The following is a 55998-nucleotide window of genomic DNA, read 5'->3' as shown; positions in this document are numbered from 1 at the left end:
GCACAACAGGCGAACATTCCCGCGATCCTCATCAACTCGCCGATGAGCGACGATGCCAAGCCGTTCATCAAGTCGTTCACCGGGCCCGACGTCTACGAGGAAGGCAAGCTTGCGGCCGACTCGCTCAGCAAGGCGTTGGGTGGCAAGGGTTCCGTCGTCATCATCGCCGGCCAGGCCGGCAACGGCACGACGATCGGCCGCGTCGGCGGCTTCACCGATCGTCTCAAGGAAACCAACGCCGACATCAAGGTGCTCGACACGGTCAATGCCGATTTCGACCAGCAGAAGGCGCTGGTGGTCAGCCGCGACCTGATCACCCGCTTCGGCGACGAGATCAGCGGCGTCTACGCCAATGACGACACCATGGCGCGCGGCTTCATCGACGCCTGGAAGGAGGCCAATCCGTCCAAGGCGGCACCGCCGATCGTCGGCATCAATGGTCAGAAGGATGCGTTCGAATCGATCCGCACCAACGAAATGTACTCCACCATCGTGCAGTCGCCGGTTGAGGACGGCCGCCTGGCGATCAACACCATGGCGGAGATCATGGACGGCAAGGAGGTCAAGGACCGTTTGCCGATCCCGCTGACGGTCGTCACCAAGGACAATGTCAACGCGGTCGAGCCGGCGTTCTGATCCCTTGGGGCCGGCTCGGCAGAACCGGGCCGGCTCCTTCGTCTTCTGGCGCGGACGGACGATCCGGCTGCGCTGCTCACTATAGGAAGGCCTGCCAGCCAAGGCTGCGCGGCACAGTTGGAACTTCCGTTTGCGCCCCGGATTATCCATCCGGGAGAACGCCAATGCCTTCTACGGCCATCCGCAGCACACAGTACCATTTCGCCACCAGGGTGCTCTCGGTCTGGTTTGTGCCGAGCGGAAACCGCTATGACTACGAAGACGTGGAGCCCGAGACATACGCTGCCTTCAAAGCTGCCTCTTCCAAGGGACGCTTCTTCAATGAATTCATACGGGATCGCTACAGGTTTCGTCTGGTCGAACGCGCCCCTGAACGCTGACGAACGCCAGCAACAAAGCGCGGGATCGCGGGACTGTTCGTCGGTCACGAATTCGTGCTGACAGGCATACGCCGAACAAGATCAGCAACTTAATTGCCGGATATTCGTTTCATGATGTCCTCGAGGCCATGAAATGTCTCAAGTTTACGATCTTGCATCCGGTCTGGTGCGGCGGATCTACGAAAAGCGCATCGACGCGCCGGCGATCCTCGATACCGCCGGCGAATTTCCAAACGCCACCAAGTTCACGGCCGCCTGGCAGGCCATCCGCGACGAAGCGCTTGCCGTGGGCAAGGCGCCCCGCTTCCACGACATCATGCCTGAACAGGCCGACATCTCGGCCAATGACGGTCGCGACTGGCGTATGTTCGTGCTCAAGGCTTACGATGTCGCGGTTCCGCAAAACCTCGCGCGAATGCCGGTCCTCGACCGACTGCTTGCAGAATGCCCTGAGGTGAAGTCGGCGGCGATCTCTTTCCTGGCTCCGGGCAAGCACATTCCCAGCCACCGCGGCCCTTTCAGGGGCATAATGAGGTTCCATCTCGGCTTGGTGATCCCTCGACAGGCAGATGGTCGTCCGGCGACGGTCATGATGATCAATCATCAGGAGAGGCGGATCGCCGACGGCGAGTGTCTGTTGTGGGACGACACGTTCCCTCATGAAGTGACAAACAACGCCGACAAGCCTCGCGTGGCCCTGCTTTTGGATATCTGGCGTCCACGAATGCCGCCCGACATGGAAATCCTGTCACGGCTGATCGTCCACGGCGTGCAGGCAGGCATGCGCCGCAGAGGCGTGTCCTTTTCTGCGTGAGGAGAGGCTCGCGGGCCATGGGCTCGCCGAGCGCCTTGGCGCGTCAGTCGCGTGGGCCCGCCACCATCCGTGCGATCCGTGTCATGTCCGTGCTCATTTCACGGTCATCGTCAAGCGGGCTGACAAGGGAGCGCACGGCGGCGAAGGTGCGCTGCGGTCCGTCGCCCATGCCGTCGACGACACCGCGCAATTCTACCCCCGTAGCCGCAAAGATCAGTTCCATCGCAACGAGATAACGCAGCCGCTCGACGATCTCGGCTGTCTTGGCCACCACGCGCGGGGCCATCGACGACTGATCCTCGATGCCGTCCGAAACGGCAAGCGGGCTGAGCGACATCGGGTTGGCGAGGTGCCGGATCTCGACTTCCAGCGCGGCAAGCGGTTTCTGCAGCTCCGCATAGCCCTGGCGGCTCCCACCCCTGGCCGACAGGAAGCGCGGCAGCTCCGCCGTTATCGGCGACATCAGCTTCATGCAACGGTTGGCGGTGCCGACCGCGCAATGCGCAAGCGCCTGGCCGAGTTGTTCCCAGGCCAGCGTCATCGCCGTCAGGTCGAAGTTGCCGTTCGAGACGACCCGCTCGATCTCCGGCAGGATAACCGGGTTGTCGCCCGAATGGGCCAGTTCGATCTCCGTCGCCAGCTTCGCCTGTTCGAACGCATGCAGCAGGCCGCCCCACACTTGCGGCACGCAGCGATAGCTGAGCGGGTCCTGGAGACGCCGTGCGGCGTTGTCCTCCCATAGACCGCTTCCCGCCAGTTCCCCCCGCAGACGCGCGCCGATCTCGCGCTGGCCGAATGCCGGGCGGGCTGACAGCGCCTCCTCGCTGATTGCGCTGACGGATGAGCGGAATGCCTCATAATTGAGGGCCACGGCAGCCAGCGACCAGTCGATGAGATGGGCGACGTCTTCGAGGCACAGGCATGCCGTTCCGGTCGAAAGGCTGTTCGCGACGATGATGGCGTGGCCGTCCTTTTCGCGCAGGTTGAGTGGTTCGAGCCCGGCGAGGGCCAGCGCATCGGCGGACGGCATGATCTTGCCCTGGAACTCCGCTTCGCCGTCGCCGCGCAGCGCCCTTGCCATATGCCCGAGGGCGGCAAGGTCCGCCGCCCCGATCGATCCCCAACTGGGGATCACCGGATGAACCCCGGCGTTAAGTGCCGCCACAAGGCCCATGACCACATGTTCGGAGGTGCCGGTGCCGCCGGCCGCCATGCCTGAAATCCTTGCGGCCATAAGCGCCCGCACGGCCTCCGTCGGAAGGGCGGGGCCGATGCCCATACTGTGGCTGAGCGGTACGCTATGCTGGAACGCGATCAGGTCGGCCTGCGCAAGCGGCGTATCCACGCACGCACCGAGACCGGTGGTGACGCCATACATGGGCTTGCCAAGTTGCGTGAGATGCTCGATGAGCGCACGGCTCTCGCGGATGCGGCGCATCGCCTGACCGCCCAACTCGAGGCGGGCGTTGCGCCGTGCGACCTCGGCCACATCACCCGCACTGAGCGGCTTGCCGTCAAGCACTACCATTCTGAGTGTCATATCCTGCCCCCATGATCGCTGCCGCCAATGCCGCGCGGGCCTCACCGCATGCGGCTGGCGGCTGCCGGTTTTGCTGTTTCCGCGGGCCAAACTGCAAGCCATTCCCGTTCCGAAGGTTTCGCCGCGGCGATCTCGCGTCCATGCCGGGCGCATCGCCGCCGGCTTGCAACTCTTCTCGTACACATGGATACCTATATCCGAGAATGAAGCTTTCCCCTAAGCTGACGATACGTGAAATGGGAGCATGGATTGCGCGGATTTGGCGAAGGCTTGATCGAGAGGCCGCAAACGGTCGCCGAGCAGGTCGCCAATGTCTTGCGCGAGGCCATTGCCAGCGGGACCCTGAAGGCCGGCACGACGTTGCGCCAGGATGATCTGGCCGAGCAGTTTGGCTTCAGCCGGATGCCGATCCGGGACGCGCTTCGTCAGCTCGAGGCCGAAGGCATCGTGTCCATCCACCCGACAAAGGGTGCGCACGTCGCCAGAATGGACGGCGACGAGATCCGAGAGATCTATGCCGTGCGCGAACTGCTCGAGTGCGAGGCACTGCGGCTCTCCATTCCCGGCCTGCCCGGCGGCAAGCTGGACGAGGCCGAACAGGTGCTCGATCAGATCGATGCCGAGCGCAATGTCGGCAGGTGGGGCGTGCTGAACCGGGCCTTTCATCTGACGCTTTATGACGCCTGCGGCAATCGCCGGTTGCTCGGCCTGATCGACGCGCACCATAATGCGGCCGACCGCTACGTCCGTATCCTGTTGTCGAACCTCGACTACCGCGCCCGCTCGCAGACGGAGCATCGCGACCTCTTGGCCGCTTGCCGGCGACGCGACGCCGGCAAGGCCGTCAGCGTTTTGACGCAGCATCTGCGCCAAGGCAGCGAGACACTGGTCAACGCCATAGAAGGCGACGGTCTGTCGCGAAAATCTTAGAATCTTTGTCCAATTCCGATGGGCGCGCGTGACGGGCTGTACGCCTTCGTCTAGCCGCTGCCGCCAGGGACGCTGCTTTTCAGTCTGCCTGATTTGATCAAATGGAAGAATTGGTTCTGGATTTCTCCCTGAAAATGCGTTTTGAAGAGCACTCCAAATAAAAGTGTGATCAAATTGGAAAGGCTGGGCTATTGACGGTGCAAAAGGAAGAGATCGACATCCAGAATGCGCTGGCTCTTGCCGAGCGCTTCACGATGGCTGGCCGGCGCGCCTTGGTGACCGGCGGCAGCGTCAGCATCGGCCGTGAGATCGTGCGGGTTTTTGCCGAGGCGGGCGCCGATGTGGCCGTCCATTTCGCTCGCGACGCCGACGTGGCATTCGGGCAGCCGGATGCGGCCGCCGAAGCTGTCCGTGAAATTCGCGGGAAGGGCAGGCGCGGCGTCGCCATCGATGCTGATTTCGCTCGGGCCGGAGAGGCGGCTCGCTGTGTCCAGGCGGCGATCGAGGCGTTGGGTGGTGTCGACGTGCTTGTCGTCTGCGCCTCGATCCAGTACCGCACGCGTTTCCTCGATCTACCCGCCGAGCAGATCGAGCACCAGATCCAGATCAACTTCAAGGCGACGATCGAATTGCTGCAGGCCGCCTTGCCCGGCATGAAGGACAATGGCTGGGGCCGTGTGCTGACGATCGGCAGCATCAACCAGACGCGGCCCGAATCCGATCTCGCCGTCTATGCCGCGCTGAAGAGCGCGCAGCACAATCTGTCATTCAACCTTGCCAAGGATTATGCGCCACACGGGGTGACGATCAACAACCTGTCGCCCGGGCTTGTCGTTACCGAGCGCAATCGCTGGCGCCGCGAGGACGCGGCCAAATGGGCGGAGATCCAGAAGGGGTCCGCGCCGATGCAGCGGGCCGGCGAGGCGCGCGAGATGGCGGGAGCGGCGTTGCTGCTTTGCTCCGACGCCGGCAGCTTCATCACCGGGGCGGACCTGCAGGCGACGGGTGGCCGCCATCTCGGCTGGCAATAGCCGAGATTAACCGGCAAAAGCCGGCTCCGGCAGTCCCGCCACGCCGACGTCGAGTGCAAGCAGGCAACCCGCCAGGGGCTCGTTGGCCAGTTGATCCTCCGTCAGCTTCTGCGTTGCGGTCGTCACGTACAGTGTCTTCAGGCCTGGACCGCCGAAGGCGCAGGAGGTCGGCTGAGTGACTGGCAGAGGGACCAGCCTGTCGAGCCGGCCATCGGGCGCGAACCGCGCCAGCGAGCCGCCTTGGTAGCGCGCATTCCAGAGGAAGCCGTCCGCATCGACGGTGGCGCCGTCGGGCTTTCCAGGCGCCGCGTGCCGGTCGGCGAACAGAGACCACGGCCCCACAAATCCGCTCGCCGGGTCGAAATCCGCCCGCTCTATATCGCCTTGCCGCGTATCCGTGAAGTAGACGGTACGGCCATCCGGGGCAAAGGCGATCGCATTGGGCACGGCGATCCCGTCGCGGATCCGGCTCGAACTTCCGGCGGCGTCGATCCGGTAAAGCGCCCCGGACGCATGCAGCCCATAGTCCCACATGCTGCCGCAGATTATGCCGCCGCCGGGATCGCACTTCATGTCGTTCAGCCGATGCTCGGGCGGCCCATCCTCCACGCGCGCCAGCAGGCTCAGTGCGCCGCTGGCGGGATCAAATGCGTGGAGACCTTGCCGCAAGGCCACGACGACACCGCCCGATGCTCGTGGAACCACCGAGCCGATGACCTCAGGCATCGGCCACGATGTCACCGCTCCTGTCTCGGGCCGCAGCCTGTGCAGGCAAGGACGCCGCAGATCGACCCAGAACAGCTCTCCGCCCCGCGCCAGCCATGTCGGCGATTCGCCCAGCGTATCGCCCGTCGACGCCGCGACCTCGAACCCGGCCGTCATTGCCGGCCGATATCGGGTTTGGGATCGACGGCGATGCGCGCCAGGAGGTCGTGTTTGGCCTTTTCGATATGCGCGCCCATCAAGGTCGCCGCCGAGCCGGCATCCTGGCGCTCTATGGCCCGGATGATGTGGCGATGATCGTCGATGACGCCATGGAAGCGCCCCTCGTCATAGCCGTAGCGTTGCCAGATCGCCGCCACCAGCAGCCAGTTGCGATCCACCATCGACAGCGCGCCCGGATTGCCGGCCGCCTCGTTGATGACGCCGTGAAAGATGTTGTTGGCATGTGGGACGGCAAGGAAGTCGTCGCTGGCCACTCTTTGCTCAAGCATGTCCTGCGCGGCCTTCAGATCGCGCAGATGCTCGGCGGTACGCCGCTCGCTGGCACGCCGCGCCAGCATCGTTTCGACGGCGCTGCGGATATCGAACAGGTCGATCACAAACGACATGTGGACCGTCCTGACGCTGGCGCCGCGATTGGGTTCCAGCACGACCAATCCCGTGCCGCTCAAGGCGCGCAAGGCCTCGCGGACCGGCATATGGCTTACGCCATAACGACCGGCGAGATCGTCGATCCTCAGCCTTGCCCCGAATGGAATGGCTCCGGAAACGATGTCGTCACGAAGAAGCTTCTGAACGTCGGGAATACGCGCCATGCATCCAAGCCTACCCTGATTTGAGCAAATATTGCTCGCACGGCGATCGAAAGAAGTCAATTTTGCCCTTGCCAAGGCAACATTTGATCAAATATTGAGATTTGAAGAGATTGCCTCGCTCGCGACGGTTTGGAAACGCCAATGCCACTGCCTGCCTCCGGTGCCGACAAAATCGACGGCCTGCCGCCATTCAGTGGCTACAGGCGGATCGATGGCCGCGCCGGAATCCGCAATTATGTGCTGATCCTGTGCATCAATGGTTTGGCGCTGCGCGTCAGCGAGCGGATCGCGGCGGGCCTCGAAGGCGCGCTTCTGGCCGCGACGAGCGCGGGCAGGGGGCACATCGAGCCGGACCTCGGCCTGCACCTTGATCAACTTGTCGGTCTCGGCCGCAATCCGAACGCCGCCGCCGTTCTGGTGGTCGGAGTGGATTCGGCGACGACCGAGATGGTCGCGGCCCGCATTTCGGCTTGCGGCAAGCCGGTCGCCAGCGTTTCCTTCGCCGAGCAGCATGAGGACATGCTGTCGGTCATGGGCGAGGGCATCAGGCGCGGCGCGGCGTTGCTGCGCGAGGCTTCGCGGATCCGGCGCGAGAACTTGCCCGGCGCGCAGCTGGTGGTCGGCATCGAATGCGGCCATTCCGACGCGACGTCGGGTCTGGTCAGCAATCCGGTCGTGGGGGCCGCGGTCGATCTTCTGGTTTCGCATGGCGGCACCGTCATTGTCGGTGAGACCGTCGAGTGGCTGGGGGCAGAACATATACTCGCGGCGCGCGCTCGCGATGCAACGGTGGCACGACAGATCCTGCAGGCCGTGGAGCGCAAGGAACGCTTCGCCGCCGCTTCCGGCCACAGCCTGACCGGCAACAATCCGGGCGAGGAGAATATACGCGGCGGGTTGAGCACGATCGAGGAGAAGTCCCTCGGTGCCCTGGCCAAGACGGGAACTTGCCGCATCGACGGCGTGCTCGGCATGGCCGAGCCGGTCACCGCCGGCGGCCTTTACCTCATGGACGGCCCGTCCTTCTCGCCGGAATCGATGACAGGCTTCGCCGCGGCCGGTGCCCAGATCATGCTGTTCACAACCGGGCCAGGCAACAGCACCGCGAGCGCGCTCGCGCCGACGATCAAGATCACGGCGCGGCGCGAGACGGCTCGCCGGCTGCCTGAGCAGATCGATTTCGACGCCAGCCCGGTTTCGGAGGGGATCGAAACCGTCGCCGAAGCGGCGAACCGGCTGCTGGCGACCATCCTCGATGTCGCCGGCGGCACCCTCACCTTCGGCGAGATTTTGGGGGAAGGGCTCGAAGTTCCGACCCGCGTGCGGGGCTCGTTGTGACGGCTATCTCCTCGAACGATGCCGGCCAAAGGACAATGCGCTTTGCGCGCCTGACCAGCCTGTTCGTGTATTTGCGCACGATGGGCCTGTTCGTCCTTGCCTGGTATGTCGGCTCGTTCTTCGTGCCTTCGAAGCTGCTCTTGCCGTCGCCGGTCGCGGTTGCGCTTGCGATGCGCAATACGGCCCTCAACGGCGAACTGCTCGGCAATGCAGGGATCAGTCTGGCCCGTCTGCTGGTAAGCGTCGCGGCTGCCGCGGCGGTGGCGGTGCCGCTCGGGCTGCTGATGGGCCGCAGCCGGCTCTGGAACGATCTGCTCGAACTGCCGGTGGAGATCCTGCGGCCGATAGCCGGCATCGCATGGATACCGCTTGCGCTCTACATGTTCGGCATCGGCCATCGGCTGCCGCTGTTCATCATGTTCTATACCGCCTTCTTCCCGCTGCTGATCGGCACCGCCGCGGGCGCCGCCGCCGTCGACAGGCGGCTCGTCGCGGCGGCCAGCACGATGGGCCTGTCTGGGCGGGCGATCATGCGGCGCGTCATCGTTCCGGCGGCGCTGCCGGCGATCCTGGTCTCGGCACGGCTTGCGGTGGCGGCCTCGTGGACCGCCGTCGTCGCTGCCGAACTGGTAGGAGCGCCGAACGGCCTCGGCTACGCCATCGAATACTACCGCAGCATGCTGTCGACGCCGACGGTGATGGCTTTCATCGTCGCCATCGGCCTGCTCGGCTTCCTGACGGACAAGGGGTTGCGCTGGCTCTCTGATGTCTTGACTCCGTGGGCGCGGACGGAGGTGGCGCGATGAACAGGTTTGCGCTTCGCCTCATCGTTCCCGTGCTGCTGCTGGTCGTCTGGGAAGCTCTCGCGTCCGGCTCCGCCCAGGCGCCACGCCCCAGCACGGTGGCCGAAACGGCCATTTCCATGCTGCGCGACGGCGATCTGGCGGCCGGTCTCGCCACCAGCCTCGGACGGGTCTTCGCCGGCTTCGCGGCGGCGGCCCTGTTGGCGATCCCGCTTGGCATCGCCATGGGCAGCATGCCGGCCGTCGAGCGCAATCTCGATCCGCTGGTCGAGACCTTCCGGCCGATAGCGGCACTTGCCATCCTGCCCCTGGTTATCCTCTGGTTGGGCTCGGGCTCCGGGGCAGCTGTCGCCATCGTTGCCTATGCCGCCTTCTTCCCGATCCTGATCAACACCATCTCGGGCGTGAAGCGTATCGAGCCCAGTCTGATGCGCGCCGCGCTGACCATGGGGCTGGCGCCGCTGACGCGGATGCGGGTGGTGCTGCTGCCGGCCGCCTTGCCATCCATTCTGGTCGGCATGCGCATCGGCCTCGGCATCGCCTGGACGGCGATCATTGCCGCCGAGCTCGCGGTCGGCGCCAAGTCCGGCAGCAGCGGCGGCATCGGCCAGATGATGTTCGTCTTCTACGCCTACTCGATCAACCTCAACGGCATGGTGGTCTGCATGATCGCGGTCGGCATCGTGGCCTTCGCGCTCGACCGCATCCTGCGTGCCGCACTCGCCTTCGCCGTGCCGTGGAGCCAGCCATGAGCGATGCCAAGATCCGCCTCGACGGCGTCAGCAAATGCTTCGGGGAATCTGCGTCCGTGGTGGCGGTCGACAGCCTGTCGCTGGACATCAAGGCCGGCGAGTTCATGGCTATCGTCGGCCCGTCCGGATGCGGCAAGACGACCGTTCTCAACATGCTCGCCGGCCTCGACAGGCCGACGTCGGGTACGATGAGCCTGAACGGCAGGCCGATCGAAGGACCGGGGGCCGAACGCGGCGTGATGTTCCAGGACTATGCCCTGTTTCCCTGGCGCACCGTGCGCGGCAATGTCGAGTTCGGATTGATCTATGGGCCGGCCGGGCGAGGGCTTTCGCCCGCGCAGCGCGCCGACCGCGTCAACCGCACCGTCGAAATGGTCGGCCTGACCGGCTCCGAGGACAAGTACCCGCACCAGCTATCGGGCGGCATGCGCCAGCGCGTGGCACTGGCGCGCCTGATGGCGAACGAGCCGGAAATCCTGCTGATGGACGAACCGCTAGCGGCGCTGGACGCGCAGACCCGCGTCATCCTGCAAGACGAATTGCTGCGCATCTGGGGGCAGGACCGCCCCGCTGCCGAGCGGCGGACGGTCGTCTTCATCACGCACGCCATAGACGAGGCGGTGTTCCTGGCCGACCGGGTCGCGGTGCTAAGCAGCCATCCGGGCCGCCTGAAGCAGGTCATCGACATCGACCTGCCCAGGCCGCGCGGCGACGAGACGCGGCGCTCCGGCGATTTCGCCAGGCTCAGCCAATCGATCTGGGAACTGATCCGCGAAGAGGCTTACCGCGCAACGATGAACTGAAACGACAACAGGGAGAGGATTGTCATGAGGAAACTTATGGAAACCGCATTCAACCGACGCGCAGTCCTGAGTGGCGCCGCGGCCGCCGCGCTGGCCATGCCATCGATCGTGCGGGCGCAGGACCGCAAGCCGGCCAAGGTCTCCATCGGCCGTCAGCCTTACGCGGCCGGCAACTCGCCACTGACGCAACGCATGATCAACGAAAAGCTGCTGGAGAAGGCGGCCGCCGAACTCGGCTACGACCTGACGGTCGACTGGCGCGACTATCCCTCCGCGCTGCCGATGGTGGAAGCTTTCGTCTCCGGCGATCTCGACATCGGCATGTGGGGCAACACGCCGATCGTGCGGCTGCTTTCGCAGGCGCAGCCGATCAACATCCTCACCGTCGGCGAGGGCCACATGCGCATGGTGCTGGCGACCCGCAAGGGCTCCGCTATCAAGAACATCGGCGACCTCAAGGGCAAGACCGTCGGCGCGCTTGTCGGCGGCGACCCCTACAACGCGCTCTCGCAAATGCTGCTGCAGGAACTGGGCGACGCCGACCCGCGCGCCTTCGGCATCAACATCGTCAACACGCCGACCCAGGCCGTTGCCGCGTCCCTCCCGGAGGGCATGGACGCGTCGGTGGTGATCTACCCGGCCTTCCTGAAGGCGAATGCCGAAACCGGCCTCACCGGGATCATGAATTCGTTCGGCTATACCGAGGCCGGCTACAGCGGACCCGCGGGCGAGGGCGAAGGCCACATGCTGCCCGGCGTCAAGAAGTCGAAATTCTACCCCGACGGCTACTATTTGCACCGTTCCTTCTGGATCTGCAGCGACCGCATCGTCGGCGACGATGCCGCGCTCGGCCAGGCCTTCCTGACGGCCGCGCAACGTGCGCTTGCCGATCTCCAGAAGATCGACGCGCGGGAGATCTCGCAGTCGGTAGTCAAATATTGGGGGCTCGATCCTGCGCTGGGCGCCAAGGTCATCGGCGACGAGGTGCTTTTCCAGCGCGGCTGGATCTGGCCGACCGAAGGCGATGCGGCGGCGATCAGCCAGATCTCCCAGTTCATGGTTGCCGGCAAGATGATTCCTGAGGCGCTGAGCTGGGACCAGGTCAAGGCCGCCTTCGGCAAGGCGGCGCCGCTGCTTCAGAAAGCCTATGAGGGCACGGGCAAGGTGCCGGACGAAAGCGGCTTCACCGACAAGAATGCCAAGGATCTGCGTGGCCTGCCGGCATGGCAGCTCGACCAGTGGAAAGTGCCGTCCTGAGGAGTTCGGGCGGCACGCGCATTCGCAGCAGAGTCATTCAGGGAAGGAAGTTGATCCATGACGTCAGTCGGTTTTGTCGGACTCGGAACCATGGGCGCACCCATGGCCCGCAACGTGCTCAAGGCAGGACATGCGCTGACGGTCTTCGACCTCAACCCCGTGGCGGTGAAAAAACTCGTCGAGGCCGGCGCTCGGGCGGCGGCGTCGCCGCGCGAGGTTGCGCAGCAATCGGAAATCGTCATCACCATGCTGCCGGATGCGCCTGATGTGGAGGCGGCCGTGCTCGGTGCCGACGGCATCGGCCATGGCCTCAGGGCCGGCAGCCTCTATATCGACATGAGCACGATCGACCCGCAGACCACCCAGCGCATCGGCGCATGGCTGGCGCAACGCGGCGTCGACATGATCGACAGCCCGGTCGGCAAGACGGTAGAGCACGCCATCGCCGGAACCTCGACGCTTATGATCGGCGGCGATGCCGCCGTGCTGGAGCGCGCGCGCCCGATCCTGTCGAGCATGGGGGCCGACCTCATCCATTGTGGCGGGCTCGGCATGGGGCAGGCAATGAAGCTCACCAACAACCTGCTCGCCAGCGTGCTGATCACGGCCAGCTCCGAGGCGCTGGTCGCCGGCGCCAAGGCGGGCCTGACGCTCGACACCATGATCAGCGTGCTGAAGACGACGATGGCCTGGAACCAGCAATTGGCGGTGGCGATGCACAACCGCGCGCTCAAGGGCGACTTCGAACCAGGCTTCATGGTCAAGCTTGCCCACAAGGATTGCCGGCTTGCCTTGGCGATGAACGACGCGCTCGGCGTCGAGACGCCGGTCGGGGGCGCCACGCTCGCCGTGCTCAGGGAGGCGATGGATGCTGGCATGGCGGGCAAGGATGTCGGCGCCGTGCTGAAGCTGCGCGAAGACGCGACCGGCGTCCAGGTCCGGCTTGCCGGCGCATGACCAAGCCTGGAGCCATAGTGCTGCACGCTGACGACGACGTGGCCGTCCTCGTCGAACCAGTCGAGGCAGGCGCCGAAGTGACGACGCGAGGCGCCCGCGAGGGGGTTGTCCTCAAGGCCGGCGCCGCGTTGCAAGCCGGTCACAAGCTGGCGTTGCACGACCTCGCCGCCGGCTCCACCATACGCAAATACGGCGAGGCGATCGGCCGCCTGACGGCTGCCGTGGCGGCCGGCGATCACGTCCACGTGCACAATCTGCAAAGCCTGCGCGGACGCTGACGCCGGGTCAGCACCCGAACAGGCCAGACCTTATCGATCGACCATGGCCACGCCGTCCTCGCGGTTGCCTCCCGGGCGGTTCACTGCCACATATCGCAACATCATTCGTTCGATATGAGGCCCTCCATGTCCCCCGACAGCCGTCTGCCGGCACGTGCCCTTGCTCCCCGCCGTCATGACGAGATCCTGAGGCGCCTGGGTGTCCAGGGCTCGGTCAGCGTCGCCGAACTGGCCGGCTTTTTCGACGTCTCGCGAGAGACCATCCGCCGCGACCTGAAGCTGCTTTCTGACCAGGGACGGCTCGGCATCGTGCATGGCGGCGCCGCTCGCTTCGAGCCGAGCGAGCCGGCAATGGGCCTGCGCAGCCGGGAGAATGCGCGTGGCAAGGCGGCCATCGGCAGGGCGGCGGCCGGCCTCGTTAGCAGCGGTATGGTGGTCTTCCTCGATTCCGGCACCACCACCTTGGCCGTCGCGCAGGCCATGAATGATCTGCGCGATCTCACCATATGCACGGCCAGCCTGAAGATTGCACTGCATCTGTGCCATGTGCCCGGCATGCGTGTGCACATACTGGGCGGTGAAGTCGACCCGGGCGAGGAGGCCGCTTCCGGCATCGATGCGCTGGATGCAATGGCGCGCTTTCGCGTCGACATCGCCTTTCTCGGCGGCGGCGCGCTATCGCCGGATGGCGAAGTGACCGATTTCACCAGGGCCGGCGCCGAGCAGCGCGGCCGCATGATCGCGCTCGCCGGCAAGGCCTATTTCGTCCTCGACAGCAGCAAGTTCGGCAAGCTGACGCCGCTGAGGATTCCGAACTTCGACCGCACCGCCGGCGTTATCGTCGACGCCCGGCCGCAACCTGCGCTTGCCGACGCGCTTTTACAAAAAGGGCCGGAACTGATCATCGCATCTTGATGTGATATTTTGTGGCTTTTTGACTTGATATTTGACTTTCCTGTGTTAGCTTGCCGACCATCCCTCAAGATGGCGGAACCCTCATGGCACATGAATTTCCAACGCACGCACGCGTCGTGATCGTCGGCGGCGGCATCATCGGCTGCTCCGTCGCCTATCACCTGACGAAGCTCGGCTGGGCCGACGTCGTCCTTCTCGAGCAGGGTCAGCTCAGCGGCGGCACCACCTGGCATGCGGCGGGTCTGGTCGGGCAATTGCGCAGCCATTCCAACATGACCAGCCTGATCAGGTACTCCACTCAGCTCTATGGCGAACTGGAGGCCGAGACCGGTCTCGCGACCGGCTGGAAGAATTGCGGCTCGCTGTCGGTGGCGCGCACCGCCGACCGCATGACGGTGCTGAAGCGTACGGCTGCGTCGGCGCGCGCCCAAGGCGTTGAGATCGACGTCATCTCGCCGAGCGAAGCCGGCGATCTGTGGCCGGTCATGGCGACGGACGATCTGGTCGGCGCGGTCTGGCTGCCTGGCGACGGCAAGGCCAATCCGACCGATCTCACGCAATCGCTCGCCAAGGGCGCGCGCAATCGCGGCGCGAGGATATTCGAGCGCGTCAAGGTCACCGGCATCACGGTGAGAAACGGCGTCGCCTGCGGTGTCGAGACCGACCGTGGCGACATCGTCGCCGAGATCGTCGTCAACTGCGCCGGCCAGTGGGCGCGTAAGGTCGGGCTGATGTGCGGCGTCTCGGTGCCGCTGCATTCGGCCGAGCATATGTACATCGTCACGGGCCGGATCGAGGGTGTGCATCCGGGCCTGCCCGTCATGCGCGATCCGGACGGCTTCATCTATTTCAAGGAAGAGGTCGGCGGGCTGGTCATGGGCGGCTTCGAACCGCATGCCAAGCCGTGGGGCATGAACGGCATCCCCGAGAATTTCGAGTTCGCGCTGCTGCCGGACGATTGGGATCAGTTCGAGATTCTGATGGAAAACGCGCTGGTGCGCGTGCCGCAACTGGCGCAAGCCGAGGTCAAGAAGTTCTACAACGGTCCCGAAAGCTTTACGCCCGACAACAATTTTCTCCTCGGCGAGGCGCCGGAGCTGAAGAATTTCTATGTTGGCGCCGGCTTTAACTCGATGGGCATCGCCAGCGCCGGCGGTGCCGGCAAGGCGCTGGCCGAGTGGATCGTCAACGGCGCGCCGACCATGGATTTGTGGCCTGTCGATATCAGGCGCTTCGCCGCCTTCAACAACAATCCGCGCTGGCTGCATGATCGCGTCAAGGAGACGCTCGGTTTGCATTACGCCATGCCGTGGCCGAACCGCGAGCTGGACACCGCCCGACCCTTCCGCCGCTCGCCGCTCTACGACCGGCTGGCCGCCAGGGGCGCCTGCTTCGGTTCCAAGATGGGCTGGGAGCGCGCCAACTGGTTCGCGGCCCCGGGAGAGAGGGCCGGGAACGATTATGCCTTCGGCCGCCAGAACTGGCATGAGGCAGTCAAGCGCGAAATGAAGGCGACGCGCGAGGCTGTTGCCGTATTCGACCAGACCTCTTTCGCCAAGCTTCTCGTGCAGGGCCGCGACGCCTGTGCCCTGCTCAACCGCATCTGCGCCGGCAATGTCGATGTACCGGTCGGTACATCCGTTTACACGGGCGTGCTCAACGCGCGCGGCGGGTACGAAAGCGATCTCACCGTAATGCGACTTGGTGCGCAAAAATTCCTCATCGTCACCGGTTCGGCGCAAGCGGTCCACGACGCCGACTGGATCGCCAGGAACATCCCACCGGACGCACATGCCATCGTGACCGACGTCACCTCGTCCTACGCGGTGCTGGCGCTGATGGGGCCGCGCTCGCGCGATCTCCTGGGCAAATTGTCGTCGGCCGATCTTTCCAACGCCGGCTTCCCCTTCGCCACCATCCGCGAGATCGATATCGGCTACGCTACCGCCTACGCCAACCGCATGACCTATGTCGGCGAGCTCGGCTGGGAGCTGATCGTGCCGACGGAATTCGCCGTCGGCGTCTACGAGGCGCTGCACGAGGCTGGCGGCGAATTCGGCCTCCTGGACGCCGGCTACTACGCGCTTGATGCCTTGCGCATCGAAAAGGGTTTTCGCGCCTGGGGCCGTGAGTTGACGCCTGACATTACCCCCTGGCAGGCGGGGCTTGGCTTCGCCGTCGCCATGGACAAACCGGGTGGCTTCATCGGCCGTGACGCGCTGGTCGAGGCCGAGCCGTCAACGGCGCCGGCAAAACGCATCGTACTGTTCACGCTCGACCATGCCGAGCCGATACTGTGGGGCGGCGAGCTGATCCTGCGCGACGGCAAGCCCGTCGGCGAGGTCCGCTCGGCCGCCTACGGTCACACGCTTGGCCGCTCGGTGGCGCTCGGGCTGATCGAGAACGAGGCGGGCGTCGACGCTGCGTTTCTGGCTAGCGGCCGTTTCGAGATCGATCTTGCTGGCGTTCGCCACGCGGCCACGGCACATTTGCGCACCCCTTACGATCCGAAGTCGGAACGGGTGAAAGCGGATGTGGAGGAGATCAGGGCCGCCGCCTAATCCGCCGACATCGAACGCGCCATGTCGAGGAAGGCGCGCACCAGCTTGCCGCCGCTGCGTTCGCGCAGGCAGATCAGCGCTTCGTCCATCAAGGTCTCAGGCGCGTCGAGCGCGATCGCAGCCAGCCGCGAATCCTGGCCGAATTCGGCCGCCGAGACAAAGCCGATGCCGGCACCCGAGGCGACGATCTCGCGGACGGCTTCACGGCCTTCCGCCTCGATCACCGGCCTGAGTTCGACCTTCGATGCCGCGGCCAGATCCTCGAGCTTCTGGCGCGTCTTGGAGCCGCGCTCCCGCATGACCAGCGATTCCTGCGCGAGTTGCTTGAGGCTCAATGATTTCTTGCCCGACAGCGGATGATCGACCGACGCAAAAGCGATGATCGGCGTCGAATTGAGTTTCAGCACCTCGAAGTCCCGTCCGGTCGGCACCTCGCCCAGCACGCCGATGTCGGCATCATAGCTGTAGAGGCTGCTGATTACCGTCTCGGTGTTGCCGGCGCGTAGCGAAACCTGGACGCCGGGATAGCGCGCGCGAAAACTGCCGAGGATGTGAAGCAGATGATGCGCGGCGTCGGCGACGATGCGCAGCGTGCCGGAGCGCAGGGCGCGCGATTCCGTCAGAAGCTCGAGCGCCTGCTGCTCGGTGTCGAACATGCGGTGGGTAATTTCGAGCAGCTTCTGGCCCGAATGGGTCAGCGTGACCTGCTTCTTGTTCCGGTTGAACAGCAGCACGTCATATTCTTCCTCGAGCTTGCGCACCTGGTCCGAAATTGCCGGCTGCGTCAGGAACAGCGCTTCCGCGGCACGTGAAAACCCGCCTGATATCGCCACCTGGTGAAAGGCTCGCAATTGAACGTAGCGCATGTTCTCAGCTTTCTAGATCCGAGTTCCGGCCGCCACCCTATCATAAGCCTCGCAGGCAAAAAGGCATGAAGGAACGATTCTTCTTATATCTGGGGATGATCGCCCACGGTCACGCACACGTCATGGATACCACGCAGGCTGCGCTCGGCTGGAGGCGCGATTATCCCGCCGGGCAATAATTCGACTGCAAGCCAGATCATCGGGTGAGCTTATACATCAATACAAAATAACGATTTTACAAATACGTCGTTCCAGCCAAGAATGTCTCCACATAAAAAGCAGCGGAGGACACTATGCTCGCCGAGACGAAATTTGCCGCGGAGCCATTGGCCGGTCCGGCGCTGGGCGAGCCGTACCTGCTGACGCCGGGGCCGCTCACCACCTCCTATCCGGTCAAGCAGGCGATGCTGCGCGACTGGGGATCCTGGGACGGCGATTTCCGCGCCATGACGTCAGACATGCGCCGCCGCCTGCTGGCGCTGACCGGCGATGCGAAAGGCGAATTCGACTGTGTGCCGATGCAAGGCAGCGGCTCCTTCTGCGTCGAGGCGATGCTGGGTTCGTTCGTGCCGAAGGACGGCAAGGTTCTGGTCCTGGCCAATGGCGCCTACGGCCTGCGCGCGGCCCAGACCATGCAGTATCTCGGCCGCGCCTATACGCTGATCGACAAGGGCGACTACCTGCCGCCGCGCGGCGACGAGGTGGCCGCCGCCCTCGAGGCCGATCCTGCCATCACGCATGTGATCGCCATCCATTGCGAGACCAGTTCCGGCATCCTCAACCCCGTCGCCGAGATTGCCGAAGCCGTCCATGCCAAGGGCCGCAAGCTGCTGGTCGATTCCATGAGCGCCTTCGGCGCCATCGCGCTCGACGTGAACGAGATCCGCTACGAGGCGATGGTCTCGTCCGCCAACAAGTGCATCGAGGGCGTGCCGGGCTTCGGCTTCATCATCGCCCGCAAGAGCGAATTGGAAGCCGCCAAGGGCCGCAGCCATTCGCTGTCGCTCGACGTCCATGCGCAGTGGGCGCATATGAACAAGACCGGGCAGTGGCGCTACACTCCGCCGACCCATGTCGTCGCCGCCTTCCTCGAAGCGCTTCGCCAGCACGAGGCCGAGGGCGGTGTTGCCGGCCGCGGCGCCCGCTACACCAGGAACCGCGACGTGATGGTGGCCGGCATGCGCGAGCTCGGCTTCGAGACATTGCTCAGGGATCGCTGGCTGTCGCCGATCATCGTCACCTTCTTCAACCCGGCCCACGCCAACTTCGCCTTCGACCGCTTCTACGAGCTGATGAAGGACAAGGGCTTCATCATCTATCCGGGCAAGCTGACCGTCGTCGATAGCTTCCGTATCGGCTGCATCGGCCAGATGGACGAACATGTCATGCGTCGCGTCGTAGAGGCGGCGGCGCAGTCGCTGAAGGAGATGGACGTCGACACCGCCGCTCCTCCCGCGGCGGCAATCGCCGAGCGCGCCAAACTCGCCGCCTGAAGCGGCAGAATTTTTGAGGACTTCGATGAACCAGATGTCTCCCATCAACGTCGCGGTCAACGGCCGCACCTACGCCTGGCCACGTGTCCCGGCCATCGCCATCTGCCTCGACGGCTGCGAGCCGGCCTATCTTGAAGAAGCCATCAAGGCCGGGCTGATGCCGGCGCTGGTCAGGATCAAGCAGAAAGGCACGGTGCGTTTTGCGCATTCTGTCATTCCGAGCTTCACCAACCCCAACAATCTGTCGATAGCCACAGGCCGCCCGCCGTCGGTGCACGGCATTTGCGGCAACTACCTCTACGAGCGCGAAACCGGCAAGGAAGTGATGATGAACGACCCGCGCTTCCTGCGCGCGCCGACCATCTTCCAGGCCTTCTACGATGCCGGCGCCAAGGTCGCGGTGGTCACCGCCAAGGACAAATTGCGTGCGCTGCTCGGCAAGGGCCTCGCCTTCGACGACGGCCGCGCGCTGTGCTTCTCGGCCGAAAAATCCGACACCACCACCAAGGCCGAGCACGGCATCGACAATGCCTCGAAGCACTTTGGGCTGCCGGTGCCGGAAGTCTATTCGGCCGAACTGTCGGAATTCGTCTTCGCCGCCGGCGTCCAACTGCTGAAGGAATTCCGCCCCGACATCATGTATCTGACCACCACCGACTATGTGCAGCACAAATACGCACCCGGCGTGCCGCAGGCCAACGCCTTCTACGAGATGTTCGACAAGTACTTGACCGAGCTTGATGCGCTGGGCGCGGCAATCGTGGTGACCGCCGACCACGGCATGAAGCCCAAGCACAAGCAGGATGGTTCGCCTGACGTCGTCTATGTCCAGGACCTGCTCGACGAATGGCTGGGCAAGGATGCCGCGCGCGTCATCCTGCCGATCACAGATCCCTATGTCGTGCATCACGGCGCGCTAGGCTCGTTCGCCACCGCCTACCTTCCTGACGGCGCCGATCAGGCCGACATCATGGCGCGGCTGGCGAAGATCGACGGCATCATGTTGGTTGTTGACAGCCCGACCGCCTGCGAGCGTTTCGAACTGCCGGCCGACCGCATCGGCGACATCGTGCTGATCTCGACGCAGAACAAGACCATCGGCACCTCGGAACACCGTCACGACCTGGCAGCCCTCAACGAGCCGCTGCGCTCGCATGGCGGGCTGACCGAGCAGGAGGTTCCGTTCATCGTCAACCGCGTGCTGGCCGATTTGCCTGATGAGCCCGTGCTGAGGAACTTCGACGCGTTCTACTACGCGACGATGGCGGCCGCGCTCGCGTGACGGATGGGTCGGGTGCCGGTGTCGCCTCCAAGATGGCGCTGGTCGACCCCACTCCGCCTCGCTCCGCTCGGCACCTCTCCCCGATCGACGGGGGAGAGGAAAGGCGCCAAGCCTGGGGCGCTGACCTCACCTGATTTCCTCTCCCCCGTCGATCGGGGGAGAGGTGGCCCGAAGGGCCGGAGTGGGGGTCGACCCTCGCCGCGACGTACCCAAGAATCTGCTGGAGCAGAGCACATGACCCAACTCGACCCTGCCATCAAAGTTCGCCACGAGCCGATGCGCATCGCCGGCAAGAAGGTTGATGCCGACGACGTTGTCGAGGTGCGCTATCCCTGGAACGACACCGTTATCGGCACCGTGCCTGCCGGCCGCGCCGAGCATGCCCGCCAGGCCTTCGAGATCGCCGCCGGCTACAGGTCGAAGCTGACGCGCTACGAGCGCCAGCAGATCCTGTTCCGCACGGCGGAAAAACTCGCGTCGCGCCGGGAAGAAATCTCTGATCTCATCACGCTCGAGCTCGGCATCTCCAAGACGGATTCGCTCTATGAGGTCGGCCGCGCCTATGACGTGTTCACATTGTCGGCGCAGATGTGCATCCAGGATGACGGCCAGATCTTCTCCTGCGATCTCACCCCGCACGGCAAAGCGCGCAAGATCTTCACCACGCGCGAGCCGCTGAAGGCGATCTCGGCGATCACCCCGTTCAACCATCCGCTCAACATGGTCTCGCACAAGGTGGCGCCGGCGATCGCCACCAACAATTGCGTGGTGGTCAAACCGACCGAACTGACGCCGATGACGGCGCTGCTTTTGGCCGACATCCTCTACGAAGCCGGCCTGCCGCCGGAAATGCTCTCGGTGGTGACCGGCTGGCCGGCCGACATTGGCAACGAGATGATCACCAACGACAACATCGACCTGATCACCTTTACCGGCGGCGTGCCGGTCGGCAAGATGATCGCCCGCACAGCCGGCTACAAGCGCCAGGTGCTGGAGCTCGGCGGCAACGATCCGCTGATCATCCTCAACGATCTCTCGGACGACGATCTGGCCAGGGCCGCCGATCTCGCCGTCGCCGGCGCCACGAAGAACTCCGGCCAGCGCTGCACGGCGGTCAAGCGCATCCTCGTCCAGGAAAGCATCGCCGACCGCTTCGTGCCGCTGGTGCTGGAGCGGGCCCGAAAGATCCGCTTCGGCGACCCGATGGACCGCACGACCGATCTCGGCACCGTCGTGCACGAGAAGGCGGCGGCACTCTTCGAAGCCCGGGTCCACGTGGCCGCCGGGCAGGGCGCCGAAATCCTCTACAATCCGGGCCGGCAAGGCGCGCTGCTGCCGCCGATCGTCGTCGATCGCGTGCCGCACACATCCGAACTGGTGATGGAAGAGACGTTTGGGCCGATCATCCCGATCGTGCGCGCACCGGACGATGACGAGGCGCTGATCAGGCTGTCCAACTCGACCGCCTTCGGCTTGTCCTCGGGCGTCTGCACCAACTCGTTCCCCCGCATGCAGAAATACATTGCCGGCCTTCAGGTCGGCACCGTCAACATCTGGGAAGTGCCGGGCTATCGCATCGAGATGTCGCCCTTCGGCGGCATCAAGGACAGTGGCAATGGCTACAAGGAAGGCGTCATCGAGGCGATGAAGAGCTACACCAATGTGAAGACGTTTTCGCTGCCCTGGTCCTGACCGGACCACTCGGCTGACAGAACAACAGAGAGGGAGCGTTCCACGCTCCCTCATTCGCGTTTCGGAGAGGGTTATGGTCGCGATCAAAGAGCTTGTGCATACCGAGGGTGATTCCAACACCACGGCGGCCCGCAGCCGCTGGGATTCCGGCCAGGACGATCCGCGCATCCGCGGACTGCTTGACCGCGACGCTTCGGCCTTCATGCACCAGAGCCTGTCCAGCCCCTGTCTTTCGACGATCGCCAAGGCCGAAGGCATCTGGATCGAGGACACCGCCGGCCGCCGTTTCATGGATTTCCACGGCAACAGCGTGCACCATCTCGGCTATGGCCATCCGAAGCTGGTCGCCGCGATCAAGAAACAGCTCGACGACCTCTGTTTTGCGCCGCGCCGTTTCACCTGCGAACCTGCTGTCGAACTGGCCGAGAAACTGGCGGAACTGGCGCCCGGCGATCTCGGCAAGGTGCTGTTCACGACAGGCGGTTCCGACGCCATCGAGGTGGCGCTGAAGATCGCGCGCGCCGCGACCGGCCGCTTCAAGACGGTTTCGTTCTGGGATGCCTTTCATGGCGCCGGCTTCGGTGCCGCAAGCGTCGGCGGCGAAGCGACCTTCCGTTCCCATATCGCCGGCCCGATGATGACCGGCACCGAACATGTCGCGCCCTGGGACGGCTACCGCTGTCCTTACGGCCACGGCACCTTGGAAGCCTCCGGGCTCGCCTGCGCCAACATGATCGCCTATGTGCTCGGTCGCGAACAGGATGTGGCCGCGGTCGTCGCCGAGCCGATGCGGGCAACGCCCAACCCGCCGCCGCCCGGTTTCTGGAATCGGGTGCGCGAGGCCTGCGACCGGCACGGCACGCTGCTGATCTTCGACGAGATCCCGACCGGCCTTGGCAAGACCGGAAAATTCTTCGCCCATGAGCATGACGGCGTGACGCCGGACATCGTCGTTCTCGGCAAGTCGCTCGGCGGCGGCATCCTGCCGATCGCCGCTGTCATCGCCCGCCGCGATCTCGACGTCACCGGCGGTTTTGCCATCGGTCACTACACCCACGAGAAGAACCCGGTGACGACGCGCGCGGCGCTGACGACGATCGATATCATCCTGGAGGAAGGACTGGTCGAGCGTGCGGCCGAGCTTGGCCGGCATATGCTGGGACGCATGCAGGATCTGATGGGGCGCTCGCCTCATGTCGGAGATGTCAGGGGCAGGGGGCTGATGGTCGGCGTCGAACTTGTCGAGGACCGTACCTCGCGCCAGCCCGCGCGCGATCTTGCCGAACGCGTCTTCTATGCCTGCCTCGAACGGGGGCTGAGCTTCAAGGTCAGCCACGGCAACGTGCTGACGCTGTCACCGCCGCTGGTGATTTCGAAAGCCGATCTCGACCGTGCGCTCGACATCGTCGAACGCGCCGTGCTGACGGCCTGACCGTGAAGGCCGTCCGCACCGACCGCGAGCTCGAATGTCCAGGCATCGATGCCGGCTTGCGGGCAAGGGGTGTCGAGCTGGTGACGCTGCCGGACGGCATTTCCGAGGCGGAGCTCAAAGCCGCGGTCGCCGACGCCGATCTGCTCTTGATGTGCTACACGCCAGTCACTGCGGAGGTGATCGACGCGGCGCCCAGGTTGAAGGGCATCGTCAAATATGGTGTCGGTATCGACGCCATCGATATCCCCGCTGCCATGAGGCGCGGTATCCCCGTCGTCAACGTGCCCGAATATGCCGAGGAAACCGTCGCCGAAGGTGCTTTCGCCATGATGGTCGCGCTAGCCAAGCGGCTGCCCGCCATCACCGCGGCGGTATCGCGCGATGGCTGGATCTGGCCCGAGCCGCGCTGGCTGGGACGCGACATTTCAGGCGCCACGCTTGGGATCGTCGGTTGTGGCAAAATTGGCCGCAGCATGGCGCGCATGGCCGGCCAGGGATTCCATGCGCGGCTTCTTGGCTTCGATCCCGGTGTGGACGCCGAAACGATGCGCGCCGCCGGCATCGAAAAAGCCGACGACCTCCAGGCAATGCTTCGCGCCTGCGACTTCGTCTCAATCCATTGCGTGCTGAACGACAGCACGCGCGGCCTGATCGGCAAGGCTGAACTCGCCTGCCTCAAGCCTTCCGCCATCATCGTCAACGTCTCGCGCGGCGCGCTCATCGACGAGGCGGCCCTTGTCGAGGCGATCGTTTCCGAGCGCATCGGCGGCGCCGGGCTCGACGTCTATTCGGTCGAGCCGCTGGCCAAATCGGGCCATCCGTTGGGCGCGCTTTTCGGCCGCGACGACGTCATCCTGTTCCCGCACCTCACCTTCTTTACGCATCAGGCGATGCGCCGGCTCGAGGACGACACGCTCGCGCGCTGCTTTGAGATTCTCGACGGCCGGCCGGTGACCGTGCGCTCGTCCGACCCGCGGTTGCGGGCGCAGACTTCTGGCGTTTCATTCGTCTGATCACCACCTGCTCGAACGCTTCGACGGCCTGCCCTGAGCAGGCCGAAACATGTTCACGACATGACTGCGACGGTTCCACGACACCTATCAGATGAAGTTTGCCTGTCATAAAATAAATAGATTTTACTTATCGATCTCCAATCCCCAGAGTTGCACTTAACGACGACGCTGCCGGCACCCATCGAAGCAGAAGCAGCCGGCGCGGTCGCCACAGTGCATCGCAGAATGTGCCATCAATCAAAAAAGGGGAACTGGACATGAAATCACGCAACGCAACCATGGTCGCGGCTTTCGCCGCGTTGCTGGCGTCGGCTGCCCTCATCGGACCGGCGATGGCAGATGGCGTCGTCACCATCTACTCCGCCGATGGCCTGCATGACGGCAACGGCAGCTGGTTCGAAACCGAGTTCGCCGCCTTCACCAAGGCCACCGGCATAAAAGTGCAGTATATCGAGGCTGGTTCGGGCGGTGTCGTTGAGCGTGTCGCCAAGGAGAAGTCGAACCCGCAAGCGGACGTGCTGGTGACATTGCCGCCCTTCGTGCAGCGCGCCGCCGCCGGCGGCCTGCTGCAGGATTACAAGCCCGAAGGGGCGGACCAGATCGACGGCGGCACCGACAAATACCGGCCGCTGGTCAACAACTACATGAACTTCATCTACAACAGCGCCGTGCTTTCGGAAGCGCCGAAGAGCTACGACGATCTGCTGGACCCGAAATTCAAGGGCAAGATCCAATACTCGACGCCCGGCCAGGCCGGCGACGGCACCGCTGTCATGCTGCAGATCATCCATGCCTTCGGCGGCGAGGATGCAGGTTTCGAGTTCATGAGGAAATTGCAGGACAACAATGTCGGCCCCTCCGCTTCGACCGGCAAGCTGACGGCGCTGGTCAACAAGGGCGAGCTGCATGTCGCCAACGGCGATTTGCAGATGAACATGTCGCAAATGGCCGACAATCCCAACATCAAGGTGTTCTGGCCGGCGGGGCCTGACGGCGTGCGCTCCACCTTTGCGCTGCCCTATGAGATCGGCCTGGTAACCGGCGCGCCCAATGCCGACAACGGCAAGAAGCTGATCGACTTCCTGCTCTCAAAGGAAGCTCAGTCGAAGGTCAGTTCCGTGGCTCTTGGCCTGCCGGCCCGCAAGGATGTGACGCCGAACGACGCCAATTTCGCGAAGGCGCAAGAGGCGATGAAGGGCCTGACCATCTGGTCGCCGAACTGGGATGACGCTCTGGCCAAGCTGCCCGACTACGTCAAGCGGTGGAACGAAGCGACCGGAAGTTGATCCCTGCCAATCCGGAGGACCATGCCATGTCGGCCGCCGCTTTTACTGGGACCAGTGTCATGGACATCGACGCCGCGAAGGTTCGCGGCGCCGGCTCCAACGTCCATTTCGACAAGGTCGTTGTCGCCTATGGCGCGCATGTCGTTCTGCATCCGCTGACCCTGGATATTGCTCCCGGCGAGATCCTGGCGATGATCGGCCCGTCCGGCTCCGGCAAGACCACCGCCTTGCGGGCGGTGGCCGGCTTCGTGCGGCCGAGAAGCGGACGAATCCGCATTGGCGCGACGGATGTGACCGATCTGCCGCCTTATGAGCGTGGGCTCGGCATGGTGGTCCAGAACTACGCGCTGTTTCCGCATATGCGGGTCGAGGACAACGTCGCCTTCGGCCTCAGGGCTCAGGGCGCCGACAAGGCGCTGATCGCCGAGCGGGTCAAGGATGCGCTCGGCACCGTCGGCATGGCTGCCTATGCAGCACGTTATCCGCGCGAGCTTTCCGGCGGCCAGCAGCAGCGTGTCGCGATTGCGCGCGCTCTTGCCGTGCGGCCCCGCGTGCTGCTGCTTGACGAGCCGCTTTCGGCGCTGGACGCACAGATCCGCCGCAATATGGTCGAGGAGATCGCCAGGCTGCACCGCAGCCTGCCGGGCCTGACGATCCTCTATGTCACTCACGACCAGACAGAGGCGCTCACCCTCGCCGACAAGATCGCCATCATGCGCGACGGCTCGGTCTGTTCGCATGGACCGACGACCGAGCTCTACCGCCGCCCGCCCAACCGCTTCACCGCCGAGTTCCTCGGCCGCGCCAATCTCCTGCCGGTCACCATTGCCGAGGCTGCCGGCTCCAAGGGTTTTGCCGCGGCAAGGCATGGCGACGCGGTGCTGATGGGCACCGGCCGTGACGAGAAGGCCGGCGACAGGAGCCTGCTTTGTATCAGGCCCCAGCACCTCAGCCTGACGGCCGATGGCGACCATACCAATCGCATTGTCGGCACGCTCCTGGAGGTGCACTGGCAAGGCGAACTCACCCATCTCGTGCTCGATGTCGACGGCACGACGGTGCGCGTCTCGGCGACGAGACTGCCGATGGCCCTGCCGGAACCCGGCGCCAAGGTGCCGCTGTTCTTCGCGCCCACCGACACCTCGCTCGTTCCGGAAGACGCCGGTGTCTGAGGCTGTCGCTATCGCCTCGCCAGCGGTCAGGAGAGAGCCTGGCAGATTCTGGATCGTGCCGCCGGCCGCACTCCTGGCCCTGCTGTTCTTCTATCCGCTGGCGCTCATCGCCCGGCAGGCCTTCCTGGACGACAGCGGCGTTGCCAATGTCGCCGAAGTGATCCGCGTCCTGCATTCGCGCTTCTTCCTCAACGCGCTGATCAACACGGTGACGATTTCGATTACCGCGACTACCGGGTGCCTGATCGTCGGTCTCGTGCTGGCACTGATCCTGGCCTTCGTTCCGTTCCCCGGCAGCGGCTTCATCGCCAGGCTGATCGACACCTTCATCGCATTGCCGACCTTCCTGGTGACGCTCGCCTTCACTTTCCTCTACGGTTCGGCAGGCATGCTCAACGCGGGACTGATGGAGGCCTTTTCACTGCCGTCGCCGCCAGTCGATTTCCTCTATTCCACCTGGGGCGTGGTGCTGGCCGAGGTCACTGTCTACACGCCGTTCATCCTGCGGCCGCTGCTTGCCGCCTTCTCGCTGGTGGACCGCGGCCAGATCGAAGCGGCAAGCGTGCTCGGCGCGCGGTCGTTCCGCATCGTGCGCCAAATCATCCTGCCGGCTGCCATCCCGGCGCTCATTGCCGGCGGGAGCCTCTGCCTGCTTCTCACCGTCAACGAGTTCGGCATCGTGTTGTTCATCGGCGCCAAAGGGATCATCACGCTGCCGCTGCTGATCTATGGCAAGGCGATCCAGGAATCGGCCTATCAGGTCGCCTGCATCATCGCCCTGATCAACATCGCGCTGTCGCTCGGCCTGTTCGGGCTTTATCGTTTCGCAGCCGGCCGGCTGGGGGTCTAGCCATGCTGGTCTGGTCCCGCTCCGGTCGCCTCGTTCTGTGGCTTCTCTTCGCGCTGATCTTCGGTGTGCTGTTCCTGGCGCCGCTTGCGGTCATCCTCTTGTCCAGCCTTGCCGGCCAGTGGAACGGGGTGCTGCCGAGCAGCCTGACGACGGAACACTACAGCGACGTCCTGCATGGCGCGGCCGGCGATGCGGTCAAGGCGAGCCTTCTCACCGGTTTTGCAGCCAGCGCGCTGGCGCTGGTCAGCGGCACCTGGGCGGCGCTGTCGCTGCGGGTCCAGGGGCACGCGCTGCGGCGCCTGCTCGGCCTGTTGTTCTTCATCCCCAGCGCCGTGCCTTCGGTCTCCGTCGGCCTTGGCCTGCTGGTCGCCTTCAGCCATCCGCCGCTGCTGCTCAACGGTACGATCGCGATCGTCATGATCGCGCATTTCGTGCTGATATCGGCCTTCACCTTCGGCAATGTGTCGGCCGGACTGGCGCGGCTCTCGCCCGACTTCGAGCAGGTGGCATCGAGCCTCGGCGCGCGGCCGGCCTACCGCCTCTGGCACGTCACCTTGCCTCTGCTCGCACCCTATCTGGTCGCAGCGTTCGGGCTCAGCTTCGCACTGTCGATGGGTGAACTCGGCGCCACCGTGATGGTCTATCCGCCGGGTTGGGTGACGCTGCCGGTGTCGATCTTCAGCCTCACCGACCGAGGCGACATCTTTGCGGGAGCAGCGCTCACCATGATCCTGGTGGTGGCGACCCTGGCGCTGCTGCTCGGTTTGGAGCGCATCACCGCCCGCGCCACCGGATCGTAGCGCTGCCTCAGCCGGGTTTGCGTTCGACGATGTAGATGTGATCCGCGGCCAACACAACTTCGTCGCGCTGGTTGATCACCTCGCAGCGTTCGATCACCCGGCCCGCGGCCGGCCGCTTCGGATCGTCCTGCTTGGCCGCGATAGTGGTGCGCGTGCGGATCGTGTCGCCGATGAACACCGGCTTGGTAAAACGCAGCCGATCATAGCCATAGGAGAAGGCAACGGGATTGACGACGCTTGCCGTCAGTCCGATGCCGACCGAGAACACCAGCGTGCCGTGCGCGATGCGCTGGCCGAACGGCGTCGTCTTCATGAACTCGGCGTCCATGTGGTGTGGGAAGAAATCGCCGGTGTGTCCGGCATGGACGATGAAGTCGGTCTCGGTAATGGTCCGGCCGCTGGTCAGCCGCGAGGAGCCGATCTCGTAGTCTTCGAAATAAATGGTCTGTTCCATGTCCTGCCTTACGGCTTTTCGGCCAGCGGCGTCGCCGGCGCCGCGCTCGATTTATAGGCGGCTTCCACCAGCGCCATCGTGTTCCAGGCGTCCTCGACCGAACTGACCAGCTCGTCGTCTTCTCCGCAAGCAAAGCGCTGGACATTGGCCATACGCCCGACAAAGGCATCGGGGAACCATTCGCCGGCGAGTGGCACGGCAATCCAATCCGTCCCGCCTTTCGGGTATATTTCCAGGACGTCCGGTTCGCCGCGGGGATAGTCGAGGTTGAGGCCGAGTTTGAGATAGGCCGCGCCCTCGGTGCCGCAGATGCGGAATTCGCAGGCCTGGTGCCGGCGCCCGAACTTGTGGTCATGGTTGATCGACAGCGCGCAGCGCACGGTGTCGCCATAGTCGAGGATGGCGCTGGTGCGCGTCTGTGCCACCGTATGGTTGGGATGGCCGAGCGTCTTGGCGTGCACCCCTCTTGGGTCGCCAAGCAATTGCCTGACGAGGTCCAGATAGTGGATCGAATGCATGGCGATCTCGACACGCGGCGCCTTGAGCAGGAATTCCCACAGTTCCCAAGGTGTGGCCAGCGCCAGCCAGGCGTCGAAGTCGACGACCTCGCCGAGCCATCCCTTGGCGATGGCATCCTTGAGCGCCAGCATCATCGGCGCGAAACGCAATTGGAAATTCACCGCAGCCTTGAGCTTCCTGGCGCGGCAGATTTCGAGGATTTCGGTTGCCTCGCCGAGATAGTTGCCCATCGGCTTCTGGATCAGTGCGACCGCCCCCTCGGGAAGCGCCTTCAGGATCTCGGCATGCCGACCGGGCGGTGTCGCGAGATCAAAGATCGCATCGTTGATTCCGGCGGCTTCTTCCACGGAGCGGAATGCGGTGACACCCCATTTCTCGGCCAACGTCCGCGCCTTGGCCTGGTCCGGATCATAGAGGCCGGCAACCGGAAACTCGGCCTTCCGGTAGGCGGGAAAATGGGCATCGCCGACAATCGAACCTGCGCCGAAGGTGACGATCGGCCGGGGCTTTGTAGGCTTAGGCCAGGACTGGATGAGTGAGGCAGGGTCGAAACCGCCTTCAGTCATGATGGAAGACCTCGTCCATCGAAGCCCACCATTCGCCCTCCTTGCGGGTCGCCAGCGGCTCCTGGCAAGGCATGCAGAGGGCCCACCATTCCTGTGTTTTCGGGTCTGCCGCCATCTTGGCCATGTCGGCGGCATAGTCGGTGCCGTGGTATTCGAAATAGGCAAACAGCAGGTTCTCCGGCCGCTTCAGGTAGATCGAATAGTTCTCGATGTTGCAAGCCGAGATCATGGTCAGCACGTCGGGCCAGACGGCGGCATGGAGGCGCACATACTCCTCGACCTTTTCCGGCTTCAGTCCCAGAACCATTCCCATCCGCTGCATGTTCGTTCCCCTATTTCGTGATCGCCGTGGTGAATTCGGCGATGCTCATGGCCTTGACCGCGTCCCAGTCCCAATCGATGCCGATGCCGGGCTCGTCGGGTGCCAGCGCCTGTCCATCCTCGATGCGCATGCGCTTGCCGGTCAACTGGTCAAGCTGCGGAATGTACTCGACATACCGGCCGTTCTGAACAGCGCAGGTGAGGCTGACATGCAATTCCATCAGGAAATGCGGACAGACCGGGATGTCGAAGGCCTCCGCCGCATGCGCCACCTTTAGCCAGGGCGTGATACCGCCAATGCGACCGACATCGACTTGCACGATCGAAGAGGCGCCTTTCTGCATGTATTCGCGGAAATGCCTGATGGAATAGAGCGACTCGCCGATGGCAATCGGCGTCTGCGTCGAATTCGACAGTCGCACATGGCCATCGATGTCGTCGGCCGGCAGCGGCTCCTCGATCCAGGCGAGATCGAGTTCACGCAGCCTCGCTGCGCGGCGGATCGCTTCGTCGACGGAGAATCCCTGATTGGCGTCGGTCATGATCTCGTAGCCGTCGCCCACCGCCTTGCGCACCGCCGCCAGCCGCGCCAGATCTTCCGATCCGTGCGGTTTGCCGATCTTCACCTTCGAGCCGCGAAAGCCCTTGGCCTTGGCGGCCAGCGCGTCATCCACCAGCGCCTGTGTCTCGATGTGCAGCCAGCCGCCCTCCGTCGTGTAGAGCGGGCAGCGGTCCTTGGCGCCGCCCGCCAGCTTCCACAGCGGCAGACCTTGCTTCTTCGCCCGCAGGTCCCAAAGCGCGGTGTCGATCGCCGCGATCGCGATGGCCGTGATCGCGCCGATCGTGGTGGCGTGCGTGGCGAATTCGAGATCGTGCCAGATCGCCTCGATCATGTCGGGGTCGCGGCCGATCAGGCGCGGCGACAGATGGTCGGACAGGAGCCGCATCACGGACGAGCCGCCGGTGCCGATCGTATAGCTGTAGCCGGTGCCGACGGCGCCGTCGGAATCGGTGATAGTGACGAGAGGCGTTTCCTGGCTGACGAAACTCTGGATCGCGTCCGTGCGCTTGACCTTGGGCACAAGGTCCACCATCCGCAGTTCTATCTTTTCGATCGTGGCCATGTCGTCAGCTCCGCAATGACTTTCCCGTGTCGGCGGCAAACAGATGCGCCTGCGACAGGTCGAGGCTCATGGCCACCCGCTCGCCCGATCTCAAAGCTCTTGGGTTCAGCATGCGCGAAACCCAGTCTGCGCCATTGAACTCGACGAACACCAGCGTCTCGTTGCCGAGTGGTTCGGTGACCGTGATCGGCAATTCGATCTGGTGGACGTCGGCCGCACCACCGGAACTGATACCATGGCCGGTCGGGTAGATGTCGTCGGGCCGCAACCCGAACACCACCTTGTTACCCCTGGCGACATTGGCTTTGAATTGGCTAGGCAATGGCAGCTTTTCGCCGCTGGCGAAAACCAAGTGGCCGTCATCGATCGTCGCCTCGTGCAGATTCATCGGCGGCGAGCCGATGAAGCCCGCGACGAACCGCGTCGCCGGCCGTCGGAACACCTCGTCTGGGGTGCCGACCTGTTCGATATGGCCGTCGCGCATGATGACGATGCGGTCGGCAAGCGTCATCGCCTCGACCTGGTCATGGGTGACATAGATCACCGTCGACCGCACCTTGGCGTGCAGCTTCTTGATTTCGGTCCGCATCTGCGTGCGCAGTTTGGCGTCGAGATTTGAAAGCGGCTCGTCGAACAGGAACACGTCGGGATCGCGTACGATGGCGCGGCCCATGGCGACGCGCTGGCGCTGGCCGCCGGAAAGTTGCGACGGGCGACGGTCGAGCAGCGTGTCGAGGCCGAGGATGGCCGAGGCTTCGGCGACGCGGCGGTCCATGTCTTCCTTGGCGGCCCCGGCAATCTTCAGCGAGAAGCCGAGGTTCTCGCGCACCGTCATGTGGGGATAAAGCGCGTAGGACTGGAACACCATCGAGATGTTGCGCGAACGCGGCGGCAAATCGTTGACGACGCGGCCGCCGATCTCGATCGAGCCGGCGCTGATCTCTTCGAGCCCTGCGATCATCCTGAGCGTCGTCGACTTGCCGCAGCCGGAGGGGCCGACCAGCGCGATGAATTCGCGGTCCGCGATGTCGAGGTCGATGCCGTGCACGATCCCGACATTGCCGTAGCGCTTGGTCAGCTTTTGGAGGGAAACCGTTGCCATGGGATCAGCCTTTCACCGCGCCGGAGGTCAAGCCGCCGACAAGGTGTTTCTGGACGATGTAGGTGAGGGTGAGCGCCGGGATGATCATCACCACGGCGAGCGCGCACATGCCGCGCCAGTCGATGGTGAATTCGGCCGTGTAGTCGAGCAGGCCGACCGGCAGGGTCTTGGCGCTGACCGAGCGGGTAAGCTGCGAGGCCAGCGCGAACTCGTTCCAGCAGGTCAGGAAAGCAAAGATCGCGGCGGAGGCGATGCCCGGCCCGGCAAGCGGGAACTCGACCTGCCAGAAGGCCTGCCAGCGGGTGCAGCCGTCGATCTGGGCGGCTTCCGCGAGGTCCTTCGGCACCTGGCGGAAGAAGCCGTCGATCAGCCAGATGGTGAACGGCACGTTGAGCGCGACATAGGCCAGGATCAGCCCGAAATGCGTGTCGATGATGCCGAGCCGCACGTAGAGGAAGAACAGCGGCAGCGACAGCGCGATGCCCGGCACCGTGCGCGTCAGCATCAGCCCGAGAAAGACGCCCGACTTGCCGCGAAAACGGTAGCGCGCGAAGGCATAGCCGCCGGCCATGCCGATGGCCACTGCGATCACCGTCGAGGTCACCGAGATGATCAGCGAGTTGCGGAAATACTCTATGACCGGGATGCCGCCCTTGCCGATGCCTGAGAACATCGCGACATAGGCGTCGAACGAGATCTGCTGCGGGATCCACACCGGCGGCTTGGCCATGATCTCCACCGTCGGCCGCAGCGACGAAAGCACGATCCACAGGCCGGGCAGGCAGATGGTCAGCATCGCCAGGAACAGGCCGATGCGATAGGCGATGCCCAGCAGCCGGCGCTTGAGGCGGGCGGAAGAATTCTCGTCCATCACCACTCCGCACCGATCTGCGTGCGCGCCGCGGCGAGCTTGTTGAAGAAATAGACGGTGAAGGCGATCGACAGCAGGATCGAGAAATAGGCCATGGCGTTGGCCATGCCCATGCGCCCGTCGCTGTAGGCGGTGCGCGCCACCAGCGTCCACAAAAGCTCGGTGCGGCCCGCCGGCCCGCCATCGGTCATGATCTTGACGATGTCATAGGCGCGCGCGACGTCGAGCGAACGGATGGTCATGGCGATGTAGGCGAAAGGCATGACGAACGGCCAGGTCACATAACGGAATGTCTGCCACGGCGTGCAGCCGTCGACGCGCGCCGCCTCGATTGGCTCCTTGGGCATGGCGAGCAGCCCGGCGAGGATCAGGATGGCGAAGATCGCCGTCGACGACCAGATCTCGGCGATCGAGATGGCGATGAAGGCGAGATGGCCTTCGATCAGCCACGCAATGGCATCCCTGGTGATGCCGAGCGATTGCAGGGCGTTGTTCACCAGGCCGATATTGTCGTTGAACATGAACTTGAACTGGAAGCCGACGAGGATCGGCGAGAACATCATCGGAAACATCATCAGCGTGCGCAGGATGCGCTGGCCGCGCGTCGCCTTTTCGACCAGCATGGCGAGGCCGAGGCCCAGCAGCATTTCGAGATTGAGCGCGATGGTCAGCAACAGAACCGTGCGGCCGAACGCCCACCAGAAATCGGCGTTCGCCAGGATCGAGAGATAATTGCGGAAGCCGACAAAGACGAAGAACGTTTCGGGCTTGGTCAGGCGGAACGGCGTGAAGCTGGAATAGAGCGACAAAAGCAACGGCACCACGACGACCGCCGCCAGCACGATCATCGCCGGAAGCAGCAGCAGGAATGGCGCGGATGGCTTGAAGCCCTTCATTGGGACCCTGTGAGTTGCATTCGATTGCCGCCTGTCGAGCCGGGCGGGGCAGGCATCGTCATCGTGGAACACCCGAGGCAGTGCGCGCCCTAAAACGCGAGCGCCTCCCCCATGACTGATGGGGGAGGCGGCCTTGGGAGCGGTTCTACAGCTTGCCGGCGTCTTCGAGGATTTGCGTCGCCTTGGCGGCGGCTTCGTCGAGCGCCTGCTTGGACGTCTTGTCGCCGAGGATCGCCGCCTGCAATTCGGGATAGACGGCGTTCGAGATCTCGATCCATTCAGGCGTCTGCGGCACCGCGAAGGCGTGCTTGGCTTCTTCCTGGAAGGCGGAGAGGACCTCCTTCTTGTAAGGATCGTTTTCGGCCTGCTTCAGGTCCCAGTCCCAGACCGCGGTGCGGGTCGGCAGCGGGCCCGCGGCGGCTTCCAGCTTCTGGCTGTCCTCGTTGGTCAGCCACCACACCAGCGATGCCGCGGCCTCCTTGTTCGGGCAGTTCTCGGTAACCGAGAAGCCATGGAAACCGGACCAGCCGGTGCGCTTGCCGGACGAGCCTTTCGGCGCGACCTTGACGCCGACATTGCCGGCGACCTTCGACGACTTCGGATCGTTGAAGAAGCCGGCCCAGCCCGGCCAGTCCAAGTTGATGGCGACGGTGCCCGAGGCAAAACCCTGGCCCAGATCGTCCCAGAGATAGTTGGTGGTTCCGGCCGGCACGGCCTTGGCCTTGTAGAGGTTGACGAACCAGTCGAGCGCCCGCACGCCGGCTTCGGAGTTGAAGACCGGCTTGCCGTCCTTGTCGAGATACTCGCCGCCCTCGGCCACCACCATCTCGTAGAAGCGGCCGTTGATCGCCTCTTCTTTACCGGCGAACTGCGTGCCGTAGAAGTTGGGCGGGTTGGCGAAGAACTCGGCCTGGTCGGTGACTTCCTTCCAGGTGTCCGGCGGCACCAGATCATAGCCGTATTTCGCCTTGAACTTGGCCTTGTTGTCGGCGTTCTCGTAGAGGCTCTTCTGGTAGTAGAGGGCAGAGACGTCGAACTGCGCGCGCGGCAGCATCTCCAGCTTGCCATCTATGGTCGCCGCCTTGATCGTCGATGGCACGAAGGCGTCGATCTCTTCCTTGGGCAGCAATTTGCTGAGGTCGGTATAGAGGCCGGTATACTGCGGCGCGAAGGAGGAATGGTTCCAGCCGACGCACCAGTTGGTGCTGCCCGAGGCGATGTCGGACTTCAACTCCTTGTCGATGTCGAAGCCGTTCTTCTTGGTCAGGATGTTGACCTTGGCGCCGGTCGCCTTCTCCCATTCGGGGATGCGCTCGTAGAGCTTTTCATATTGCTGGCCGCCGATCAGCTTCACGTCGACGGTGACGCCTTCGAACTTGCCGGGCAGGTCGCCGGCAAGGGCTGCGCCTGCGCCTGACGCGAGCAACAAAGCGCCGGCGCACACGCCGGAAAGCAGTCTGTTCATTGGTATCCTCCCTGGGTGCGCCTTGGCGGCGACCGCAACTCGTCTGATGACAAGAAGCGCTACATTCATATACAAACAAAACATTCATAGAAACGTCAAGGCGAAATTTGTTTCCGTCGGCGGCGTTCCTGCGTATATGAAGAATCGATTTCACTGGAGGGAACGCCCATGGATGACAGCGAAGACGAGCGGTATCGCGCGCCTGCGCTCGACAAGGGGCTCGACATCCTGGAACTGCTGGCCGGCGTCGACGGCGGCCTGACGCAGGCGGAAATCGCCAAGAAGCTCGACCGCAGCCCCAACGAGTTCTACCGCATGCTGGACCGGCTGGTGCGGCGCGGCTATGTCACGCGGCTCGACGGTGACCGGTATTCACTGACGCTCAAGCTGTTCGGCCTGGCGCAACTGCACGCGCCGGTGCGGCGGCTGGTTTCCTACGCGACGCCGTTGATGCGGGAGCTGGCGGAGACGTCGCAGCAGGCCAACCAACTTGTTGTTTTCGATCGCGGTTCGGCCGTGGTGATTGGCCAGCAGGAGGCGCCGAACTACTGGGGCATCTCGATCCGGGTCGGTGCCCACATCAGCCTGTTCGACACCGGTTCGGGACATGTGCTGCTCGCTTTCCGTTCGCAGGAGGAGCGCCAGATGATGATCTCCGAACATGTCCGCAGCACCGACAATACGGCGCAGCCGCCCGAGTTCTTTGCCCGTCTCGACCAGATCAGGGAACGGGGATATGAGATGATGGCCTCGATGCAGACTGCCGGCGTCTACAATCTGTCGGCACCGGTGCGCGGCTCCGACGGCAAGGCCATCGCGGCGCTTTCGATTCCTTACATTACCGTCGTCAACGCACCGTCCGCGCCGGACATGACCCGCACCATCGAACTGCTGCTGGCCACATGTGAGAAGCTATCGCGTCTGGCCGGGTCGGCCGTCGGTTCATCGGCGTAATTCTTATTTGAATGAAGAATTCCTCCGTGAGATGATGTGAAAGATACGGGAGGAGCCCTGCCATGATCATCGACACCCACCTGCACCTCATCGACCGCTCGGCCTTGCGCTACCCGTGGCTTGCCGGCGTGCCCGCTCTCAACCGCGACTTCTCCTATGAGGAGTACGGCGTGGAAGCTCAACGTGTCGGCGTCGAGCGTGTGCTGCATATGGAGGTCGATGTCGACCCTGCCGATATCGAGGCCGAGACCGAACGTGTCGAAGGCCTGTCGAGACAGGCCGGCAGCATGCTGGCCGGGGCGATCGCCGCCTGCCGTCCGGAAGAGGCCAATTTTGCGGCCTATCTCGAGCGCCAGCGAGCAAAGCCGTTCGTCAAGGGTTTTCGCCGCGTCCTCCACGTCATGCCCGATGAACTCTCGGAAGGCGCGCTATTCCGGGACAGCATCCGGCGGCTCGGCGGCACCGGGCTCACCTTCGATCTCGTCGTGCTACCGCATCAGATTCCCAAGGCGATCGCGCTCGCCGATCTGGCGCCCGACGTCCAGTTCGTGCTCGACCATTGCGGCGTCCCCGACATCAAGGGCAATGGCGAGCATCCGTGGCGCGAACACATGAGCGAAATCGCGCGGCGTCCCAACGTCGTGGCCAAGATTTCCGGCGTCGTCGCCTATGCGGATCCCGGCAGTTGGACGGTCGAGACGCTGCGGCCCTATGTCGAACACACGATAGGTTCGTTCGGCTGGGACCGCGTCGTCTGGGGCAGCGACTGGCCTGTCTGCACGCTGGGTGGCGGTCTGTCGACCTGGGTGGCGGCGACTCATGCGCTGCTTGCCGGCTGCAGCGTTTCGGAACGCGACAAGCTCTTGTCCGCGAACGCCCGCAAGCTCTGGCGGCTTTGACCGGCTCTGCTTGGGGTTCTTCAGATCGTCGCCGAAACGTGCCGTTCGCGCCCGTAGAGCGAAACCAGCAGCACGATGATGAAGCCGAGTGCTGCCTGCACCGCCGAGGGCTGGAATCCGAGCCCGATCAGCAGCGTGTGGATCTCGGTCAGCACCAGTACGCCGGCGATAGTCCCGAGATAGCTGCCGCGCCCGCCGACCAGCGCCGCGCCGCCGACGACCACGGCCGCGATGGTCTGGAACAGGTATGGCTGCCCGACATCGCCATAAGCCGAGCCGGTGAAGCCGAGCAGCAGCACGCCCGCCGCCGCGGCGAAGAAGGCGCTTGCCGCATAGGTGATCACCCACATGCGGACGGGATCGATCAGCGCCAGCGGCGCGGCACCCGGATTGCTGCCGAGTGCGTAGAGCCGGCGTCCATAGGGCGTCCGCTCCAGCACCAGGACGACGAGCGCTGCCAGAACGACGAGACAGGGCACCAGCCATGGAACCGGCAGTGGCCCGGCCGATCCGCCGATCGACACGAAGCTCGAAACCGCCTGCGGCGCGGAGCCTGAAGGGAAGCCCGCGGTCCACAAAAGCACAAGCCCTTGCACGACCATGCCGATGCCGAGCGTGACGATGAGCGGCTGGATGTCGAGGCTGCGCGAGATCAGCCCGTTCACGCCACCGATAAGGATCGCCAGCACGCCGACGAGGCCGCAGACGAGGACAAAATTCCATCCGTCGCCGTAGAGTTGCGCGGCCACGACATTGGCAAAGCCGATGACGAAGGGGATCGACAGGTCGATGCCGCCCATGATGACGACCAGCGTCTGCCCGATCGAGGCGACGGCGAGCAGCGAGGCAAGCACCAGCATGGCGCGCACCGCAAACGGGCTGGAGTAGCCCGGAATGAGGATGGTGCCGGCAAGATGCAGAAGGGCAGCGACGCAGAAGGCGCCGACGACACGGGCATTGGTTGTCGCGAATAGATTTCGGCCAGCCATGTCAGCGCCTCCCCATGGCAAGGCGTTCCTGCAGCGCGGTCAGCATCACCGCCAGCACCAGTATGGCGCCGTAGGCGATCTGCAGCACGAAGGTCGAGACGTTGAACGTCGTCAGCACGCTCTGCAGCAGGAAGATGTCGACAGCACCGATCGCGGCACCCGCGACGCCACCACGGCCGCCGGCAAGACTGACACCGCCGAGCGCCACGGCGGCGATGGCGATCAGCGTGTAGGTCGGGCCGATGTTGGGATCGGCCGACCCGATCAGCGCAGTCAGCATCAGTCCGGCGCAGCCGCCCAGGATGCCGGTCATGACATAGGCGATGAAGCGCACGAGCGTGACGTCGACGCCGGCCGTATAGGCGGCGCGATCGTCGCTGCCGACCGCCATCAGCTGGTCGTAATAAGGGCTGCGCCGCACCAGCCACCAAAAAAGGAACATCAAGGCGAGCGGCAGAAGCGAGAGTGGGCCCGCCAGGGCTTTCAGCCAGGCCGGCGCCGGGCCGATCGGCGCCGGCAGGATGGTCAGCGTCACCCCCGTCAGGATCAGATAGGTGCCGAGCGTGGCCACGATCGGCTGGATGCGCACGATGGTCGCCAGGAAACCGTTCGCCGCCCCGACCAGCGCACCGATGAGCAGCGCCGCCGGAACAAGCGCCAGCGGCGAGGATATTCCGGCGCGCAGGAAAAGCACCTGGATCACGATGGCGTTGACGAAGCCCATCAGCGGCCCGACCGAAATATCGATGCCGCCGCGCCCGGCGAGGATCACCGGCGTCGAGGCGATGGCCGCACCGATCAGCGGCGCCGCCAGACCAACCAGCGCACCCCAGGAGCCCGGCTGGAACCGTGCCGGGCTCAGCATCAGATTGATCGCCAGCAGGGCGATCAGCAGTACGACGGCGAAGCCGACGCTTCGGCCGAGGGACAGGATGCGTGCGAAGGGTCTCATGCTGCGCGTCCGAACATGGCTGCGATCACGTTCCCGGTGGTCATCGCCTGGCCGGCGATTTCCGCCACGACTTCATTTTCGCGGAACACCAGCACGCGATGGCAGAGAAGAAGGATCTCCTCGATCTCGCTGGACAGGATGACGAGCCCCATGCCGTCGGAAGCCAGCCCGCGAAAGACGTCGTAGAGAACATGCCGGGTCGCTACGTCGACGCCGCGCGTCGGGTCGTTGAGAAGCAACATTGCGGGGTCCAGCGCCAGGGCCCGCGCCAACAGCACCTTCTGCTGGTTGCCGCCGGACAGGGTGGTGATCGGCGCGTCGGGCCGAGGCGCCGATATCGACAGCCTTTCGCGATAGGCCTCGTAGCGCGCCTTGCGCGCCGCCGGGCTGATCAGGCCGAGGCGGGTATCGCGAGACAGCGTCGAGACGGCGAAATTGTCGAGCACCGATTGCGTCGGGAAAATGCCGTTGGCACGCCCGCGCGGAAGATAGGCGATGCCGCTCGATACGGCCTTGCGGAAGCCGGTGATGGCGCGGGATGCGCCGGGCAGATCGAGGGTTATCGAACCGCCAAGCGGCGCGACCAGGCCGGCGAGCATCTCGAGGAAAAGCTCCTGGCCGTGGCCATCCAGGCCGGCGAGCCCAACGATCTCGCCGGCGGCGACCGCCTGCATGATCGGGCTGGCGTCCGGTGCGATGACGAGGTCGCGGATAGTGAGGGCGGCGCGATCAGCCATGCGCCAGCTCCGCGGCGGTGCGTGGCGCCATCGCCTTGAGAAGCTCCGCCGGCGTCGAAGCGCCGCGCTCCTCGGTGCGCACCACGCTGCCGCCGCGCAGGATCGAGATGCGATCCGAAAGCGACGTCACCTCATCCATGCGGTGGGTGATGAACAGGATCAGGCAGCCTTCGCCGGCAAGCGTGCGCATCAGCGAAAAAACGGACTCGCGGTCGGCGAAGTCGAGTGCTGCGGTCACTTCGTCGAGGATCAGGATCTTTGGATCGCGCACGACCGCACGAGCAAGAACGACGAGTTGCTGTGCTGCGAGCGGCAACTGCCCGGCGGGCATGTCGAGCGGAACGTTGGTGACGGCGAAACATTTGAGGGCGGCGGCTGCCCTGTCGCGCCGCTCGTTGCGGGGAACCGCGCGCCGGACCAGGCCGTCGAGGCCAAGCAGGATATTGTCGGTCACGCTGCGGTCCGGCGCGATCAGCACTTCCTGGAAGACCGTGGCGAAGCCTTGCGCCTGGAAGGCCGAGGGGGTTCCGCCCGAAAACGGCCTGCCTTGCAGCAGGACCGTGCCGCTGTCGGGCTGAACGATGCCGGACAGCAGCTTGACCATGGTGCTCTTGCCCGAACCATTCTCGCCCAGGATGGTGTGGATGGTTCCTGCCCGGAACGCGATCGAGGCGTCCGCAAGCGCGACCGTCTCGCCATAGCGTTTGGATATGTTTCTGATTTCAAGCATGTCGCGTTTCGAAGCTGGCAAGCCGGCCCTCCGAAAGGAGCCGGCTTGTCGAGGTCTTATCTGGCCCAGGCGTCACTTCGCGCAGGCGTCTGGCACCTTCGAATAGTCCCATCCCTTGGTCGGCGCCGGGTTGGAGAAATAGGCGTCGAGCCATTCTTCCGGCATCGGATCCTTGGGCGGCACCGGGAAGATCGATACGGCATCCGTCGTCATGCAGTCCTTGTACCAGGCGCCGAGATCGGCATTGTGGACCGGCGGAATCGGAATGAGCAGCGTGTTCAGCTTCGGCTTCTGGCCGTCGAGCATGCGTTCGCCGACGCGAAACAGCGTTTCGGCGGTCCAGTGCGGCAGCACGGCATGGCCCTCGAAGCGGTACTTGTCGGGATTGGCCTTCCAGTAGCCCAGGGCATCGCCGGTGATCGAACCGGTGATCAGCGGCGCCGGCCGGCCGGCTTCGGCGAACGCCTCCGCGACGACGCGGCTTTCGCTGCCTGTCGTCCACACCGCATCGATCGGCGCCGGGTTGGTGGCGATCGCCTGCAGCACCACCGTCTTGGTGACATTGGCCGTCCAATTGCCGTTGACCGTGCGCGAGATCTTCAGCTTGGGGTTTTCCGCCAGCGCCTTGTCGGCGCCCTGGCGCTCCTGAACCACGATCGGGTGGCCGGCGATGCCCTCGACCAGCAGGATGCTGGCGCCATCAGGCTTGGCCTTGCCGATCGCCGTCATCATGTCGTAGCCCCAGCGCGCATAGTTGGAATCGACATTGATCGCGTTCGGGCTGGTCACCGAACCGGCGGCGGTGATGAACGGGATGCCTGCCTTGGCGGCCGCATCGATGGCGTCATCGAGCGCTGTTGCCGAGCCCGGGATCGAGGTGATGATCGAGCACTTCTTGTCGATGAAGGCGCGGATCTGGTTGATCTGCTGGCTGGCGTCGTTGTTGGAATCCGACACTTCGAAGCTGGAGACGGTGCCGTCGGCGATCAGCCCGTCGACCAGGCGCTTCAACTCCTTGGTGACGGTGACCCGCCAGGGGTTGCCCTGGTAGGATTCCGAATGGCACCATTTCCATGGCTTGGACGGCGGGTTGAAATTGTCCCAGGCCGATGGCAGCACCTTCTGCGGCGCGCCGTCATATTGCGCCTTGAGTTCATCGGGCAGCCCGCTGATGACGCCTTGCACGTCTTCGGCAAAAGCTGTCGTTGCGAGTGAGGCGAAGGCGGTTGCGGCCACAAGGCCGCGGATCAGGCTGTTCATTTGTCTCCTCCGTTCGATTTTTTCAGGCTCCTCCACCGGCAGTGCCGGTCGCCTGCGCCGGGGCGCTCTGCCGAAACAGGCGATTGAGATCGGCAATAACCTGGCTGGAACGATGCCCTGAGGTCATGCCGGAATTGACGCGGTCGGACGCGGCCTGCTGGAACGCCATGTAACCATCATGGCGAGGCCGCACCCATGCGCCCTCCAGGGTCGCGCGCGTATCGCGATAGAAATTGCCGGTCGCCGCATTGACGGCCTGATCCTCCCAGGCCGCGGCATGGCCGGGCTGTCCGCCGGCCGCGGCATAGGGGCCACGCTGGACCTCGCCGCTGGCGAGCCAGTAGGCGAAATCGGTTGCCGCCTCTTTCGCCTTCGAGAAGGCCGACACCGCTATGCCTGTGCCGCCAAGCGCCGTGCCAATCGGGCCGCTGGATCCGACAACAGGGATGTCGCCAAATGCCAGGCGATGTGGGCGAAACCCGGCCATCGCGTAGGAAACATAGCCGTAGATCAGCGGTGCGCAGACGATCGGGGATCCGGCCTGCGCCATCCGCTCCGAAACGGCGATCGGATCCATCTCGAAGCAGGCCGGGTCGACCAGCGCGGCAATCTCGCGCATTGTCTCGAAGACTTCGCTGCCGGCCTCGCCGTCGATGAGATCGTTGGATGGGTCGGTCGCGCAAGCATGCCCGAGATTGCCTGCGAGCGTGAAGAACACCATCATCGAATGCGGTGGCCGCAACGGCAGCAGCACGCGTGCCTGCCGGGCGAGATCGAGCACTTCGCTCCATCGCGATGGCGGTGCGCCAAGCCCATCGGGCCGCCATGCCTGGACCTGCGTCGCGGCATCGATGGGAAACGCCCACTGCCGTCCCTGCCATGTGTAACTCGGATAGGACTGGCCGACGCTGCCGGAGGAAAGTGCCGCGCGCTCCGCCTCGCGGCCGGCGACATCGAGCGGCTCCAGGCAGCGTTCGGCGGTGATCTGGCCGACATGCGGATGGTCGATGACGATCAGATCATAGGCGCGCGCCAGTTCCTCGACCGGGAAGGACTCGAAGTCCTGCAGCGAACGCTTGTCCCATTCGACGGCAATGCCGGTTTTCTGCTTCCACAGCGACGAGCAGGCGACCATCGGATCATAGCCGCGCGGATGGTTCCAGGTCATGCCCCTGAGCGTGGGCTTTAGGAAGCGCGTGGTCACAGGCTGAACTCCTCGCGGATCGCGGCGCCATGCTCGCCGATGCGCGGTGCTGCCCGGTCGACCTTGGCCCTGATGCCGTCGACCCTGAGCGGCGAACTGGTGGTAAGGATCGAGACATCGTCCTCGCGCGTCACCGTCTGCAGCATGTCGAGCGACTGGAAGCCCCCGCTTGCCAGCATTTCCGGCCAGGTCAGCACCTTGGCGCACCAGATGTCGGCGGGTTCGAGAACATCAAGCCACTCGTCGACCGTCCTGGTCGCGATCCGCTGCGCGACGATCGCCTTGATGTCGTCGCGCGCGGTGAACCACGATGCCGGCTTGTCGCGGTAGGGCGCCAGTTCCTCCAGCGACAGCAGGTCGGCGAGTTTCGGGATCGGTGTCATGGCGATGGCGAGGTAACCATCCTTGGCGGGATAGACGCCGTAAGGTGCCGACAGATAGGCATGCGCGCTGCGGAAGCTGGAGCGGCGCGGCAAACGGCGGCCGTCATTGAGATGCGTGGTCAGTACCTCGAACTGGAAGTCGACCAGCGCTTCCAGCAGGCTGGTTTCGATATGGCTGCCCTGGCCGGTGATGCCGCGCCGCACAAGGGCGGCCAGTATGCCTTGCGCGCATGCCGCGCCCGCCAGCATGTCGCCGATGGCAAGCCCGAACGGCACCGGCCCCTGGTCCTCGTCGCCGTTCAGCCACATCACCCCGGAGCGCGCCTGCGCCAGGAGGTCCTGGCCGGGCCGCTTGACCCATGGGCCTTCCTCGCCATAGCCGCTGATCGAAGCATAGACCAGGCGCGGGTTGATCCTGCGGACCGCCTCGTAGTCGAGGCCGAGCCGTTCGATGACACCCGGCCTGAAATTCTGGATCAGCACGTCGGCCTTGGCCAGCAGGCCGCGCAACGCCTTGAGATCCGCCTCGTCCTTGAGGTCGATGGCGAGGCTTTCCTTGGCCCGGTTGATGGCATGGAAGATGGTGGAATCACCGCCGATCTCGGTGTCGCTGAGATAGAGCCGGCGCGACAGGTCGCCGCCGTCCGGACGCTCGATCTTGATGACGCGGGCGCCGAGATCCAGCAGCCTGAGCGAGCAGTAGGGCCCGGACAGGAACTGGCTCATGTCGACGACGACGAGACCGGCAAGCGGCAATTCGGCTGCTGCCGGCATTTCTACTTCTCCGTCTTGCCGAGGAAATCGGCAGGGTTGCGGTACTTCACCGTCTGCAGATGCTCGCAATAGAGTACGAGTTCGCCTTCGCCCTTGAACACCTCGTAGCTGGCGCGGATCAGCCCCATGTCCTTGTAGCGCGGCGTCTTGTCGAGGTTGGAGCGGATCGAATAGATCGTGTCGCCGATGAAGACGGGCTTTATGAAGCGGAGCTTGTCGTAACCATAGGAAAACGCGTTGACGCAGTTGGTTGCGACGAGCCCCAGGCCAGCCGAGAAGACGAAGGCGCCCGCCACCAGCCGCTTGCCGAAAATGCCCTCTGTCTCGGCAAACATCTGGTCCTGCACGTAAGGATGGATGTCGAGCACCAGCGTGTTGAACAGGTGGCTGTCCCCTTCGGCCATGGTGCGGCGCAACGAGCGGATCTTCTGGCCGACCGGCCAGTCCTCGTAGAACCAGTTCTCGGCGTTCCAAACCGGCAAGGCGGCATGTTCCGCGGGCATGTTGGCCGGATGCGTCGAGGCGACGCCGACGGTCGGTGCGAAGTCGTTCATCGCTGGCTCCGCTGGCACTGCGCAAGGCACGGCACAAGTTTCGGAACACGCGTCAAGGCGCCAGATTGCACGACGTCTCCTCCCGTCAGTCTTCTTTTGTAAATACTATTTTCACATATGGGGTTGCGTTGCAAGCGAGGACGGGCGAAATTTTGGCTGTTTCCGCTGCGCTCGAGCGCCGGCGAAACAGGGAGGAAAACATGCGCGATGCCTGTCTGGTCTTTGTCGGCAGCCTGAACCGGGAGGCGCCCTATTTTCAGGGCGCACGCGGCGTCGGCCTCGGCGTCTACAGCTTCGACGAGGAGACGCTGGAAACACGAAAGCTGGCCGAGACCAGTGACATCGACAATCCGACCTTCCTTTCGGTGACGCCGGACGGTTCGCGCCTCTACGCCAATTCGGAAGTCTTCCCCTGGCGCGAAGGAACGGTTTCGGCCTACGGCTTCGACCGCGCCTCGGGCACGCTCACTTACCTGAACAAGCAGCCGTCACTCGGCAGCATCACCGCGCATAACACCATCACCCGGGATGGCACGAAGCTGCTGGTCGCCAATTACGGCATGGGCGAGGGCGGTCCGGATCGCGCAGTCGCGGTCTATGGCTTCGACGGCGATGGCGCCTTGTCGGCTCCTCTGGCTAGCGTTTCGCACAAGGGCACTGGCCCGAATCCAGCCCGGCAGGAGCGCTCGCATGCCCATAGCGTCACCGAAACCATCGCCGGCGGAACGGCCATCGTCGCCGATCTCGGCATCGACCGGCTGGTGTCCTACCGGATCGAGCACGATGGCAATCTGACCAAACTGGCCGAATCCGCTTTGCCGCCGGGCGCCGGTCCACGCCATCTCGCCTTGCATCCGAACGGCCGTTTTGTCTTCGTCATGAACGAGCTGGATTCGACCATCGTGTCGATGGCGCTGGACGAGGCAAGCGGCAAGCTCTCGACCATCGACGCCAGGCCGGCCGTGCCGGCCGAGGCGCGCCAGGCCAACCACTGCGCCGATATCCAGATCTCGCCCGACGGCCGCTTCCTCTACGGCTGCAACCGAGGCCATGACAGTGTGGTCATCATGGCCGTCGACCAGCAAAGTGGCGCGCTGAGCTTTGTCGGCTATGTCCCTTGCGGGGGCGCCACGCCGCGCAACCTGGCGCTGACGCCGTCGGGCGGCCACCTGTTCTCGGCCAACCAGAATGCCGACCGTATCTCGATCTTCGCGCGCGACGCCGAGAGCGGCGGGCTGACCGACACCGGCCGTGCCATCGAGATCGGCACGCCGATGTGCGTCAAGATCGTGCGGTGAACCGTGCGCGACATCGGCATCGAGCTTCGGACGGAAACGGACCGGAGCTCAGGCCGGGCGATCCGGGTTGACGGGTGCCTTCGCCGGAGCTGTTGACGGAGCATTGAACGAAAAAAACCCGCCTGCGCGGCGGGTTCCTGGCGCAACTCAGCACCATAGATAAATATCTACCATAGTTGCCTTCACCCAGTCAAGAAAAAATTCCTATCTTGAGAGCTGCCGGCCATGGAAGGCTGCTGACACAGCCGGACCGGCCGTCGTCAGGCCGCCTTTGTCAACGCGAGTTCGCACGCTGGAGCTCAGGCCTGTTGGATTGCCGAGAGCTTCCAACTCGAGCCATTCTGACGCGTGAAGGTCCACAGCTCCGTCGTCTCCGTTGGATGATCCTCGTCGCCCTCGACGACCTTGCCGTTGGCCCGTTCGCGCATCACGTCGCGCGATTCATAACGCAGGGCCGCCGTGGCATAGTCGCGGTCATCCTCGCGCCAGCTTTCCGCGATGTCGGCCTGCAGGAGGGTGACGTCGGATACCTCGTTCCTGAGGCCCTTCTTCGCATTGTCGGCCAGCTCTTCAGAGAGATAGGACACCATTTCGGGAGTCGTCGTCTTGCGCAACGCGGCATGATCCTCACGCCCGAACGCTTCCTGGACATCGCTCAACAGCTGCTGGAATGCGTCGAGGTCGGTCTGGGCGAGCCGGATTTCATCGGAACCGGTGGCCGCGGCGGAGCCTCCGCCTGAACCGCCACCAAAGCCGGGAATGGCGAAAGAATGCGCATTGTTGGCATCGCTCTGTCCGGCTGCGCGGTTTTCAAATCGCGAGGCATTGCCGGCGCCGGCGAGCGCAGGGGCGGGGCCACGCGCGGATTGCGACCGGAAGAACCTGATTGCCAGCATGATGGCGCCACCGATCAGCACGGCCTGCAGCAGGAAACCGAACATGCCCGCCAGCCCACCGAAGCCCTGGCCCAGGAGCAGCCCGATCAGGCCGCCGATCAGCAGGCCGCGCATCATCGTTCCACCGAAGCCGCTCATGAAGCCGGGCCTCTGCGGGCCGGCCTGCGGCTGCCGGGCCGCGGTGTTCACGCCGGTATTGGGCGTCATCGAACGCTCGACCGGAGCGGTCGGCGCCGGAGCGGTCCTAGTCGGCGGCGCTGATTGGAACGTGCGCATGCCGCGGCTGCCGAAACTGCCGCCGCGACGGGCCTCGGCATGGTCTACCGCGACCATGGAGAATGCCAGGAACAGTCCGGCAAACAGGGCGGCAAATCGGCTTGTGCGGGAAATCATCTGGACGGACCTTTATCGATGGGTTTCGGAAATTCTCGACAGACGTCGGGCCGGCTACCGGCGTGCGGTCAATCGAACAGCTCTTCGAAGAACGATTTCTTCCGTTTCGGATAGCGGTGGCCCTGCGAGCGCGCATAGTCGTCATCGCGGTCCCGGCCATGCTGGGGCTGGGAGAACGCTGCCGGCTGTGGCGCGGGCGAGGCCTCCTTGGCCGATCGCTCGATGATCTTGTCGAGTTCGCCTCGGTCAAGCCACACGCCACGGCACTGCGGGCAATAATCGATCTCGATACCCTGGCGTTCGCTCATCACGAGCGCGACGCGGCAGGAGGGGCAAACCAAACCAAGAAGGGAAGAAGATGTCATATGGGGCTCCAAACCAAAAGAGATGAGCCCGCTTGACCGAAAGGATGGAAACGGGCCCGTTAAAGCGGTCCGACATCACGGTCGCGAGATGCGACAGTCAGAGGGGCCCGGCCCGCATGCGAGAATTAGGAACGCAGAGCGGCGCCTTCAAGAGCGACATTGTCCGCGAGGATCGAATTTGTTCGTCATTGCGCTTCGAGCGCTGGGTACCGCGCCTGCGCCAACGACCCCGGCGTCCCTGCTCAGACCGTCACCACGATCTTGCCGAACTGCTCGTTCGATTCGAGATAGCGATGCGCCTCGACGATCTGCTCGAACGGGAAGGTCCTGTCGATCATCGGCTTCAGCGCGCCGGCCTCCAGCCCTTTGAGGATGAACGCCTTGGCGGCTTCCAGCTTTGCTGGGTCGCCGGTGATCTCGTGGACGAGGTAGCCGCGCAGCGTCAATGTCTTGCCAAGCACGGCGGGCAAGGGAAACGGCGTCGGCTCGGGGCTCAACCCGCCATATTCAATGAGAATGCCGCCCCGGGACATCGCCGCCGCGAGCGGCTCGAAAATCGGGCCGCCGATCGCCTCCAACACGATGCGCACGCCTCGCGGCCCGGCGATCCGGCGTAGCCGCGCCTCCAGATCCTCCTCGGCCAGGACCACGACTTCAGCCGCGCCGGCGTCGAGCAGGGCCTGCTTCTTCGTCGAGGTCCGTGTCACCGCGATCGCCGTCGCGCCGACGCTGTTGGCGATCTGGATCGCGGCAAGCCCGACGCTGCTCGAGGCTGCCGTGATGACGACGAAGTCCTCGTTGCGCAGCCTGGCGATGTCGATCAGCGCGCCATAGGCGGTGAGGTACGGCATCCACATCGCGGCCGCGGTCCGCCAGTCGAGTGATATCGGGTTTTTGACGACGAGCCCGGCGGGATAGGTAACAAGCTCTCCATAAGCCGGCCAGCGGATCATCGATTGCGGCGGGATGACGCTGACGGCATCACCCGGCGCCAGACCCGTCACGGCTTCGCCGACCGCTTCGATGATGCCTGCGGCCTCCAGGCCAAGCCCGGAGGGCAGGGTGGGCGTCTCGATATAGGTGCCCGCGCGCAGCAGCGCCTCGGCGCGATTGAGGCCGAGCGCCTTGACGCGGATCTGAACCTCGCCCGGGCCGGGTAGGGGAAGATCCACATTTTCGATCCGCAGGACCTCGGGGCCACCATGCCGATGAAAGCGAACGACGCGCGTCATTCGGTCTACTCCTAATTGTTTGAACCGAAAGGAGCTATGCCGGTAAGACGAAGTCGGATAAATGGCATTGGGAGCAGGACAGTAGAAACCAGGAGTTTCGAATATGGATCGGCTTGAGAGCATGGCCGTGTTCGTCAGGGCAGTCGACCTCGGCTCGTTCGCGGCGGCCGCGGCCGCACTCGATCTGTCCGGACCGATGGTCGGCAAGCACGTCCGTTTTCTGGAGGAGCGTCTCGGCATGCGCCTGCTCAACCGCACCACGCGCCGGCAGAACCTCACCGAGTTCGGACGCGCCTACTACGACCGCTGTCGGCTGGTGCTGGCCGAGGCCGAAGCTGCCGATCAACTTGCCGCCGGCCAAATCTCGGAGCCGCGCGGCAAGCTGCGCGTCACCATGCCGGCGCATTTCGGCCGCCACTGCGTAACACCCGTGCTGCTGAAACTGGTGCGGCAATATCCGATGCTGGAACTCGATCTGTCGCTCAGCGACCGCTTCGCCGATCTTGCCGAGGACGGCTACGATCTTGCCATCCGAACCGGTGATCTGGAGGACAGGGCAGGCGTGATCGCGCGCCGCGTCGCGAGCCAGGACATGATTGTCTGTGCGGCGCCGTCCTATCTGAAAATTCAGGGCGAGCCACGGCGGATCGAAGATCTCGCCAATCATCATGCCATCGTATATCGCCGGCTCGGCCAAGCCGTTCAGCCTTGGCTGTTCCCGCGCGAAGGACAACCAGCACAGGAGATCATGCCCGGCGGCCGGCTGCGGCTCGACGATCTCGATGCCATCGCCGATGCTTCGGCCGAGGGCATGGGGCTCGCCTGGTTGCCATGGTGGCTGGTTCGCGAGCGCATTCAGGCAGGCGCGCTGGTCGAGCTCTTGCCGGACCAGCCGCGATATCTTTATGACTGCCACGCCCTTTGGCTGCAGACGCCTCACTTGCCGCTGAAAGTTCGGCTGGCCGTCGATGCGCTGGCGGCCGCCTTGCCGAAACGGATGGCGTGATCGCCAGCGCTCGCGGCCACTCTCGTTTTGGATCGCGCGGACATTCCGTGGAGAGGCGCCTCCGGCTCTTTGAGGCATCGCTTTCCAATGCGATATGGGGCAAAGCTGGCGGCATGCACGCGCATTGCGGGAGAGACGGTTGATGACCAAAGGTTCGGATCTGTTCGTGGCGGCCCTCGAGAACGAAGGCGTCGACCGGATATTCGGCATTCCGGGCGAGGAGAATCTCGACATCGTCGAATCCATCCGCCGCTCCTCGATCCAGCTCATCTTGACCCGTCACGAGCAGGCGGCCGCCTTCATGGCCGCCACGTATGGCCGGCTCACCGGCAAGCCAGGTGTGTGCATCACCACGCTCGGCCCCGGCGCGCTCAATCTGACGACCGGCTCGGCCTATGCGCTGCTCGGCGCCATGCCGATGATCATGATCACCGGCCAGAAGGGAATCCTGTCGTCCAGGCAGGCGCGGTTCCAGATCGTCGACATCGTCGCGGCGATGAAACCGCTGACCAAGCTGTCGCGCCAGATCGTCTCGCCCAAAATGATCCCCTCGCTGGTGCGCGAAGCCTTCCGCGTCGCGCAGGAAGAGCGGCCGGGTCCCGTGCATCTGGAACTGCCGGAAGACATTGCGGCGGCTGAGTGTGAGGATGTCCCGCTGGTGCCGACGCATCCGGTCGAACTGCCGCTGGCCGGTGCGGGCGCGCTCGACCGCGCCGCCCGCATGATCATCGAGGCCAAACGTCCGCTGCTGATGTTCGGCGCCGCGGCGTCGCGGCCGCGCGTCACGCCCGATGTCGCCCAGTTCGTGCTGCGCACCCAAATTCCCTATTTCACCACGCAGATGGGCAAGGGCACCGTGCCCGGCGGCACCGAACTCTACATGGGAACGGCGGCCCTTTCGGAACGCGACTACGTGCACGAGGCCATCGAACAGGCCGACCTGATCATCACCATCGGTCACGACACGGTCGAGAAGCCGCCCTTCATCATGGGCGTCAACGGGCCGAAGGTCATTCATGTCGGCTATCAAACCGCCGATGTCGAGCAGGTCTATTTCCCACAGACCGAGATCGTCGGCGACCTCGGCCCTTCGCTGGCGCTGCTGGCGGATCGCATCGAGGGCAAGATCCCCAACGCGCAGGCCCTGTTGCCGTTGCGCGAAGGCATTCTGAGCCGCATCGCCGCGCGCGCCACGGAAGACCGCTTCACGCCGCAACGCATCGTGCATGACGTGCGCGCCGTGATGCCGGCCGACGGAATCCTTGCCCTCGACAACGGCATGTACAAGATCTGGTTCGCGCGCAATTACCGCACGCGCATGGCGAATACGCTGCTGCTCGACAATGCGCTGGCCACCATGGGCGCGGGGCTGCCGTCGGCGATGATGGCGGCACTGCTCTATCCGCAGCGCCGCGTCATGGCCATCTGCGGCGACGGCGGCTTCATGATGAACAGCCAGGAACTGGAGACCGCCGTCCGGCTCAAGCTCAATTTTGTCGTCCTGCTGCTCGAGGACCACGCCTATGGCATGATCCGCTGGAAGCAGGCGGTCGACGAGTTTCCGGATTTCGGCATGACCTTCGGCAATCCCGATTTCGTCAAATACGCCGAGGCTTATGGCGCCAAGGGAACCAGGGTCGGCGCGATCGCCGAATTCCGGCCGGCGCTGGAACAGGCCTTCACCGGCGGCGGCGTCCATCTCGTCGTCGTGCCCATCGACTATTCCGAAAACATCAGGGTGCTTGTCGACGAATTGCGTAAGCGGCTTCCAGCGGTCCAGGCGACCTGACGGCGGCCGGCGCCAAGGCCGAACCGTGCGATCAAAACTACGGATGTTGATGCCGCGATGCCTGGCTGGCTGGTTGCGAAGGCGTTTTCATCTGGCGTCGGGGAATCAGTCCGTCTCGATCAAGGGGATCTGCGGCGCGGCATCACGCGGCAATGTTCCCTTGATCCTGGGATCGTCGGCGATTTCGAAGCCGGCCGCAAAGGGCTCAAATCCGCAGGCCCTGTAGAAACCGATGACACTGTGATGGTCGAAGCTGCTGGTATGCAGCCAAATGCGGCTGGGCCCAAGACGCCATGCCTGGTGGAGCGCGCCGGCCATCAGCCGCTTGCCGAAGCCACGGCCGGTCAGGGAAGGGAACAGGCCGAAATAGGTGATCTCGATCTCGTTGTCCTCGGCCATCGAGAACTCGACCATGCCGACATGGGCGCCGCTTTCATCATGGCCGTAATAGAGATGCTGGCGCGGATCGGCGAAATGCGCGGCGATCTCGGCATCCGACATTTCGGCGGCGCGATCCCAGAGCCAGGGAGCGCCGATCTCCAGGAAGATTGCACGGTAGGAAGCACTGTCGGGTTCCGCGATCCTTGTCATGGTCAACGGCCGCGCGAGACCCGGCACCGGCGCGCGCGCTTCCATCCATGTCACCGCATTGACGATCTTGCCGGCCGGCACCCGCCGATAGCCGACCGTTAGATTGGTGATTTCATCAGGCAATCTGCCTTCGGTGACCAACATCTGTCCTCGACCTTCCCCACCGGCGCGCAAGAAGCTGATGCCAACTCTGCGCTCGCCTGCCAAGAGGCTCCCGAGGTGGGTCAAGATTTTTGGCCCGCCTGTCCCTTGCGTTTCACAGAGATGGCATATGAGATATGATACACCATCGAACGGAAAGCGGAATATCATGCCTGAGCGAATTGCCGACGAGGCCATTTTGAACGCGGTCGACGACGGCTTCGCGCGGCAGGTGGAATTCCTCGCGAACCTCGTGCGCTTCCCCTCGCAACGCGGCGAAGAACACGCGGCGCAATCCTTCATGGCAGCCGCGTATGAAGCAGATGGCTATACGGTGGACATGTGGCGTGTCGATGTCGATGCGATTCGCGACCTGCCGGGCTTTTCGCCCGTGGCCGTCTCCTATGACGACGCCTTCAACGTCGTCGCCACCCACATGCCGCGAAACGCGACCGGCCGCTCGCTGATCCTCAACGGCCACATCGACGTCGTGCCGACGGGCCCGCTCGATCGCTGGCTGCGCGATCCCTATGATCCGGTCATCGAGGACGGCTGGATGCATGGTCGCGGCGCCGGCGACATGAAGGCTGGGCTCTCGGCCTGCCTCTACGCGCTGGCCGCACTGCGCAGCCTCGGCTATCAGCCGGCCGCGAAGGTCTTCCTGCAATCGGTGGTCGAGGAAGAGTGCACCGGCAACGGCGCGCTCGCTTGCCTGCAGCGCGGCTACCGCGCCGACGCCGCCTTCATCCCCGAACCCCTGGAGCCGAAGCTGATGCGGGCGCAGGTCGGCCCGATCTGGTTTAGGGTCGAGGTCGACGGCGATCCCCAGCATGCGTCGGGCGCTTTCTCTGCCGGCGCCAACGCCATCGAAAAGGCTTTCCTCATCATCCAGGCGTTGAAGCAGCTCGAAATCGTCTGGAACGCGCGCAAGGTCGACGACAGGCATTTCTGCGATCACCCGCATCCGATCCGTTTCAATCTCGGCAAGATCGAAGGTGGCGAGTGGACATCGAGCGTCCCCGCGCGCTGCGTGTTCGAGATGCGTGTCGCCACCTATCCCGGCCAGAAGCTGGAGGATGCCAGGGCCGAGCTCGAGGCCTGTATCGCCGATGCGGCCCGCGCCGATCCGTTCCTGGTCAACCGCCCGCCCAGGATGGTCTACAACGGCTTCATGGCCGAGGGCTATGTGCTGGAGGGCGCCGACGAGATGGAAGCCGTGCTGCGCCGCAGCCATACCGCCGTCTGGGGCGAGCCGCTGCAGGAACACGTCACCTCGGCAACCACCGATGCGCGCTTCTTCGGCCTCTACGCCGATACGCCAGCCATCGTCTACGGTCCGATCTGCCGCATGCCGCATGGCTATGACGAGGCGGTGGAACTCGAATCCGTACGCAAGGTCACCCAGACGATCGCGCTGTTCATCGCTGACTGGTGTGGGCTGGAGCCTGTCGACCCCGAGGCAAGACCATGACCGGCGCCCTGACGGATGCATTCGGCGAAACGCTGGCCGAGGACGCGCCCGATGTCTCGATCGCCGAAGCGCTTGCCATCTTGCGCCAGCACTACGGCCTTGCCGGCACCGCTCAGCCCTTGCCCGGGGAGCGCGACCACAATTTTCACATCCGCACCGATGGCGAGGGCGAGTTTGTCCTGAAAATCTCGCATCCGGCGGAAGAGGCCGGCTTCACCGATTTCCAGAACAGGGCGCTGGACCACATCCTTGCGGTCGACCCCGCTTTACCGATTCCTTCGGTGCGCAAAAGCCTCGATGGCGATGCGCAGTTCGCCGTCAGCATCGGCGATTCGCAGCCGCGCATCATCCGCCTGGTCACCTATTTGCCCGGCCAGTTGCTTTCGCGCTCGCCTGTATCGCCTGTGCAAGATCGCAATCTCGGCATCTTCCTCGCTCGGCTTGGCCGGGCACTGCGCGGCTTTTTCCACCCGGCCGCCGGCAGCGATCTTTTGTGGGATATCCGCAAGGTCGCCAAGACGCGGCCCATGCTGGCACATATCGCCGATGCCGGGCGCCGGGCCATGGTCGAGCGCGTCATCGATGCCTTCGAGGAGCACGCCGCACCCGTCATCCCCAGCCTGCGCGCCCAGATCGTCCACAACGACATGAACTCGTACAATGTGGTGATGGACGCATCGCGGCCGGAGATCGTCAGCGGCATCCTCGATTTCGGCGACATGATCCATTCGCCGCTGATCTGCGATCTCGCCATCGGCGCCGTCTACCGCTGGCCAGCCGACGGTCACCCGCTGGCGCCCGCCGCGCGCTTCGTCGCCGGTTATCAGTCGGTGCAGCCGCTCGAGGCCGAGGAGATCGGCATCCTGTTCGACCTGATCCGTGCCCGCCTTGCTCTCATCGCCAACATTGCCACCTGGCAGGCGGAGCGCTTCCCGGCCAAGCGCGATTATGTGCTGCGCCTCATCACCGAGGTCTGGGCCTCGCTCGAGCGGCTGGACGGACTGTCACACAGCGATGCCCGCCGTTATTTCCTCGATCATTCCAATCCGGAGTAGACGCTCGTGTCCCAATCCTCGCCCGCAAATGCCTCCGCCGATGCCGGTGCATCAGCATCCGCGCTGCTCGAGCGCCGTGCCAGGCTGCTCGGCCCGACCTATCGCGCCTTCTACCGCAACCCGATCCATCTCGTGCGTGGCAGCGGCGTTTGGCTCTACGATGCCCACGGACGCAAGTTTCTCGATGCGTACAACAACGTCGCCTCGGTCGGCCATTGCCATCCACGTGTCGTCGAGGCGCTGTCGGGGCAGGCGGCCACGCTCAACACCCACACGCGTTATCTCAGCGAAATCATCCTCGACTACGCGGAAAGACTTCTCGGCACGCTTCCGCCCCATCTCGGCCATGCCATGTTCACCTGCACCGGCAGCGAGGCCAATGATCTCGCCATCCGCATCGCCCAGCATTCGAGCGGCAATACCGGCGTGATCATCACCGATTTCGCCTATCATGGCGCCACCATCGCCACCGCGCAGCTGTCGCCGGCCGCGGTGGGGGCAAAGGGCGTGCCCGCGCAGCACAGGACCGTGGCAGCGCCGGATACGTTTCGCAACCAGGGCCGGGCCGCGCGTGATTTCGCCAGGAAT

The 55998-nt window shown here is 64.4% G+C and carries 55 protein-coding genes (2 of these 55 only partly in view); 31 read left to right on the top strand and 24 right to left on the bottom strand.

The features are described from left to right. From LB541_RS03000 to LB541_RS02990, 3 genes are all read left to right on the top strand, one after another. Positions 1 to 636, top strand: the 3' portion of a protein-coding gene (locus LB541_RS03000) for a sugar ABC transporter substrate-binding protein (RefSeq protein ID WP_140623752.1). Its footprint begins 303 nt before the window's first position; the window shows 636 of its 939 coding nt (coding positions 304-939); the start codon falls outside the window, past its left edge; it ends in the stop codon at positions 634 to 636. A gap of 164 nt (positions 637 to 800) precedes the next feature. After that, on the top strand, positions 801 to 1016 hold the full coding sequence (locus LB541_RS02995; RefSeq protein WP_140497550.1) for a KTSC domain-containing protein: 216 nt from the start codon (positions 801 to 803) through the stop codon (positions 1014 to 1016). 133 nt (positions 1017 to 1149) lie between these two features. Beyond that, positions 1150 to 1830 (top strand): aspartyl/asparaginyl beta-hydroxylase domain-containing protein, encoded by a 681-nt coding sequence (locus LB541_RS02990; protein WP_224617802.1) that lies wholly within the window; start codon positions 1150 to 1152, stop codon positions 1828 to 1830. A gap of 43 nt (positions 1831 to 1873) precedes the next feature. On the opposite strand, the gene hutH is transcribed toward LB541_RS02990, so the two are convergent. Further along, the gene (hutH, locus tag LB541_RS02985; protein ID WP_224617800.1) at positions 1874 to 3370 is read right to left on the bottom strand and encodes a histidine ammonia-lyase; all 1497 of its coding nucleotides are present in this window, start codon (positions 3368 to 3370) and stop codon (positions 1874 to 1876) included. A 249-nt stretch (positions 3371 to 3619) separates the two neighbouring features. On the opposite strand from hutH, the gene LB541_RS02980 reads away from it, so the two are divergent. Together LB541_RS02980 and LB541_RS02975 are read left to right on the top strand one after the other, a co-directional pair. Then, the gene (locus LB541_RS02980) at positions 3620 to 4300 is read left to right on the top strand and encodes a GntR family transcriptional regulator (RefSeq protein WP_224617798.1); all 681 of its coding nucleotides are present in this window, start codon (positions 3620 to 3622) and stop codon (positions 4298 to 4300) included. 197 nt (positions 4301 to 4497) lie between these two features. Continuing rightward, positions 4498 to 5331 (top strand): SDR family NAD(P)-dependent oxidoreductase, encoded by an 834-nt coding sequence (locus LB541_RS02975; RefSeq protein ID WP_224617896.1) that lies wholly within the window; start codon positions 4498 to 4500, stop codon positions 5329 to 5331. Between the two features lie 6 nt (positions 5332 to 5337). Here LB541_RS02975 and LB541_RS02970 read toward each other — a convergent pair whose 3' ends face one another. Together LB541_RS02970 and LB541_RS02965 are read right to left on the bottom strand one after the other, a co-directional pair. Next, positions 5338 to 6213 carry an SMP-30/gluconolactonase/LRE family protein gene (locus LB541_RS02970; RefSeq protein ID WP_140514479.1) on the bottom strand — a complete coding sequence of 292 codons (876 nt, stop codon included), beginning with the start codon at positions 6211 to 6213 and terminating at the stop codon, positions 5338 to 5340. Next, positions 6210 to 6869 (bottom strand): GntR family transcriptional regulator, encoded by a 660-nt coding sequence (locus LB541_RS02965; RefSeq protein ID WP_140497561.1) that lies wholly within the window; start codon positions 6867 to 6869, stop codon positions 6210 to 6212. Before LB541_RS02965 ends, LB541_RS02970 begins: the two co-directional genes overlap by 4 nt. A 141-nt stretch (positions 6870 to 7010) precedes the next feature. On the opposite strand from LB541_RS02965, the gene LB541_RS02960 reads away from it, so the two are divergent. The 9 genes from LB541_RS02960 to LB541_RS02920 all read left to right on the top strand — a co-directional run bounded on the left by LB541_RS02960 (position 7011) and on the right by LB541_RS02920 (position 16533). Next, entirely contained in the window at positions 7011 to 8207 is a 1197-nt protein-coding gene (locus LB541_RS02960; RefSeq protein WP_140628984.1) for a UxaA family hydrolase, read from the top strand. Between the two features lie 35 nt (positions 8208 to 8242). Continuing rightward, positions 8243 to 9013 carry an ABC transporter permease gene (locus LB541_RS02955; RefSeq protein WP_224617797.1) on the top strand — a complete coding sequence of 257 codons (771 nt, stop codon included), beginning with the start codon at positions 8243 to 8245 and terminating at the stop codon, positions 9011 to 9013. Next, positions 9010 to 9762, top strand: a complete 753-nt coding sequence (locus LB541_RS02950; protein WP_140525090.1) for an ABC transporter permease — start codon at positions 9010 to 9012, stop codon at positions 9760 to 9762. The genes LB541_RS02955 and LB541_RS02950 overlap by 4 nt, the downstream gene beginning before the upstream one ends. Next, entirely contained in the window at positions 9759 to 10565 is an 807-nt protein-coding gene (locus LB541_RS02945) for an ABC transporter ATP-binding protein (protein WP_140497569.1), read from the top strand. Before LB541_RS02950 ends, LB541_RS02945 begins: the two co-directional genes overlap by 4 nt. A 24-nt stretch (positions 10566 to 10589) precedes the next feature. After that, on the top strand, positions 10590 to 11822 hold the full coding sequence (locus LB541_RS02940) for an ABC transporter substrate-binding protein (protein WP_140564386.1): 1233 nt from the start codon (positions 10590 to 10592) through the stop codon (positions 11820 to 11822). 57 nt (positions 11823 to 11879) lie between these two features. Beyond that, on the top strand, positions 11880 to 12779 hold the full coding sequence (locus tag LB541_RS02935; RefSeq protein ID WP_140525089.1) for an NAD(P)-dependent oxidoreductase: 900 nt from the start codon (positions 11880 to 11882) through the stop codon (positions 12777 to 12779). Continuing rightward, positions 12776 to 13057: a UxaA family hydrolase gene (locus tag LB541_RS02930; protein WP_140497576.1), complete on the top strand. Its 282-nt coding sequence runs from the start codon at positions 12776 to 12778 to the stop codon at positions 13055 to 13057. The genes LB541_RS02935 and LB541_RS02930 overlap by 4 nt, the downstream gene beginning before the upstream one ends. Positions 13058 to 13183: 126 nt before the next feature. Continuing rightward, the gene (locus LB541_RS02925; protein WP_140671905.1) at positions 13184 to 13972 is read left to right on the top strand and encodes a DeoR/GlpR family DNA-binding transcription regulator; all 789 of its coding nucleotides are present in this window, start codon (positions 13184 to 13186) and stop codon (positions 13970 to 13972) included. Between the two features lie 83 nt (positions 13973 to 14055). Beyond that, a complete protein-coding gene (locus tag LB541_RS02920; RefSeq protein WP_224617795.1) occupies positions 14056 to 16533 on the top strand; it encodes an FAD-dependent oxidoreductase in 2478 nt (825 codons plus the stop codon). On the opposite strand, the gene LB541_RS02915 is transcribed toward LB541_RS02920, so the two are convergent. Further along, positions 16530 to 17399, bottom strand: coding sequence for a LysR substrate-binding domain-containing protein (locus tag LB541_RS02915; protein WP_140583905.1), 870 nt, complete (start codon positions 17397 to 17399; stop codon positions 16530 to 16532). The two genes, LB541_RS02920 and LB541_RS02915, sit on opposite strands and share 4 nt — an antisense overlap. A 293-nt stretch (positions 17400 to 17692) precedes the next feature. Here LB541_RS02915 and LB541_RS02910 point away from each other — a divergent pair, with 293 nt between their 5' ends. The 9 genes from LB541_RS02910 to LB541_RS02870 all read left to right on the top strand — a co-directional run bounded on the left by LB541_RS02910 (position 17693) and on the right by LB541_RS02870 (position 28419). Beyond that, positions 17693 to 18892: a 2-aminoethylphosphonate--pyruvate transaminase gene (locus LB541_RS02910; protein WP_140497584.1), complete on the top strand. Its 1200-nt coding sequence runs from the start codon at positions 17693 to 17695 to the stop codon at positions 18890 to 18892. A 25-nt stretch (positions 18893 to 18917) separates the two neighbouring features. Further along, the gene (gene phnA / locus LB541_RS02905) at positions 18918 to 20174 is read left to right on the top strand and encodes a phosphonoacetate hydrolase (RefSeq protein WP_140514498.1); all 1257 of its coding nucleotides are present in this window, start codon (positions 18918 to 18920) and stop codon (positions 20172 to 20174) included. A gap of 234 nt (positions 20175 to 20408) precedes the next feature. Then, positions 20409 to 21866, top strand: coding sequence for a phosphonoacetaldehyde dehydrogenase (gene phnY, locus LB541_RS02900; RefSeq protein ID WP_224617793.1), 1458 nt, complete (start codon positions 20409 to 20411; stop codon positions 21864 to 21866). Between the two features lie 73 nt (positions 21867 to 21939). Beyond that, on the top strand, positions 21940 to 23298 hold the full coding sequence (locus tag LB541_RS02895) for an aspartate aminotransferase family protein (protein ID WP_140564382.1): 1359 nt from the start codon (positions 21940 to 21942) through the stop codon (positions 23296 to 23298). Between the two features lie 2 nt (positions 23299 to 23300). Further along, the gene (locus LB541_RS02890; protein ID WP_224617790.1) at positions 23301 to 24311 is read left to right on the top strand and encodes an NAD(P)-dependent oxidoreductase; all 1011 of its coding nucleotides are present in this window, start codon (positions 23301 to 23303) and stop codon (positions 24309 to 24311) included. A gap of 257 nt (positions 24312 to 24568) precedes the next feature. After that, complete coding sequence (locus LB541_RS02885) at positions 24569 to 25597, top strand: 2-aminoethylphosphonate ABC transporter substrate-binding protein (RefSeq protein ID WP_140623730.1); 1029 nt, start codon at positions 24569 to 24571, stop codon at positions 25595 to 25597. A 59-nt stretch (positions 25598 to 25656) separates the two neighbouring features. Further along, positions 25657 to 26769, top strand: a complete 1113-nt coding sequence (locus LB541_RS02880; RefSeq protein ID WP_224519131.1) for an ABC transporter ATP-binding protein — start codon at positions 25657 to 25659, stop codon at positions 26767 to 26769. Further along, a complete protein-coding gene (locus LB541_RS02875; RefSeq protein ID WP_224617788.1) occupies positions 26762 to 27619 on the top strand; it encodes a 2-aminoethylphosphonate ABC transporter permease subunit in 858 nt (285 codons plus the stop codon). The genes LB541_RS02880 and LB541_RS02875 overlap by 8 nt, the downstream gene beginning before the upstream one ends. 2 nt (positions 27620 to 27621) lie before the next feature. Then, positions 27622 to 28419: an ABC transporter permease subunit gene (locus tag LB541_RS02870; protein WP_140514512.1), complete on the top strand. Its 798-nt coding sequence runs from the start codon at positions 27622 to 27624 to the stop codon at positions 28417 to 28419. Positions 28420 to 28426: 7 nt separating this feature from the next. Here LB541_RS02870 and LB541_RS02865 read toward each other — a convergent pair whose 3' ends face one another. From LB541_RS02865 to LB541_RS02830, 8 genes are all read right to left on the bottom strand, one after another. After that, a complete protein-coding gene (locus LB541_RS02865) occupies positions 28427 to 28873 on the bottom strand; it encodes a MaoC/PaaZ C-terminal domain-containing protein (protein WP_140663294.1) in 447 nt (148 codons plus the stop codon). Positions 28874 to 28881: 8 nt separating this feature from the next. Then, positions 28882 to 29958 (bottom strand): Gfo/Idh/MocA family protein, encoded by a 1077-nt coding sequence (locus tag LB541_RS02860; RefSeq protein ID WP_140564377.1) that lies wholly within the window; start codon positions 29956 to 29958, stop codon positions 28882 to 28884. Continuing rightward, positions 29951 to 30280 (bottom strand): L-rhamnose mutarotase, encoded by a 330-nt coding sequence (locus LB541_RS02855; protein ID WP_140497605.1) that lies wholly within the window; start codon positions 30278 to 30280, stop codon positions 29951 to 29953. The genes LB541_RS02860 and LB541_RS02855 overlap by 8 nt, the downstream gene beginning before the upstream one ends. A gap of 10 nt (positions 30281 to 30290) precedes the next feature. Then, a complete protein-coding gene (locus LB541_RS02850; RefSeq protein WP_224617786.1) occupies positions 30291 to 31403 on the bottom strand; it encodes a mandelate racemase/muconate lactonizing enzyme family protein in 1113 nt (370 codons plus the stop codon). Between the two features lie 4 nt (positions 31404 to 31407). Beyond that, positions 31408 to 32505 carry an ABC transporter ATP-binding protein gene (locus LB541_RS02845; protein ID WP_140728076.1) on the bottom strand — a complete coding sequence of 366 codons (1098 nt, stop codon included), beginning with the start codon at positions 32503 to 32505 and terminating at the stop codon, positions 31408 to 31410. Between the two features lie 4 nt (positions 32506 to 32509). Beyond that, positions 32510 to 33376: a carbohydrate ABC transporter permease gene (locus tag LB541_RS02840; protein ID WP_140564375.1), complete on the bottom strand. Its 867-nt coding sequence runs from the start codon at positions 33374 to 33376 to the stop codon at positions 32510 to 32512. Further along, a complete protein-coding gene (locus tag LB541_RS02835) occupies positions 33376 to 34272 on the bottom strand; it encodes a carbohydrate ABC transporter permease (RefSeq protein ID WP_140514521.1) in 897 nt (298 codons plus the stop codon). The genes LB541_RS02840 and LB541_RS02835 overlap by 1 nt, the downstream gene beginning before the upstream one ends. A 145-nt stretch (positions 34273 to 34417) precedes the next feature. Further along, positions 34418 to 35737 carry an ABC transporter substrate-binding protein gene (locus LB541_RS02830; RefSeq protein WP_140655549.1) on the bottom strand — a complete coding sequence of 440 codons (1320 nt, stop codon included), beginning with the start codon at positions 35735 to 35737 and terminating at the stop codon, positions 34418 to 34420. 168 nt (positions 35738 to 35905) lie between these two features. On the opposite strand from LB541_RS02830, the gene LB541_RS02825 reads away from it, so the two are divergent. Further along, the gene (locus LB541_RS02825; RefSeq protein WP_140497617.1) at positions 35906 to 36691 is read left to right on the top strand and encodes an IclR family transcriptional regulator; all 786 of its coding nucleotides are present in this window, start codon (positions 35906 to 35908) and stop codon (positions 36689 to 36691) included. 62 nt (positions 36692 to 36753) lie between these two features. Further along, positions 36754 to 37590 carry an amidohydrolase family protein gene (locus tag LB541_RS02820; protein WP_140878790.1) on the top strand — a complete coding sequence of 279 codons (837 nt, stop codon included), beginning with the start codon at positions 36754 to 36756 and terminating at the stop codon, positions 37588 to 37590. 20 nt (positions 37591 to 37610) lie between these two features. Here LB541_RS02820 and LB541_RS02815 read toward each other — a convergent pair whose 3' ends face one another. From LB541_RS02815 to LB541_RS02780, 8 genes are all read right to left on the bottom strand, one after another. Further along, positions 37611 to 38579: an ABC transporter permease gene (locus LB541_RS02815; protein WP_140878791.1), complete on the bottom strand. Its 969-nt coding sequence runs from the start codon at positions 38577 to 38579 to the stop codon at positions 37611 to 37613. Position 38580: 1 nt separating this feature from the next. After that, positions 38581 to 39531, bottom strand: coding sequence for an ABC transporter permease (locus LB541_RS02810; RefSeq protein ID WP_140878792.1), 951 nt, complete (start codon positions 39529 to 39531; stop codon positions 38581 to 38583). After that, positions 39528 to 40268, bottom strand: a complete 741-nt coding sequence (locus LB541_RS02805) for an ATP-binding cassette domain-containing protein (RefSeq protein WP_140878793.1) — start codon at positions 40266 to 40268, stop codon at positions 39528 to 39530. Before LB541_RS02805 ends, LB541_RS02810 begins: the two co-directional genes overlap by 4 nt. Then, positions 40261 to 40998 (bottom strand): ATP-binding cassette domain-containing protein, encoded by a 738-nt coding sequence (locus tag LB541_RS02800; protein ID WP_140878794.1) that lies wholly within the window; start codon positions 40996 to 40998, stop codon positions 40261 to 40263. The genes LB541_RS02805 and LB541_RS02800 overlap by 8 nt, the downstream gene beginning before the upstream one ends. 72 nt (positions 40999 to 41070) lie before the next feature. Next, complete coding sequence (locus tag LB541_RS02795) at positions 41071 to 42258, bottom strand: ABC transporter substrate-binding protein (protein ID WP_224617783.1); 1188 nt, start codon at positions 42256 to 42258, stop codon at positions 41071 to 41073. A gap of 22 nt (positions 42259 to 42280) precedes the next feature. Continuing rightward, the gene (locus LB541_RS02790) at positions 42281 to 43426 is read right to left on the bottom strand and encodes an extracellular solute-binding protein (RefSeq protein WP_140555712.1); all 1146 of its coding nucleotides are present in this window, start codon (positions 43424 to 43426) and stop codon (positions 42281 to 42283) included. A gap of 32 nt (positions 43427 to 43458) precedes the next feature. Continuing rightward, positions 43459 to 44619, bottom strand: coding sequence for a CaiB/BaiF CoA transferase family protein (locus LB541_RS02785; RefSeq protein WP_140818437.1), 1161 nt, complete (start codon positions 44617 to 44619; stop codon positions 43459 to 43461). 2 nt (positions 44620 to 44621) lie between these two features. Next, a complete protein-coding gene (locus LB541_RS02780; protein WP_140520944.1) occupies positions 44622 to 45173 on the bottom strand; it encodes a MaoC family dehydratase in 552 nt (183 codons plus the stop codon). A gap of 200 nt (positions 45174 to 45373) precedes the next feature. On the opposite strand from LB541_RS02780, the gene LB541_RS02775 reads away from it, so the two are divergent. Further along, complete coding sequence (locus tag LB541_RS02775; RefSeq protein WP_140818435.1) at positions 45374 to 46471, top strand: lactonase family protein; 1098 nt, start codon at positions 45374 to 45376, stop codon at positions 46469 to 46471. A gap of 299 nt (positions 46472 to 46770) precedes the next feature. Here the strand turns inward: LB541_RS02775 and LB541_RS02770 are convergent, their stop codons facing one another. The 3 genes from LB541_RS02770 to LB541_RS02760 form a co-directional block, all read right to left on the bottom strand. Continuing rightward, on the bottom strand, positions 46771 to 47760 hold the full coding sequence (locus tag LB541_RS02770) for a Tim44 domain-containing protein (RefSeq protein WP_140655561.1): 990 nt from the start codon (positions 47758 to 47760) through the stop codon (positions 46771 to 46773). Positions 47761 to 47828: 68 nt separating this feature from the next. Beyond that, a complete protein-coding gene (locus tag LB541_RS02765; protein WP_140497640.1) occupies positions 47829 to 48125 on the bottom strand; it encodes a zf-TFIIB domain-containing protein in 297 nt (98 codons plus the stop codon). 242 nt (positions 48126 to 48367) lie between these two features. Next, a complete protein-coding gene (locus tag LB541_RS02760; RefSeq protein ID WP_140623711.1) occupies positions 48368 to 49357 on the bottom strand; it encodes a zinc-dependent alcohol dehydrogenase family protein in 990 nt (329 codons plus the stop codon). A 103-nt stretch (positions 49358 to 49460) separates the two neighbouring features. On the opposite strand from LB541_RS02760, the gene LB541_RS02755 reads away from it, so the two are divergent. Next, positions 49461 to 50363 carry a LysR family transcriptional regulator gene (locus LB541_RS02755; protein WP_140895596.1) on the top strand — a complete coding sequence of 301 codons (903 nt, stop codon included), beginning with the start codon at positions 49461 to 49463 and terminating at the stop codon, positions 50361 to 50363. Between the two features lie 142 nt (positions 50364 to 50505). After that, positions 50506 to 52152, top strand: a complete 1647-nt coding sequence (locus LB541_RS02750; RefSeq protein WP_224617781.1) for an acetolactate synthase large subunit — start codon at positions 50506 to 50508, stop codon at positions 52150 to 52152. A gap of 105 nt (positions 52153 to 52257) precedes the next feature. On the opposite strand, the gene LB541_RS02745 is transcribed toward LB541_RS02750, so the two are convergent. Then, positions 52258 to 52887 carry a GNAT family N-acetyltransferase gene (locus LB541_RS02745; RefSeq protein WP_224617779.1) on the bottom strand — a complete coding sequence of 210 codons (630 nt, stop codon included), beginning with the start codon at positions 52885 to 52887 and terminating at the stop codon, positions 52258 to 52260. A gap of 166 nt (positions 52888 to 53053) precedes the next feature. Here LB541_RS02745 and LB541_RS02740 point away from each other — a divergent pair, with 166 nt between their 5' ends. The 3 genes in view from LB541_RS02740 to LB541_RS02730 are tightly spaced (at most 6 nt apart) and all read left to right on the top strand, a layout consistent with a single transcriptional unit that may run on beyond the window. After that, the gene (locus LB541_RS02740; protein ID WP_224617771.1) at positions 53054 to 54355 is read left to right on the top strand and encodes an ArgE/DapE family deacylase; all 1302 of its coding nucleotides are present in this window, start codon (positions 53054 to 53056) and stop codon (positions 54353 to 54355) included. Further along, on the top strand, positions 54352 to 55410 hold the full coding sequence (locus tag LB541_RS02735; RefSeq protein WP_140583881.1) for a phosphotransferase: 1059 nt from the start codon (positions 54352 to 54354) through the stop codon (positions 55408 to 55410). Before LB541_RS02740 ends, LB541_RS02735 begins: the two co-directional genes overlap by 4 nt. A gap of 6 nt (positions 55411 to 55416) precedes the next feature. Next, positions 55417 to 55998: the 5' end (the start) of an aspartate aminotransferase family protein gene (locus LB541_RS02730; RefSeq protein WP_140583879.1), read on the top strand. Its footprint extends 723 nt past the window's final position; only the first 582 of its 1305 coding nucleotides appear in the window; its start codon is at positions 55417 to 55419; its stop codon lies off the right edge, out of view.

The organism is Mesorhizobium sp. BR1-1-15 (genome assembly GCF_020165475.1).
In the GTDB taxonomy this organism is placed as follows: Bacteria; Pseudomonadota; Alphaproteobacteria; order Rhizobiales; family Rhizobiaceae; genus Mesorhizobium.
Note: the sequence above shows the minus strand (reverse complement) of the source record. Positions and strands in the feature narration are given on the sequence as shown.

What these genes read in the sequence shown, in the direction of transcription:
- LB541_RS02940 (WP_140564386.1), top strand. Translation starts at nt 10,590, where the DNA reads ATGAGGAAACTTATGGAAACCGCATTCAACCGACGCGCAGTCCTGAGT.
- LB541_RS02735 (WP_140583881.1), top strand. Translation starts at nt 54,352, where the DNA reads ATGACCGGCGCCCTGACGGATGCATTCGGCGAAACGCTGGCCGAGGAC.
- LB541_RS02925 (WP_140671905.1), top strand. Translation starts at nt 13,184, where the DNA reads ATGTCCCCCGACAGCCGTCTGCCGGCACGTGCCCTTGCTCCCCGCCGT.
- LB541_RS02805 (WP_140878793.1), bottom strand. Translation starts at nt 40,268, where the DNA reads ATGGCTGATCGCGCCGCCCTCACTATCCGCGACCTCGTCATCGCACCG.
- LB541_RS02935 (WP_140525089.1), top strand. Translation starts at nt 11,880, where the DNA reads ATGACGTCAGTCGGTTTTGTCGGACTCGGAACCATGGGCGCACCCATG.
- LB541_RS02755 (WP_140895596.1), top strand. Translation starts at nt 49,461, where the DNA reads ATGGATCGGCTTGAGAGCATGGCCGTGTTCGTCAGGGCAGTCGACCTC.
- LB541_RS02745 (WP_224617779.1), bottom strand. Translation starts at nt 52,887, where the DNA reads ATGTTGGTCACCGAAGGCAGATTGCCTGATGAAATCACCAATCTAACG.
- LB541_RS02990 (WP_224617802.1), top strand. Translation starts at nt 1,150, where the DNA reads ATGTCTCAAGTTTACGATCTTGCATCCGGTCTGGTGCGGCGGATCTAC.
- LB541_RS02885 (WP_140623730.1), top strand. Translation starts at nt 24,569, where the DNA reads ATGAAATCACGCAACGCAACCATGGTCGCGGCTTTCGCCGCGTTGCTG.
- LB541_RS02945 (WP_140497569.1), top strand. Translation starts at nt 9,759, where the DNA reads ATGAGCGATGCCAAGATCCGCCTCGACGGCGTCAGCAAATGCTTCGGG.
- LB541_RS02795 (WP_224617783.1), bottom strand. Translation starts at nt 42,258, where the DNA reads ATGAACAGCCTGATCCGCGGCCTTGTGGCCGCAACCGCCTTCGCCTCA.
- LB541_RS02955 (WP_224617797.1), top strand. Translation starts at nt 8,243, where the DNA reads ATGCGCTTTGCGCGCCTGACCAGCCTGTTCGTGTATTTGCGCACGATG.
- hutH (WP_224617800.1), bottom strand. Translation starts at nt 3,370, where the DNA reads ATGACACTCAGAATGGTAGTGCTTGACGGCAAGCCGCTCAGTGCGGGT.
- LB541_RS02835 (WP_140514521.1), bottom strand. Translation starts at nt 34,272, where the DNA reads ATGAAGGGCTTCAAGCCATCCGCGCCATTCCTGCTGCTGCTTCCGGCG.
- LB541_RS02800 (WP_140878794.1), bottom strand. Translation starts at nt 40,998, where the DNA reads ATGCTTGAAATCAGAAACATATCCAAACGCTATGGCGAGACGGTCGCG.
- LB541_RS02970 (WP_140514479.1), bottom strand. Translation starts at nt 6,213, where the DNA reads ATGACGGCCGGGTTCGAGGTCGCGGCGTCGACGGGCGATACGCTGGGC.
- LB541_RS02930 (WP_140497576.1), top strand. Translation starts at nt 12,776, where the DNA reads ATGACCAAGCCTGGAGCCATAGTGCTGCACGCTGACGACGACGTGGCC.
- phnA (WP_140514498.1), top strand. Translation starts at nt 18,918, where the DNA reads ATGAACCAGATGTCTCCCATCAACGTCGCGGTCAACGGCCGCACCTAC.
- LB541_RS02950 (WP_140525090.1), top strand. Translation starts at nt 9,010, where the DNA reads ATGAACAGGTTTGCGCTTCGCCTCATCGTTCCCGTGCTGCTGCTGGTC.
- LB541_RS02870 (WP_140514512.1), top strand. Translation starts at nt 27,622, where the DNA reads ATGCTGGTCTGGTCCCGCTCCGGTCGCCTCGTTCTGTGGCTTCTCTTC.
- LB541_RS02750 (WP_224617781.1), top strand. Translation starts at nt 50,506, where the DNA reads ATGACCAAAGGTTCGGATCTGTTCGTGGCGGCCCTCGAGAACGAAGGC.
- LB541_RS02880 (WP_224519131.1), top strand. Translation starts at nt 25,657, where the DNA reads ATGGACATCGACGCCGCGAAGGTTCGCGGCGCCGGCTCCAACGTCCAT.
- LB541_RS02775 (WP_140818435.1), top strand. Translation starts at nt 45,374, where the DNA reads ATGCGCGATGCCTGTCTGGTCTTTGTCGGCAGCCTGAACCGGGAGGCG.
- LB541_RS02740 (WP_224617771.1), top strand. Translation starts at nt 53,054, where the DNA reads ATGCCTGAGCGAATTGCCGACGAGGCCATTTTGAACGCGGTCGACGAC.
- LB541_RS02960 (WP_140628984.1), top strand. Translation starts at nt 7,011, where the DNA reads ATGCCACTGCCTGCCTCCGGTGCCGACAAAATCGACGGCCTGCCGCCA.
- LB541_RS02965 (WP_140497561.1), bottom strand. Translation starts at nt 6,869, where the DNA reads ATGGCGCGTATTCCCGACGTTCAGAAGCTTCTTCGTGACGACATCGTT.
- LB541_RS02810 (WP_140878792.1), bottom strand. Translation starts at nt 39,531, where the DNA reads ATGAGACCCTTCGCACGCATCCTGTCCCTCGGCCGAAGCGTCGGCTTC.
- LB541_RS02760 (WP_140623711.1), bottom strand. Translation starts at nt 49,357, where the DNA reads ATGACGCGCGTCGTTCGCTTTCATCGGCATGGTGGCCCCGAGGTCCTG.
- phnY (WP_224617793.1), top strand. Translation starts at nt 20,409, where the DNA reads ATGACCCAACTCGACCCTGCCATCAAAGTTCGCCACGAGCCGATGCGC.
- LB541_RS02920 (WP_224617795.1), top strand. Translation starts at nt 14,056, where the DNA reads ATGGCACATGAATTTCCAACGCACGCACGCGTCGTGATCGTCGGCGGC.
- LB541_RS02995 (WP_140497550.1), top strand. Translation starts at nt 801, where the DNA reads ATGCCTTCTACGGCCATCCGCAGCACACAGTACCATTTCGCCACCAGG.
- LB541_RS02770 (WP_140655561.1), bottom strand. Translation starts at nt 47,760, where the DNA reads ATGATTTCCCGCACAAGCCGATTTGCCGCCCTGTTTGCCGGACTGTTC.
- LB541_RS02865 (WP_140663294.1), bottom strand. Translation starts at nt 28,873, where the DNA reads ATGGAACAGACCATTTATTTCGAAGACTACGAGATCGGCTCCTCGCGG.
- LB541_RS02780 (WP_140520944.1), bottom strand. Translation starts at nt 45,173, where the DNA reads ATGAACGACTTCGCACCGACCGTCGGCGTCGCCTCGACGCATCCGGCC.
- LB541_RS02785 (WP_140818437.1), bottom strand. Translation starts at nt 44,619, where the DNA reads ATGCCGGCAGCAGCCGAATTGCCGCTTGCCGGTCTCGTCGTCGTCGAC.
- LB541_RS02915 (WP_140583905.1), bottom strand. Translation starts at nt 17,399, where the DNA reads ATGCGCTACGTTCAATTGCGAGCCTTTCACCAGGTGGCGATATCAGGC.
- LB541_RS02815 (WP_140878791.1), bottom strand. Translation starts at nt 38,579, where the DNA reads ATGGCTGGCCGAAATCTATTCGCGACAACCAATGCCCGTGTCGTCGGC.
- LB541_RS02845 (WP_140728076.1), bottom strand. Translation starts at nt 32,505, where the DNA reads ATGGCAACGGTTTCCCTCCAAAAGCTGACCAAGCGCTACGGCAATGTC.
- LB541_RS02765 (WP_140497640.1), bottom strand. Translation starts at nt 48,125, where the DNA reads ATGACATCTTCTTCCCTTCTTGGTTTGGTTTGCCCCTCCTGCCGCGTC.
- LB541_RS02850 (WP_224617786.1), bottom strand. Translation starts at nt 31,403, where the DNA reads ATGGCCACGATCGAAAAGATAGAACTGCGGATGGTGGACCTTGTGCCC.
- LB541_RS02820 (WP_140878790.1), top strand. Translation starts at nt 36,754, where the DNA reads ATGATCATCGACACCCACCTGCACCTCATCGACCGCTCGGCCTTGCGC.
- LB541_RS02825 (WP_140497617.1), top strand. Translation starts at nt 35,906, where the DNA reads ATGGATGACAGCGAAGACGAGCGGTATCGCGCGCCTGCGCTCGACAAG.
- LB541_RS02910 (WP_140497584.1), top strand. Translation starts at nt 17,693, where the DNA reads ATGCTCGCCGAGACGAAATTTGCCGCGGAGCCATTGGCCGGTCCGGCG.
- LB541_RS02855 (WP_140497605.1), bottom strand. Translation starts at nt 30,280, where the DNA reads ATGCAGCGGATGGGAATGGTTCTGGGACTGAAGCCGGAAAAGGTCGAG.
- LB541_RS02830 (WP_140655549.1), bottom strand. Translation starts at nt 35,737, where the DNA reads ATGAACAGACTGCTTTCCGGCGTGTGCGCCGGCGCTTTGTTGCTCGCG.
- LB541_RS02860 (WP_140564377.1), bottom strand. Translation starts at nt 29,958, where the DNA reads ATGACTGAAGGCGGTTTCGACCCTGCCTCACTCATCCAGTCCTGGCCT.
- LB541_RS02895 (WP_140564382.1), top strand. Translation starts at nt 21,940, where the DNA reads ATGGTCGCGATCAAAGAGCTTGTGCATACCGAGGGTGATTCCAACACC.
- LB541_RS02790 (WP_140555712.1), bottom strand. Translation starts at nt 43,426, where the DNA reads ATGACCTGGAACCATCCGCGCGGCTATGATCCGATGGTCGCCTGCTCG.
- LB541_RS02840 (WP_140564375.1), bottom strand. Translation starts at nt 33,376, where the DNA reads ATGGACGAGAATTCTTCCGCCCGCCTCAAGCGCCGGCTGCTGGGCATC.